This window comes from Vibrio sp. bablab_jr001 (genome assembly GCF_016464285.1).
Taxonomy (GTDB): Bacteria; Pseudomonadota; Gammaproteobacteria; order Enterobacterales; family Vibrionaceae; genus Vibrio; species Vibrio fluvialis.
On record NZ_JACDWZ010000092.1, the window covers coordinates 518279 to 575949 of the forward strand.

54 protein-coding genes and 4 tRNA genes (2 of these 58 running past the window's edge) are annotated in these 57671 nt (G+C 51.5%); 29 read left to right on the forward strand and 29 right to left on the reverse strand.

What is annotated here, in order from left to right:
• Positions 1-125: the 3' end of a YitT family protein gene (locus tag JIG40_RS16025; RefSeq protein ID WP_075988775.1), read on the forward strand. The gene continues 478 nt to the left of window position 1, outside the view; the window shows 125 of its 603 coding nt (coding positions 479-603); its start codon lies off the left edge, out of view; its stop codon occupies positions 123-125.
• A gap of 48 nt (positions 126-173) precedes the next feature.
• On the opposite strand, the gene vexH is transcribed toward JIG40_RS16025, so the two are convergent.
• Both vexH and JIG40_RS16035 read right to left on the reverse strand, forming a co-directional pair.
• Positions 174-3287 carry a vibriobactin export RND transporter permease subunit VexH gene (vexH, locus tag JIG40_RS16030; protein WP_020328014.1) on the reverse strand — a complete coding sequence of 1038 codons (3114 nt, stop codon included), beginning with the start codon at positions 3285-3287 and terminating at the stop codon, positions 174-176.
• On the reverse strand, positions 3287-4336 hold the full coding sequence (locus JIG40_RS16035) for an efflux RND transporter periplasmic adaptor subunit (protein WP_047459196.1): 1050 nt from the start codon (positions 4334-4336) through the stop codon (positions 3287-3289). The genes vexH and JIG40_RS16035 overlap by 1 nt, the downstream gene beginning before the upstream one ends.
• 268 nt (positions 4337-4604) lie before the next feature.
• Here JIG40_RS16035 and JIG40_RS16040 point away from each other — a divergent pair.
• The 4 genes from JIG40_RS16040 (at position 4605) to JIG40_RS16055 (ending at position 5150) form a co-directional block, all read left to right on the forward strand.
• Positions 4605-4689, forward strand: a tRNA-Tyr gene (locus JIG40_RS16040).
• 68 nt (positions 4690-4757) lie between these two features.
• Positions 4758-4842, forward strand: a tRNA-Tyr gene (locus JIG40_RS16045).
• A gap of 69 nt (positions 4843-4911) precedes the next feature.
• A tRNA-Tyr gene (locus tag JIG40_RS16050) sits at positions 4912-4996 on the forward strand.
• Between the two features lie 69 nt (positions 4997-5065).
• Positions 5066-5150 (forward strand) — tRNA-Tyr (locus tag JIG40_RS16055).
• A 111-nt stretch (positions 5151-5261) separates the two neighbouring features.
• Here JIG40_RS16055 and treC read toward each other — a convergent pair.
• The 5 genes from treC to gmhB all read right to left on the reverse strand — a co-directional run bounded on the left by treC (position 5262) and on the right by gmhB (position 10770).
• Positions 5262-6953 carry an alpha,alpha-phosphotrehalase gene (gene treC / locus JIG40_RS16060; RefSeq protein ID WP_199465638.1) on the reverse strand — a complete coding sequence of 564 codons (1692 nt, stop codon included), beginning with the start codon at positions 6951-6953 and terminating at the stop codon, positions 5262-5264.
• A gap of 68 nt (positions 6954-7021) precedes the next feature.
• A complete protein-coding gene (gene treB, locus JIG40_RS16065) occupies positions 7022-8446 on the reverse strand; it encodes a PTS trehalose transporter subunit IIBC (protein WP_199465639.1) in 1425 nt (474 codons plus the stop codon).
• Positions 8447-8720: 274 nt separating this feature from the next.
• Positions 8721-9674 (reverse strand): trehalose operon repressor TreR, encoded by a 954-nt coding sequence (gene treR, locus JIG40_RS16070; RefSeq protein WP_024374285.1) that lies wholly within the window; start codon positions 9672-9674, stop codon positions 8721-8723.
• Positions 9675-9746: 72 nt separating this feature from the next.
• Positions 9747-10082: an MliC family protein gene (locus JIG40_RS16075; RefSeq protein WP_020431361.1), complete on the reverse strand. Its 336-nt coding sequence runs from the start codon at positions 10080-10082 to the stop codon at positions 9747-9749.
• Positions 10083-10212: 130 nt separating this feature from the next.
• Positions 10213-10770 (reverse strand): D-glycero-beta-D-manno-heptose 1,7-bisphosphate 7-phosphatase, encoded by a 558-nt coding sequence (gmhB, locus tag JIG40_RS16080; protein ID WP_020431363.1) that lies wholly within the window; start codon positions 10768-10770, stop codon positions 10213-10215.
• A gap of 213 nt (positions 10771-10983) precedes the next feature.
• On the opposite strand from gmhB, the gene metN reads away from it, so the two are divergent.
• From metN to JIG40_RS16095, 3 genes are all read left to right on the forward strand, one after another.
• Entirely contained in the window at positions 10984-12018 is a 1035-nt protein-coding gene (metN, locus tag JIG40_RS16085; RefSeq protein ID WP_047457316.1) for a methionine ABC transporter ATP-binding protein MetN, read from the forward strand.
• Entirely contained in the window at positions 12008-12685 is a 678-nt protein-coding gene (locus tag JIG40_RS16090) for a methionine ABC transporter permease (RefSeq protein WP_020328075.1), read from the forward strand. The genes metN and JIG40_RS16090 overlap by 11 nt, the downstream gene beginning before the upstream one ends.
• Before the next feature lie 64 nt (positions 12686-12749).
• Complete coding sequence (locus JIG40_RS16095) at positions 12750-13559, forward strand: MetQ/NlpA family lipoprotein (RefSeq protein ID WP_020328076.1); 810 nt, start codon at positions 12750-12752, stop codon at positions 13557-13559.
• 99 nt (positions 13560-13658) lie between these two features.
• Here JIG40_RS16095 and JIG40_RS16100 read toward each other — a convergent pair whose 3' ends face one another.
• Positions 13659-14435 carry a Zn-ribbon-containing protein gene (locus tag JIG40_RS16100; RefSeq protein WP_165880267.1) on the reverse strand — a complete coding sequence of 259 codons (777 nt, stop codon included), beginning with the start codon at positions 14433-14435 and terminating at the stop codon, positions 13659-13661.
• Between the two features lie 3 nt (positions 14436-14438).
• Positions 14439-14984, reverse strand: coding sequence for a SecY-interacting protein (gene syd, locus JIG40_RS16105; protein WP_024374281.1), 546 nt, complete (start codon positions 14982-14984; stop codon positions 14439-14441).
• A gap of 97 nt (positions 14985-15081) precedes the next feature.
• On the opposite strand from syd, the gene queF reads away from it, so the two are divergent.
• The 5 genes from queF (at position 15082) to xni (ending at position 22478) form a co-directional block, all read left to right on the forward strand.
• Entirely contained in the window at positions 15082-15927 is an 846-nt protein-coding gene (gene queF, locus JIG40_RS16110; RefSeq protein ID WP_199465640.1) for an NADPH-dependent 7-cyano-7-deazaguanine reductase QueF, read from the forward strand.
• A 17-nt stretch (positions 15928-15944) separates the two neighbouring features.
• Positions 15945-18215: a tetratricopeptide repeat protein gene (locus JIG40_RS16115; protein ID WP_199465641.1), complete on the forward strand. Its 2271-nt coding sequence runs from the start codon at positions 15945-15947 to the stop codon at positions 18213-18215.
• Positions 18216-18323: 108 nt separating this feature from the next.
• Complete coding sequence (locus JIG40_RS16120; protein ID WP_061056768.1) at positions 18324-19889, forward strand: GGDEF domain-containing protein; 1566 nt, start codon at positions 18324-18326, stop codon at positions 19887-19889.
• Positions 19890-20273: 384 nt separating this feature from the next.
• Entirely contained in the window at positions 20274-21632 is a 1359-nt protein-coding gene (ppnN, locus tag JIG40_RS16125) for a nucleotide 5'-monophosphate nucleosidase PpnN (RefSeq protein ID WP_020328082.1), read from the forward strand.
• Positions 21633-21701: 69 nt separating this feature from the next.
• On the forward strand, positions 21702-22478 hold the full coding sequence (gene xni, locus JIG40_RS16130; protein WP_199465642.1) for a flap endonuclease Xni: 777 nt from the start codon (positions 21702-21704) through the stop codon (positions 22476-22478).
• Between the two features lie 47 nt (positions 22479-22525).
• Here the strand turns inward: xni and rlmM are convergent, their stop codons facing one another.
• The 7 genes from rlmM to pomA form a co-directional block, all read right to left on the reverse strand.
• Entirely contained in the window at positions 22526-23617 is a 1092-nt protein-coding gene (gene rlmM, locus JIG40_RS16135) for a 23S rRNA (cytidine(2498)-2'-O)-methyltransferase RlmM (protein ID WP_020328085.1), read from the reverse strand.
• Positions 23614-24012 (reverse strand): DUF423 domain-containing protein, encoded by a 399-nt coding sequence (locus tag JIG40_RS16140; protein WP_020431373.1) that lies wholly within the window; start codon positions 24010-24012, stop codon positions 23614-23616. Before JIG40_RS16140 ends, rlmM begins: the two co-directional genes overlap by 4 nt.
• Entirely contained in the window at positions 24002-24625 is a 624-nt protein-coding gene (locus JIG40_RS16145; protein ID WP_348541342.1) for an alpha/beta fold hydrolase, read from the reverse strand. Before JIG40_RS16145 ends, JIG40_RS16140 begins: the two co-directional genes overlap by 11 nt.
• Complete coding sequence (locus JIG40_RS16150) at positions 24606-25541, reverse strand: transcriptional regulator GcvA (protein WP_055452227.1); 936 nt, start codon at positions 25539-25541, stop codon at positions 24606-24608. The genes JIG40_RS16145 and JIG40_RS16150 overlap by 20 nt, the downstream gene beginning before the upstream one ends.
• 472 nt (positions 25542-26013) lie before the next feature.
• A complete protein-coding gene (gene thiI / locus JIG40_RS16155; RefSeq protein WP_020328089.1) occupies positions 26014-27462 on the reverse strand; it encodes a tRNA uracil 4-sulfurtransferase ThiI in 1449 nt (482 codons plus the stop codon).
• 163 nt (positions 27463-27625) lie between these two features.
• Positions 27626-28591 (reverse strand): flagellar motor protein MotB, encoded by a 966-nt coding sequence (locus tag JIG40_RS16160; RefSeq protein WP_024374629.1) that lies wholly within the window; start codon positions 28589-28591, stop codon positions 27626-27628.
• A gap of 9 nt (positions 28592-28600) precedes the next feature.
• The gene (gene pomA / locus JIG40_RS16165; RefSeq protein WP_020328091.1) at positions 28601-29365 is read right to left on the reverse strand and encodes a flagellar motor protein PomA; all 765 of its coding nucleotides are present in this window, start codon (positions 29363-29365) and stop codon (positions 28601-28603) included.
• Positions 29366-29864: 499 nt separating this feature from the next.
• Here pomA and xseB point away from each other — a divergent pair, with 499 nt between their 5' ends.
• The 3 genes from xseB to dxs are packed head-to-tail and all read left to right on the forward strand — an operon-like array spanning position 29865 to position 32899.
• Positions 29865-30107 (forward strand): exodeoxyribonuclease VII small subunit, encoded by a 243-nt coding sequence (xseB, locus tag JIG40_RS16170; RefSeq protein ID WP_024374628.1) that lies wholly within the window; start codon positions 29865-29867, stop codon positions 30105-30107.
• A 21-nt stretch (positions 30108-30128) separates the two neighbouring features.
• Complete coding sequence (gene ispA, locus JIG40_RS16175) at positions 30129-31013, forward strand: (2E,6E)-farnesyl diphosphate synthase (RefSeq protein WP_047463088.1); 885 nt, start codon at positions 30129-30131, stop codon at positions 31011-31013.
• Positions 31014-31033: 20 nt separating this feature from the next.
• Positions 31034-32899, forward strand: coding sequence for a 1-deoxy-D-xylulose-5-phosphate synthase (gene dxs / locus JIG40_RS16180; RefSeq protein WP_055452215.1), 1866 nt, complete (start codon positions 31034-31036; stop codon positions 32897-32899).
• Between the two features lie 69 nt (positions 32900-32968).
• Here the strand turns inward: dxs and truC are convergent, their stop codons facing one another.
• On the reverse strand, positions 32969-33700 hold the full coding sequence (gene truC, locus JIG40_RS16185; protein WP_020328095.1) for a tRNA pseudouridine(65) synthase TruC: 732 nt from the start codon (positions 33698-33700) through the stop codon (positions 32969-32971).
• Positions 33700-34011 carry a YqcC family protein gene (locus JIG40_RS16190; protein ID WP_020328096.1) on the reverse strand — a complete coding sequence of 104 codons (312 nt, stop codon included), beginning with the start codon at positions 34009-34011 and terminating at the stop codon, positions 33700-33702. The genes truC and JIG40_RS16190 overlap by 1 nt, the downstream gene beginning before the upstream one ends.
• A gap of 80 nt (positions 34012-34091) precedes the next feature.
• On the opposite strand from JIG40_RS16190, the gene JIG40_RS16195 reads away from it, so the two are divergent.
• Together JIG40_RS16195 and JIG40_RS16200 are read left to right on the forward strand one after the other, a co-directional pair.
• Entirely contained in the window at positions 34092-35129 is a 1038-nt protein-coding gene (locus JIG40_RS16195; RefSeq protein ID WP_154184668.1) for a DUF3549 family protein, read from the forward strand.
• 5 nt (positions 35130-35134) lie between these two features.
• On the forward strand, positions 35135-35437 hold the full coding sequence (locus JIG40_RS16200) for a DUF3301 domain-containing protein (protein ID WP_020328098.1): 303 nt from the start codon (positions 35135-35137) through the stop codon (positions 35435-35437).
• Here the strand turns inward: JIG40_RS16200 and JIG40_RS16205 are convergent.
• A complete protein-coding gene (locus JIG40_RS16205; protein WP_020328099.1) occupies positions 35394-35921 on the reverse strand; it encodes a GNAT family protein in 528 nt (175 codons plus the stop codon). The two genes, JIG40_RS16200 and JIG40_RS16205, sit on opposite strands and share 44 nt — an antisense overlap.
• An 845-nt stretch (positions 35922-36766) precedes the next feature.
• Here JIG40_RS16205 and JIG40_RS16210 point away from each other — a divergent pair.
• On the forward strand, positions 36767-37057 hold the full coding sequence (locus tag JIG40_RS16210; RefSeq protein WP_158151419.1) for a hypothetical protein: 291 nt from the start codon (positions 36767-36769) through the stop codon (positions 37055-37057).
• Positions 37057-37518 carry a YaiI/YqxD family protein gene (locus JIG40_RS16215; protein ID WP_024374112.1) on the forward strand — a complete coding sequence of 154 codons (462 nt, stop codon included), beginning with the start codon at positions 37057-37059 and terminating at the stop codon, positions 37516-37518. The genes JIG40_RS16210 and JIG40_RS16215 overlap by 1 nt, the downstream gene beginning before the upstream one ends.
• Positions 37519-37568: 50 nt before the next feature.
• Here JIG40_RS16215 and JIG40_RS16220 read toward each other — a convergent pair whose 3' ends face one another.
• From JIG40_RS16220 to JIG40_RS16230, 3 genes are all read right to left on the reverse strand, one after another.
• Positions 37569-39155, reverse strand: coding sequence for an AbgT family transporter (locus tag JIG40_RS16220; protein ID WP_199465644.1), 1587 nt, complete (start codon positions 39153-39155; stop codon positions 37569-37571).
• Positions 39156-39377: 222 nt separating this feature from the next.
• Positions 39378-39503: a type B 50S ribosomal protein L36 gene (gene ykgO / locus JIG40_RS16225; protein WP_038152722.1), complete on the reverse strand. Its 126-nt coding sequence runs from the start codon at positions 39501-39503 to the stop codon at positions 39378-39380.
• Positions 39504-39761, reverse strand: a complete 258-nt coding sequence (locus JIG40_RS16230; RefSeq protein ID WP_158151420.1) for a type B 50S ribosomal protein L31 — start codon at positions 39759-39761, stop codon at positions 39504-39506. It abuts the gene before it with no gap.
• A 245-nt stretch (positions 39762-40006) separates the two neighbouring features.
• Between JIG40_RS16230 and tsaA the strand changes: the two genes are divergently transcribed.
• The 5 genes from tsaA (at position 40007) to JIG40_RS16255 (ending at position 43820) form a co-directional block, all read left to right on the forward strand.
• A complete protein-coding gene (gene tsaA / locus JIG40_RS16235) occupies positions 40007-40702 on the forward strand; it encodes a tRNA (N6-threonylcarbamoyladenosine(37)-N6)-methyltransferase TrmO (protein WP_044367787.1) in 696 nt (231 codons plus the stop codon).
• Positions 40703-40848: 146 nt separating this feature from the next.
• Entirely contained in the window at positions 40849-42564 is a 1716-nt protein-coding gene (locus JIG40_RS16240) for a proline--tRNA ligase (RefSeq protein WP_199465645.1), read from the forward strand.
• 107 nt (positions 42565-42671) lie between these two features.
• On the forward strand, positions 42672-43319 hold the full coding sequence (locus JIG40_RS16245; RefSeq protein ID WP_158151421.1) for a tellurite resistance TerB family protein: 648 nt from the start codon (positions 42672-42674) through the stop codon (positions 43317-43319).
• 103 nt (positions 43320-43422) lie between these two features.
• Complete coding sequence (locus tag JIG40_RS16250; RefSeq protein WP_020431399.1) at positions 43423-43626, forward strand: YaeP family protein; 204 nt, start codon at positions 43423-43425, stop codon at positions 43624-43626.
• A gap of 2 nt (positions 43627-43628) precedes the next feature.
• The gene (locus tag JIG40_RS16255) at positions 43629-43820 is read left to right on the forward strand and encodes a DUF4250 domain-containing protein (protein ID WP_047463106.1); all 192 of its coding nucleotides are present in this window, start codon (positions 43629-43631) and stop codon (positions 43818-43820) included.
• Between the two features lie 126 nt (positions 43821-43946).
• Here the strand turns inward: JIG40_RS16255 and purL are convergent, their stop codons facing one another.
• Positions 43947-47840, reverse strand: a complete 3894-nt coding sequence (gene purL / locus JIG40_RS16260; RefSeq protein WP_158148115.1) for a phosphoribosylformylglycinamidine synthase — start codon at positions 47838-47840, stop codon at positions 43947-43949.
• A 307-nt stretch (positions 47841-48147) separates the two neighbouring features.
• Here purL and mltF point away from each other — a divergent pair, with 307 nt between their 5' ends.
• Entirely contained in the window at positions 48148-49707 is a 1560-nt protein-coding gene (mltF, locus tag JIG40_RS16265) for a membrane-bound lytic murein transglycosylase MltF (protein ID WP_171933427.1), read from the forward strand.
• Positions 49708-50053: 346 nt separating this feature from the next.
• Positions 50054-50185, forward strand: a complete 132-nt coding sequence (locus tag JIG40_RS22975) for a hypothetical protein (protein WP_004729240.1) — start codon at positions 50054-50056, stop codon at positions 50183-50185.
• Positions 50186-50281: 96 nt separating this feature from the next.
• Here JIG40_RS22975 and tadA read toward each other — a convergent pair whose 3' ends face one another.
• Positions 50282-50821, reverse strand: a complete 540-nt coding sequence (gene tadA / locus JIG40_RS16270) for a tRNA adenosine(34) deaminase TadA (RefSeq protein WP_143683686.1) — start codon at positions 50819-50821, stop codon at positions 50282-50284.
• A gap of 26 nt (positions 50822-50847) precedes the next feature.
• On the reverse strand, positions 50848-51735 hold the full coding sequence (locus JIG40_RS16275; RefSeq protein ID WP_020328114.1) for a LysR substrate-binding domain-containing protein: 888 nt from the start codon (positions 51733-51735) through the stop codon (positions 50848-50850).
• Between the two features lie 155 nt (positions 51736-51890).
• Between JIG40_RS16275 and JIG40_RS16280 the strand changes: the two genes are divergently transcribed.
• Complete coding sequence (locus JIG40_RS16280; RefSeq protein ID WP_199465646.1) at positions 51891-53021, forward strand: S-(hydroxymethyl)glutathione dehydrogenase/class III alcohol dehydrogenase; 1131 nt, start codon at positions 51891-51893, stop codon at positions 53019-53021.
• A gap of 108 nt (positions 53022-53129) precedes the next feature.
• Complete coding sequence (fghA, locus tag JIG40_RS16285) at positions 53130-53978, forward strand: S-formylglutathione hydrolase (RefSeq protein WP_199465647.1); 849 nt, start codon at positions 53130-53132, stop codon at positions 53976-53978.
• Between the two features lie 45 nt (positions 53979-54023).
• On the opposite strand, the gene JIG40_RS16290 is transcribed toward fghA, so the two are convergent.
• The 4 genes from JIG40_RS16290 to JIG40_RS16305 form a co-directional block, all read right to left on the reverse strand.
• Positions 54024-55583, reverse strand: a complete 1560-nt coding sequence (locus tag JIG40_RS16290) for an AbgT family transporter (protein WP_199465648.1) — start codon at positions 55581-55583, stop codon at positions 54024-54026.
• Positions 55584-55875: 292 nt separating this feature from the next.
• Positions 55876-56292, reverse strand: a complete 417-nt coding sequence (locus tag JIG40_RS16295) for a prepilin-type N-terminal cleavage/methylation domain-containing protein (RefSeq protein ID WP_199465649.1) — start codon at positions 56290-56292, stop codon at positions 55876-55878.
• Positions 56282-57613: a hypothetical protein gene (locus JIG40_RS16300; RefSeq protein ID WP_199465650.1), complete on the reverse strand. Its 1332-nt coding sequence runs from the start codon at positions 57611-57613 to the stop codon at positions 56282-56284. Before JIG40_RS16300 ends, JIG40_RS16295 begins: the two co-directional genes overlap by 11 nt.
• Positions 57610-57671, reverse strand: partial view of a pilus assembly protein PilW gene (locus JIG40_RS16305; protein ID WP_199465651.1) — the 3' portion only. Its footprint extends 565 nt past the window's final position; only the last 62 of its 627 coding nucleotides appear in the window; its start codon lies off the right edge, out of view — the gene reads right to left on this strand; its stop codon occupies positions 57610-57612. Before JIG40_RS16305 ends, JIG40_RS16300 begins: the two co-directional genes overlap by 4 nt.

Below are 57671 nucleotides of genomic sequence, written 5' to 3' on the forward strand. Positions count from 1 at the left end.
TGGTGTCGTTCTTCTTCGTATCACCTTGGATCATTCTGCTGTCGATTTTTGGTGCCATCGCACTCAACCTTGTGCTGGCGATGAACCATAAACCAACGCGCTATACTGTGACCTACCATCGCTAACCGCTTTACTTACAGAGTCAAAAAAGCCCGCCGAAGCGGGCTTTTTTATTATTCGTGGGTTTGACGCGATTTGACGTCGTAGCCCAGCTCGCGGTGCAGCTCAGCTTCGATATGCCCCGGCGCTTGTGTCGAGCGAGATATCAACTGGTACATCGCCGGAATGACAAACAGCGTCACCAAGGTTGAAAAGCCCATACCGAAGAAAATCACCGTACCGACGGATATGCGGCTTTCATAGCCCGCTCCGGTAGAGAGGATCAGCGGCACTGATCCTGCCAGCGTGGTAAACGCTGTCATCAGAATCGGACGCAGGCGCCTTGCCGACGCATCCACAATTGCTTTCTCGAACGCCAAACCTCTGTCTCGCAGCTGGTTGGCAAATTCAACAATCAGAATACCGTTCTTGGTCACCATACCAATCAGCATGATCATACCGATCTGGCTATAGATGTTCATCCCCTGCCCCATAAGCGTCAGGCCAATGAAACCACCAAACACGCCCATCGGTACGGTAAACATCACCACCAGCGGGTTGATAAAGCTTTCAAACTGCGCCGCCAACACCAGATAGGCCACCAGCAGAGCCAAGGCAAATACGATAGCCACGCTCGACTGGTTCTCTTTAAAGTCTTTCGATTCACCGGAATAGCTGACCGAGATGTCACTTGGCAGCACTTCCAAGGCTTTTTGATCAAGAAAATCCAGCGCTTGTCCCAGTGTATAACCGTCTGCGAGGTTGGCAGTAATCGTGATCGCTTTCTGCTTGTTGTAGTGCGCAAGGCGAATCGAAGATGCGACTTCCTCAATCTTGGTCACCGTATCAAGCGTCACCAGATCGCCGGAAGCCGTACGCATGTATATCTGTGTCAGATCCGCTGCGTTATTAAAGCTGTTCTCATCACCACGCAGATACACATCGTACTCTTCACCTCGGTCGATAAACGTCGTTACGCTCTTACCACCCAGCATCACTTCCAACGTATCGGAAATATCCTGCACACTGATGCCCAGTTCCGCTGCACGCTGACGATCAACAGTGACCACCAACTCCGGTGTTTTCTCCGAATAGTTGATATCTACGCCTGTCATCATTGATGATTTGGCCGCTTCGGCTTCCAGCAGCTCCGCCCAGTGTCTTAACTCGTTGTAATCTGAACCACCGAGAACAAATTGCACTGGCTCATTGGAACCACCGCGGAATCCCGGCATAAACGGAATCACGCGCACATCCGGAATACCCGCCAGCGCTTTACGCACTTTACCCAGCGCTTCCTGAGCCGTGACACTGCGTTCATTCCAGTCGTCCAGAATCATGATCACAAAGCCAGTCTGGTCACCCGCATTGCCCCCAAACGCCGGAGATTGAATGCTAAACGACTTAAGGAAGCCTTTGCCAAGCATTGGCATCAGCCGCTCTTCAACCAAATCCATGTTGGCAGCCATGCGGTTATAACTGGTGGCATCAGCGCCGCGGACAAATGCGAAGATCACGCCACGGTCTTCAGATGGCGTCAGCTGCGCAGGCACCATCTGATTGAGTCCGTAACTGCCGCCGACACACGCCAGAATCACGACTGGCGCGGCCCATTTCCATTTCAGCGCTTTTTGTAATGCCGCGCGATAACCGCTTTCCAGCTTACCGAACAGAAAATCGACCGCCTTGTTAAAGCCGTTCGGCTTCACGTTCGCTCTGAGGATTTTGCTGCCCAAAACTGGCGTGAGCGTCAGTGCAATCAGCGAGGAGAAGATCACCGACATCGCCAGCAGCACCGAGAATTCGGTAAACAGCAACCCGACCATACCGTCCATAAACGAGATCGGCAAAAACACCATCACCAGCACTAACGTAGTGGCAATCACCGCAAAGCCGACTTCACGCGCGCCTTTGTAGGCCGCCATCAAAGGCTTCTCGCCCTGCTCAATATGGTGATAAATGTTTTCCATCACAACGATCGCATCGTCCACCACCAGGCCGATGGAAAGGATCAAAGCCATCAGAGTGATGAGGTTGATGGAGAAACCAAAATAATACGCAGCGATAAAGGAGGAAATCAGCGATACGGGCACAGTAATGGCCGGAATCAATGTCGCTCGGGCCTGGCCAATAAAGATGTACAGCACCAAGATCACCAGCCCGCCAGTAATAAACAGTGTGCTGTAGACCTCCTCTATCGAACGCTCGATAAATACGGTGGAGTCATAATCGATGGCTAAACGTGTCCCTTTCGGCAGGAACTTTTGAATCTTGTCCACTTCTTCATGTACGCGTTTGGCAACATCCAGTGGATTGGCGTCCGACTGCGGCACAATCCCCATACTGACGTTTACCACACCATCACTTTTGAAGGTCGAGTTCTCGTTCTCTGCGCCAATGAACACATCGGCGACATCTTTCAGGTAAATTGAGGTACGATCGCTGGCGTGTTTCACCACCAGATACTGAAAATCACGAGGCGTACGATACGTTCGAGCTGTGCGGACGGACATCACGGTGGAATCGTTGCGCACTTCACCGCCCGGACTTTCAATATTTTCCCGGCGCAGTGCACTGGAAATATCCGCGGTTGTCACTCCGCGACCGGCCATCAGTTCGGGCTTCAACCGTACATACATCACTTTGTACAGACCACCGGAAATATCAACCGAGCTCACACCGGAGATCAGACTGAACCGGTCCGCCAATACGCGTTCGATATAATCGGTCAGTTGAGTTCGGTCCATCACCGAAGAACTGAGGTTGATGTAAACCGACGCTTCCCCTGAGCCATTATTTTTAAACACCTGCGGATCATCCGCTTCATCCGGCAGGTTGCGCTGCGCTCTGGCGACCGCATCGCGCACATCACTCACGCCAGTATTGAGGTCATAACCCAGTTCAAACGTAATGGTGATCCGCGAACTGCCGTTGCGGGTAACCGAAGAAATTTCATCGATACCACTGATCCCGGCCAACTGATCTTCCAGCACTGACGTGATCTGGTTTTCAATGATCGTGGCCGAAGCGCCATCGTAACGAGTGGTGACGGACACCACCGGACTTTCAATGTCCGGCATTTCCCGCACCGATAATTTAGAAAAAGAGACGAAGCCAAACACGCACAGCAGCATACTGAGCACAACAGCGGCGACTGGTCTCTTTACGGAGACGTCAGACAACCACATTATTGCTTACCTTTTTCAAGCGGTTGACCGGAAGTATCCACTTCAGTCACCGTTGCGCCATCGCGCATGTTGACGATGCCCTGCACCACAATCTGCTGACCAATATTGAGGCCATCTTCAATGACCACTTCATTTTCAATACGGGCTCCCAGATGCACTTCGGTGCGGGTCGCTTTATGGTTGTCACCGACCACGTAAACAAAACGTTTAGTGCCCGAGTATTCGAGTGCCTGCACAGGAATAATAGGCGCGCTGATCGGTTCAAAGTCGAGTTTGGCTGAAATCAGCATGCCCGGCTTAAGTAAACGCTCTTTGTTGTTAAAATGAATGCGCACCCGCAGATTGAGCGTTTCCTGATTGATACGTGAATCAATCCCTACCACGCTGCCTTCAAACACTTGGCCGGGCCAGGCGTTGGTTTCTCCCAGCACTTTCATGCCACGTTTGATTTTCGACAGGTAACGTTCAGGAACTTGTAGGTCAAGTTGCATCAAAGAGAGATTATCCAAGGTCAGCAACTCATTCCCGGCACTGACCATTTTACCCCGGCTAAAATCAATGAAGCCGACCGTGCCATCAAACGGAGCCGTGATGCGAAGATCGTCCAGATTCGCTTTTGCGGCATCCAAACGCGCCTGAGCAATTTCTACACTGGCTTTTTGCGCATCGATTTCAGTTTGGGTAATCGCATTGCGTTTGACCAAACGCTCGAACTCGGTCAGTTTACGTTGTTCATCACGCAGATAGGCGTTGGCTTCATTCACTGCGGCACGTGACTTATCGTCATTTAATTGCACCAACAATTGGCCTTTTTTCACCTGCTGATTGGCCCGGACAGCAATCGTATCGACTTTACCCGTCACTTCCGGTGAGATGTTGACGGATTGTTCGGCCTTAAGTTTGCCGACCAAAGAAAGGGTTTGCGAAACCTGGTGCGTCTGCACAGATTCAATCACCACAGGAATCGCTTTGGCAGCGCCGGCGGCGAAGGCTACTGGATAGAAAAATGTAGCCGCCAGCGTTACAGAGAAAAGTATTGTTTTTTTCATAGTAAGGTTCAGAAAAGAGGTCACTTTTTATATTGTAACCCCTAATCTTTTTTTTGAACGTCAAGGAACGTAAAGATAGGGCTGAAACTGTAAGTAACACTGTGATTTACTCCAGCAAAACGCTAATTTATTGGCTTCTTTGACGAAAAAGGCAGCATTCAATTCAAAAAGACAAAAAAAGGGTTTACAGAGGGAGCGAGTTTGATAAGATGCGCTCCGCACTTGAGTGATGCGTTGGGAAAACGTCGCTTAAGTATAAAAATCCCCTGGAGGGGTTCCCGAGTGGCCAAAGGGAGCAGACTGTAAATCTGCCGGCTCCGCCTTCGATGGTTCGAATCCGTCCCCCTCCACCATATTCTTCTCGTTAGAGAAAACTTGATTGATGATGTTGGGAAAACGTCAGTTAAGTATAAAAACCCCTGGAGGGGTTCCCGAGTGGCCAAAGGGAGCAGACTGTAAATCTGCCGGCTCCGCCTTCGATGGTTCGAATCCGTCCCCCTCCACCATATTCTTCTCACTAGAGAAACACTTGATTGACGATGTTGGGAAAACGTCAGTTAAGTATAAAAAACCCTGGAGGGGTTCCCGAGTGGCCAAAGGGAGCAGACTGTAAATCTGCCGGCTCCGCCTTCGATGGTTCGAATCCGTCCCCCTCCACCATATTCTTCTCGCTAGAGAAACACTTGATTGACGATATTGGGAAAACGTCAGTTAAGTATAAAAACCCCTGGAGGGGTTCCCGAGTGGCCAAAGGGAGCAGACTGTAAATCTGCCGGCTCCGCCTTCGATGGTTCGAATCCGTCCCCCTCCACCATACACTAAAAGCCAGCTCATCGAGCTGGCTTTTTTGTTGCCTGTTATTTGAATCGCAATAACCACATCCCATAAAAAAGCCCCGCGTTGCGGGGCGTATCAAGGTTGAATCTTATCGGGGGGATTCGATCAGGATGATGCGGGTTTCGTAAGGCCGAAGGACCTGATGAACCGACACATGTTGCTCTGTGATACCGGCATAGTTACCGAGCAGATAACGCGCCTGGCTGACATCCAGCTCAGCGGGCAGCACGCATTCACTCTCTTGTCCGTAATAGTTGTTCAGACAAACTAAGGTTTGCGTCGCAGACTGGCGCTGATAAGCAAAGATCTCGCGATGCTCGGGCAGAAGATCGCGATAATCACCGCTCGTAATGACCGCAACTTCTTTTCTCAACGCAATCAGGCGCTGGTAAAAATAAAACACCGAGTCTGGATCAGCGACCGCCTTCTCAGCATTAATATCGCGATAGTTGCCTGCCACCGCAAGCCAAGGCGTGCCTTGCGTAAAGCCCGCTTGAGGCCCTGCATTCCACTGCATCGGCGTGCGTGAGTTATCCCGCGACTTCTGCGCCAAAATCGCCATCATCTCCTCATGGGAAGTCGTGCCCTGATTGACCATGATGTCGTACATATTGATGCTTTCCACATCGCGGTACTGATCGATGGACGTGTAACCGGGGTTAGTCATGCCGATTTCTTCGCCCTGATAGATGTATGGCGTGCCTTGCATCATGTGCACGGACGCCGCCAGCATTTTGGCCGACAGTTCACGATATTCTTTGTCATTCCCCAGGCGGCTGACCACGCGCGGCTGATCGTGGTTACACCAGAACAGCGCTCCCCACCCTTTACCATTGAGGCCCGTCTGCCAATGATTGAAAATCTGCTTGAGTTGCAGAAAATCAAACGGCGCGCGAGTCCACTTATCACCGTTCGGATAGTCAACTTTGAGATGGTGGAAGTTAAACACCATCGACAGCTCTTTGCCGTCCAGCGATGAATACTGCTGGCAATGTTCTAAGGTGGTTGATGACATTTCTCCCACCGTCACGCTGCCATAACGCTGGAACACTTCGCGACTGATCTCTTGCAGATATTCATGCACACGCGGCCCATCGGTGTAAAAACGGCGGCCATCACCAAGGTCATCGTTGGCAAAATCTTGTTGCTTGGAAATCAGGTTAATTACATCGAGACGAAAACCGTCCACACCTTTTTCCGCCCAGAACGCGATGATGTCTTTCACTTCCTGACGAACTTTCGGGTTTTCCCAGTTCAAGTCCGCCTGCTCTTTAGCAAACAGATGCAGATAATATTCGTTGGTCGCTTCATCCAGCGCCCAAGCACTGCCACCAAACTTAGACTGCCAATTGTTCGGCTCGGCGCCATTGATTGGCGACTTCCAAATGTAGTAATCGCGATACGGGCTGGCTTTATCTCCCAGCGCCGACTGGAACCAAGCGTGTTCGGTCGACGTATGGTTGACCACAATGTCCATGATGATGCGAATGCCACGGGCATGCGCTTGCTCCAGCAGGCGGTCAAAATCCGCCATGGTGCCAAATTCAGGGTTGATCGCGTAATAGTCGGAAATGTCGTAGCCATTATCGATCATCGGCGACTGGTATACCGGCGTCAGCCATATGGCGTCGATGCCCAGTGTTTTGAGGTAATCCAGCTTAGTGATGATGCCCGGAATATCACCGGTGCCTTTGTCTGTACTGTCACAGAAACTTTTCGGATAGATTTGATAAATCGCCGCGGTCTTCCACCAGTTGGCGTCCGTTAATTGTGTCGTCATGACGTAAACTCACTTACCTGAAATCAGAAATAGCAGAGCGGCCAACGGCCACTCTGAAAAAGAAAGGGTTAGGCTTCTGCCGAGGTCAGCTGGCCTTTGGCTTGCGCGCGCTTGTACATGAACAGCGTCAGCACAATCGGCACAGCAATCGCCACCAACATCGCCATCAAGAACACCATCCAGTACTGAGGCTGAATCGACAGAATACCCGGTAAACCACCGACACCGATCCCGTTCGCCATCACACCAAAGCTGCCACAGATGGCCGCCGCCAGCGCGCTACCAATCATGGCGCTCAGCATCGGGAATTTGTATTTGAGGTTGATGCCGTACATCGCAGGTTCCGTCACACCCAGATAAGCAGAAATCGCCGCCGGAACCGAGATATCTCGTTCGCCCTCTTTCTTACTGATCAGGATGATGCCAACCACAGCAGATGCCTGCGCAATGTTGGAAAGCGCAATCAGTGGCCAAATCGGCGTGCCGCCCAAATCCTGCATCAATTGCAGATCCACTGCGTTGGTGGTGTGGTGAATCCCAGTAATCACCAATGGCGCATATAGGAAGCCAAACACCATCGAACCCAGCACAGCAAAGTCACCTGTCATGGCCGCTTTCGCCGCAAACGCCACGACATCGCCCAGCACGCGACCAAATGGTCCGATAAAGGCATGCGCGAGGATCACGGAAAGAATGATGGACACAAACGGCACCACCACCAGATACAAATAGGCCGGTACGATGCGCTTCAGGTTGGTCTCGATAAACGCCAGTACCACGCCCGCCAGAATGGCCGGGATCACCTGCGCCTGATAGCCCACTTTTTCAATCACAAACCAGCCGAAATCCCACACTTCCGGCACCTGCTTACCAATCAGGTAGGCATTCATCAGTTGTGGCGACACCAAAGTAATCCCCAGTGTGATGCCCAGAATGGGCGTCCCGCCGAGCTTTTTCACCGTCGACCAACACACGCCGACCGGCAAGAAGAAGAAGATGGCTTCACCGATCAACCACAGGAAAGAGTGAACACTGGCCCAAAACTGACTGATTTCGACCAGAGTTTTGCCATCGAACATACGAATGTCGCCGATGACGTTACGAAAACCGAGAATCAAACCACCGGTAATGATGGCAGGCAGCAGCGGCACAAAAATTTCAGCCAAATGGGAAATGCCACGCTCGAGAATGTTCATGTTCTGACGCGCCGCGAGCTTGGCTTCATCTTTAGACGCGCCACTTTGCCCCGTCAGTTCAAGTAACACCTTGTAGACTTCATCGACTTCGGTGCCAATCACGACCTGAAACTGGCCGGCGTTGGTAAAGCAGCCTTTGACCAGATTCATCGCTTCCAGCTGTTTAATATCGGCTTTGCCCGGCTCATTAAGCACAAAACGCAGCCGTGTCAGGCAGTGCGTTACGCTGGCAATGTTTTCATTGCCACCGACCAGCTCAATAAGACGCGCAACGTCTTGTTTCGCTATCTTACTCATATCCTCGTCCACCCTATTGGTTATTCATTTATAATAGTTGATTTAAAATGGGAACATTCCCACTAAGTGGTGAGCATATTGACACACTTAATAATGAAGAAAAATGGGAACAGTCCCATAAATTGAAAAAGATCACAATGTGCGCAGAAATCGCCCATAAAAATGCGATCTCACCAACGAGCAACTGAAAGGTAAAAACAGGGAAGGAAACAATAGAGGGAAAAGGATAACGACGCTTGAGTGCTACACCGTAAGCGCCGCAGTCACAGTGAAATTAAGCGGCGCCTGCCGGGCTCTGGGTAAGATGCACACATTCGTCGATCTCGCCGCACAAGTGCTGAATGAGCAGGTTGGCGGCCTGCTCACCGGCTTGGCGATAACCAGGATCGACACTGTAAACATTGGGAAACAAAAACGACAGCAGTTCATTGCCGCCGACACCAGTGACCACTACATCTTCGCGCTGGCGCTCCTGCAAGCGTTTGATCACGCCCATTGCAATGGTATCACTGGCACAAACAATCGCCTGAGTGCTGTCAGTCAGCACTTTGTCCACCAGATGGTATGCACTTTCATGGTGTAGCTCCCCCGTCTGATAAATCGGCGTGGTACGCTGATCTTGGCACCAGTCAAGATAGGCTTGCAGCCGCATTTCCCCCGTGGTTTTATCCTTTGGATTGACGCCGATAAACGCAATATTCGTCAGTTGTTGCTGCTCCAGATAGCGGATCGCCTGGCGGATCACGCCCTGATTATCGTAGTTAATTGAAGAGACAAGTTCTGAGTCCATGGCGATCACCACAGCGCGGTTGTGCCACGGCATTAACGCGTTCATATCGAGCCCCGTAAAACCAAAGATAATCACCCCATCCACATTGCGCTTGGCTAACACTTGTAGATGATCGCGGGTTTTATCACGATCAAACTGGCTTTCCATGATCACCACGTCATACCCTTGACTGTAGAGCACTTGCAGCATACTGCTGACAGAGCGGTTTTCAGATGGCGAATCGAGACGGGAGATGATGACTCCCACCACTTTCTGGCTGCCACCGCGCATAGACTGCGCCGATTTCGACGGCACATAACCGTTATCGGCTATCACCTGTTCTACTCTGGCTCTGGTTTCCGGTTTGACTTTGGGATCGTTGGTTAGAACCCGAGACACGGTCGACTTGCCGACACCAGAGAGCTTTGCAATATCCAGAATAGTGAGTTTCTTACCCATAACGACTACTAATGTTGATAGTGTGTGCGGCAAACTTACCGCACACCGAAAAATGGAACTCTGGAGCGAACATTACCTCCAGCAGTTTTTGAATATGACACCATTCGCCTCCAATCGCGCCGCGTCACCTTTGGTAAACAGCGTAATCGGATTGGCCTGTGTGGAATGGTCATCCAGAATGTACTTGGTGCCGGAGCCCGCCGCAACCTGAATCAGGCGATAACTGTGATCCGACAAACGTAAGATGGCACTTTGCCCGGTAGAGTAAGAAACGTCGAACGAAGATGGGCCATCACATTGATAATGAAAGAAGACGCTATAACTGTCATCTCTGCCATTTTCATCAGAAGACGAGCAGCCAGCCAACAGAGCCATCGCACTCATCACACACACAAACCGAACGTTCATACGCCTCTCCTTTTTATCCCCTAATTCCACACGCAAGCCGCGGCATGTTGTGTTCCATGCCTCGAATTAAGCATAGACAACAGGGAGATAAAGAGTAAAAAGGCCGCCAGAGGCGACCTTTTGCAAACGTTTAGCGATGGGCACTCAGATAGGCGGGTACATCACGTAGGCTATCCAGCACCGTAGTGGCCAGCGCCTCGCCCTGTTCGGTAACAGGCTTACCGGTGCGAACCAGAATCTTGGTGCCGACACCAGCCGCATCCGCAGCCATCATGTCTTCGGCTTTATCGCCGACCATCACAGACTTGGCCATATCAATCTTAAGGAAGTCGCGCGCCGAGATAAACATGCCCGGTTTTGGCTTGCGGCAGTCGCAATCTTCTTTATATTTGCCGACGCCATGCTCGGCGTGGTGCGGACAGTAATAAATGCCATCAAACTCAACACCATTATCGACAAAATTCCAGTCCATCCACTGTGTCAGTGACAGGAAGCGGTCTTCGCTGAACATGCCGCGTGCGATGCCAGACTGATTGGTGACCAACACCAACAGGTAGCCCATCTCTTGCAGCTTCTTCGTTGCTTCAAAAACCCCTTCGATAAACTCAAAATCGTGCTCGTCGTGCACGTAGCCATGGTCGACATTAATCACGCCGTCACGGTCTAAAAACACAGCAGGTTTCGCCAAAATAATGCTCTCAAATAACGTTGTATGCGGGAATTATTGCACGCTTTATTTCTTTCATCACTATCTAATTACTTAACCGTCTGATCAACCGAACCGTTTAGACGTCTAGACGTAAAAATATCTATTGACTTGCCAATCGATAACCCATAGCATCCTCTACCAAGTGAGAGAGAGTTCAAAATTTTATACTGCTATCCCTGCACAGGTTTTCACATGATTGAGATTAGTCACGTTAATAAGGTGTTTTATCAAGGCAACAAAGAAATTCATGCCCTGAAAGACATCAATCTAAATATTCCACAAGGCACTATTTTTGGTGTTATCGGTTCTTCTGGTGCAGGTAAAAGTACTCTAATTCGTTGTGTCAACATGTTAGAAACTCCAACCAGCGGCAGAGTGATTGTGGATGGTGTGGATTTAACCAAACTGAATTCTAAGCAGTTGTCGGAAACGCGCCGTAACATCGGCATGATCTTCCAACACTTTAACCTGCTCTCTTCTCGCACAGTATTTGAAAACATTGCGCTGCCACTGGAGTTGTCGGGCAAAGATGATCAGCACATCGAGCGTAAAGTGTCTGAGCTGCTGACTCTGGTTGGTCTGGCTGACAAACGTGACAGCTACCCATCAAACCTGAGTGGTGGTCAGAAACAGCGTGTGGCCATTGCCCGTGCACTGGCGTCAGACCCGAAAGTATTGCTGTGTGACGAAGCCACCAGCGCACTGGATCCAGCGACCACGCAGTCGATTCTGGAACTACTGAAAGAGATTAACCGCAAGCTGAATATCACCATGCTGCTGATCACGCACGAAATGGATGTCGTGAAAAGCATCTGTCACGAAGTGGCGATCATCGGTGGCGGTGAACTGGTTGAAAAAGGTAGCGTCGGCGATATTTTTGCTCACCCGAAAACCGAACTGGCTCATCAGTTCATTCGTTCAACGCTGGATCTGTCGATTCCGGACGATTATCAGGCTCGCCTGAATGCTGAGCGAGTGGAAGGTAGCTACCCACTGGTACGCCTTGAGTTTACTGGTTCAACGGTTGATGCACCGCTGATGTCGCAAATCGCGCGCAAATTTAACATCGATGTCAGCATTCTGAGTTCTGATCTCGATTACGCCGGCGGCGTCAAATTCGGCATGATGGTGGCCGAAATTTACGGCAATGAACAAGACGATATCGCGGCGATGCAATATCTTCGTGACCACAATGTAAAAGTCGAGGTGCTTGGTTATGTCCTTTAATACGATCAGCAGCTGGTTGTCACTCAACAGCGACCTACTTTTAATGGCCACCTGGCAAACCGTTTACATGGTAGCCGTTGCCGGTATTGTCGGCTTTGCTCTGGGTATTCCATTGGGTGTGATTCTGCATACTACGAAGAAAGGTGGTTTGCTGGAAAACACCAAACTGAACAATGTACTGGGCGCGATTGTGAACATTGGTCGCTCGGTTCCGTTCCTGGTTTTGATGGTGGCCATCATTCCAGTAACTAAACTGTTAGTCGGTACCTTTATCGGCACAACGGCCGCTATCGTGCCGCTGACGATTGGTGCTATCCCGTTCGTCGCACGTCTGATTGAAGGCGCTCTGCTGGAAGTCCCAACTGGTCTGGTAGAAGCGGCGCAATCTATGGGTGCAACGCCAATGCAGATCATCACGAAAGTACTGATTCCAGAAGCAATGCCAACCATCCTCAACTCTGTCACCATTACTTTGGTGACGCTGGTGAGCTACTCAGCGATGGCGGGCACTGTTGGTGGCGGTGGCTTGGGGGATGTGGCAATTCGTTACGGTTTCCACCGTTATGATGTCACTATCATGGCTGTGACTGTTGTGATGCTGATTGTGCTGGTACAAATTATTCAATCGATTGGCGATACGTTGGTGCGCCGCGTCGATCACAGATAAACCGTTCTTTATCTTAAAAAATTAAACACAGATACGTTAAAAGTTTTATAACAAGGAGAATATCATGAAATTTAGCCTTAAAGGTTTACTGACCATTGCAGCGGCGGCTTCAGCTCTTGTGCTGGCAGGCTGCGGTGAAAAAACCGTCGACAACAGCAAAGTAAAAATTGGTGTTATCGCAGGCGCTGAAGCACAGGTTGCTGAAGTGGCAGCAAAAGTTGCGAAAGAGAAATACAATCTGGACGTAGAACTGGTTACTTTCACTGACTACGTAACACCAAACGCGGCTCTGGACGACGGTTCAATCGACGCCAACGCATTCCAACACAAACCATACCTGGATCAGCAAATTGCTGACCGTGGTTACAAGCTGGCTATTGTTGGTAACACTTTCGTTTACCCAATCGCGGGTTACTCAAAGCAAGTTAAATCGGTTGATGAGCTGCAAGACGGCGCTCGCATCGCAGTACCAAACGATCCAACCAACCTGGGCCGTTCTCTGATCCTGCTTGAGAAGCAAGGTCTGATCAAACTGCGTGCTGATGCTGGTCTGCTTGCCACGGTTCGTGACATCGTTGAAAACCCGAAAAACATCGAAATCGTTGAACTGGACGCAGCGCAACTGCCACGTTCTTTGGATGATGTTGCTCTGTCTATCATCAACACCACTTACGCAAGTTCTATCAACCTGACGCCGGAAAAAGACGGTATCTTCGTTGAAAACAAAGAATCACCATACGTGAACCTGCTGGTTGCTCGTCAAGACAACGTGAACGCAGAAAACGTACAGAACTTCCTGAAAGCGTACCAGACCGATGAAGTCGCGAAAGCAGCGGCGGATATCTTCCAAGGCGGCGCAGTAAAAGGCTGGTAATCCCTTCCTTTACAACGTGAAATGCATAAAAAAAGGTTGGCCTCATGCCAACCTTTTTTGTTGCGGTCATTCAGGGTTAATCCCGGTCCACAACCTCAGCTATTTCAAATGATCCCAGGAGATATTTGAAACAATGCGGCAATCATCGCATTTGAAATGAAAGATATCGTGCAGCGGCTCGTCCAGCAGCCACTCACCACCGCATTTCGGGCACTTGCGCGCCTGCTCATCCGCCAGACTGGTACCGCCAACGCGGTACTGATAATAGTAGGTGGGAATCTTAGTCAGATATTCGATTCGGCCACGCAAATCCCAGCCACGGCGGAACAGATCGCTGTCGACATCGCAAATCTCATGCAGTGCAGCAAACTCCGCTTTGCAGCCGCCGGCCATCTGAATCTCATCACACGCCTGCCACTCCGTCTGCCATTTGATCACCGATTTATGATCGCCGTTGAGCGTCGGCTCATTACGATACAGCGGGATAGGCAGCAAGCTTTCACCACTGCGCAGTGGTGAACAGGTGTGCACGTAAGTGGTATACAGCACCTGCCAGCTTGGCGCTTCCGCTTCCGCAGCTTCCTCGGAGTTAATATCGCGCCCCAGCAGGCGCACTTTCGGCGCTAACAGGCTCGCCTCTGCCAGACGGCTAATGCATACCTTGACAAAGTCGGAGTGATGCTTCGGATGCAGGCTCTCTTTTTCCGGGCACACCGCGCGCACATAAAATTCGCCCTCACCCAGAATAACCGGAAACTCGCGCCCCAGAACCTGACCGTTGTAACGCAGTGCATCCATCAAACCATTGATGGCTTTGTCGACGGCGCTGATGGTGGTGTTGTCAAAACACTCAAACTGAAGTTCTACTACGTACATCGTTTACACCACCGGTTCCAGTTGATTCAGAAACTCGACCACATCGGCGGTCAGAACTTCGCGCTGATTAGTACCGAGCTTCTCCAGAATCACGTTGCCTGTCAGGTTACAAATGGAGATCACGGCCATTTCATCTTCCGTGGTCGCAATAAACACGGTGGGTTTTTGTTTGAGGCGGCGCTGCATCACCAAATGGCCGAGAATGTTCTCTTGCAGACGCTGAAAATCCTCTTCACTCCAGACTTGCAACAAGGTCAGCGCACGGCCACGCCAGCTGGCTGGCATATCCGCCGCAAACTGCGCGCCGTAGAAGGGAGCGATATCTTGTTGCAGGCTCAGCTCAATGCCCTGCTCGACATTGGTGAGATCGGCTGCAGGAGTGCGAGGGACGGGTTGCCAAAGCACTCGATCCGCCAGAACCTCGACCACACAAGGCGAAGGCCAATCGAGCAGTTCTTCGTTATACGGCAATTGCTGATGGGTTTGCTCAAAAGCATGAAGGTAGCGTTGACTGAACGAGAATAAGGCCTCAACCACTGAGTGAGCCATGACGTTCTCCATAGTTAGGTTAGTCGCGCCTGCCAGATGACACACGCGGCGGTATTGCGTAGAATTCCGGTTATTCTAATCGAATTAACAGTAAAGTATGAGCAAATATTCTGACGCAAAAGAGCTGGCGGGTTTAACGCTGGGTAAGAAGACCGAATACGCCAACCAGTATGATCCTTCCCTTTTGCAGCCGGTTCCGCGCAGCCTGAACCGCAACGATCTGAATCTGGGTAACGAACTGCCGTTTTTGGGCTGTGATATCTGGACTCTGTATGAGCTGTCGTGGCTGAACGACAAAGGCCTGCCGCAGGTTGCGATCGGCGAAGTCGCGATTCCGGCCACCAGTGCCAACCTGATCGAGTCGAAATCGTTCAAACTTTATCTCAACAGTTTCAACCAGACGCGATTTGCTGACTGGGCTGAAGTTCAGGCTTGCCTGCAAAACGATCTGTCGGCCTGCGCGGGCGAGAGTGTTCAGGTAGAAGTCAAACCTCTGGCGGCCTATACCGCGCAGCCGATTGTGACTATGCAGGGCGAATGCATCGACGATCAGGACATCGAGATCAGCAGCTACGATTTTGATGATACTTTGCTCGCGGGAGCCGGCAGCGATGAGATCGTCGAAGAGACACTGCACAGCCATCTGCTTAAATCCAACTGTTTGATCACCAACCAGCCAGACTGGGGCAGCGTGGAAATCGCTTATCGCGGCCCGAAAATCGATCGCGAAGCTCTGCTGCGTTATATCGTCTCATTCCGTGAGCACAACGAGTTCCACGAGCAGTGTGTTGAGCGTATCTTTACCGATATCAGCCGTTACTGTCATCCGGAGCATCTGACCGTACTGGCGCGCTATACGCGTCGCGGCGGTCTGGATATCAACCCGTTCCGCTCAAGCCACCAGACGGCTCCGGCCAACAATCAACGCATGGCTCGTCAATAACAAGGATTTTCGACAGGATGACTTTTCTTCGCTGGAAGCACTGGCTGGGTTTGGCTCTGCTCTCATTTTCGACCTGGACCTACGCCACCATCTATTCGTCACCGACACTGAACGAAGCCGATGGTTTGATTGAGATCTCACCGGCGCAAGCCAAATCGCTGGCTACCGAGTATCTATCCGAACGCAAACTGGCGGACAAAGCGGAGAAAAGCCCCACCACCATTTCGCGCGATGAAACCGACAGCCGGGTGCGCACGCCCGGCAGTACCATCGATGCGCTGAAGATTCTGGCCAAAGCCGAGTTCAACCTCGGCTACCAACAAAGCGCCTTTAAGCTGCTCGAAGAAGCGCGCGATCTGGCGCTGCAATACCAATTGCCTTATCTGCAACTGGAAGTGGAAATCCTTGATGTGCGTTTGCACTGGCGCTTTGACGACAATGCCAGCGACGCCCGTGAGAAATTGCGTGACATCGCACGCCAGTATGAAGCGATCAAAAATGCCGATCAGTTAGCCAAAGGCATCGACTACAAAATGACGATGCTGCGTGCTGAGATCGCCTCGAAGGCCAACGACATTGAGCTCGCCAATCGCTTGTTTGCTGAGGTGAAACCTTACGTGGATTCGCTGCAATCGAAAAAGCCGCAGATCGAATACCACCTGGTGGTCGGTGAGCACTATCTGACTCACGAGCTGTATAACCTCGCGCTGTCCGAGCTATTAATGTCTTACTGGAGCGCCATCGAAAGCAACTCCAGCGCCCTGCTGGCAAAAACCAACACCCTGCTGGCGCAGCTGTTCTATGAACGCCGCGTACTGGATAAAGCGTTAGTGCACCTCTCGCAAGCGGCCGATTTCTACGACAACTACGATAAATCGCCGGCGCTGGCCGCTGTACTGAAACGCATGGGCGATGTCTATTACCAGCAAGGTAAATACAACCTGGCGCTGGTGCATTACTTTAATGTGATTGACCACGAAAGCAGTGACAACGACATCGAGAATGTGATTGAAGTGCGCCTCAGCCTCGCCGCGACCTATCTACAATTGTTCAACTATCCGCTCACCGAACAGTATCTGGCACGGGCTGAAGAACTGCTCAGCTACACCGACATTCCACGCCTGAAAGGCCGGGCTGCGCTGCTCAATGCGGGCCTTGCTTATCATCAGAACCAGAGCCAGCGCGTGATTGCACAGGCGCAGCAAGCACTGACCATCGGCCAGACCGCAGGCGACTTAGCCATTGAAGAGCAAGCGTACCGCTTGATGTCTTTCGGCTATGAACAGATGGGCAAATTCGCTGACGCACTGGAAAACGTCAAGCACAGCAATGCAATCGCACTGATCCGGCAGGAAAAGCTCAATCAGATCAGTGAAGATGCGTTTCGTCAGCAGAAGGAGTTCGTGGAACAGACCCTGCATCTGGTCGGTCAGGAAAAAGAGCTGCAAGAGATTCAGCGCGAGTACAGCAAGTTTCAGAAAATCGCCTTTGCGCTGTTTATTGCCAGCGCGGTGTTCTTTTTATTGCTGCTGCGCCGCGGCTACGTGATTCAGCGTCAGAAAGAAGAGATCGACGAGCTCAACAGTAACCTCTACACCCACTCACGTTCGCGCCTGCACAATCTGCGCATGCTCAATTCGCGCCTGCTCTCTTCACTGGAGCGCAGCAGTCAGAACTATGAACAGTGGCATATTGGTGAACTGATCCATGAACCGCTCAATGATCGACTGCGTTTTGCGATGATCGACATTCCGTTCCTGCGCAACATGTATCTGCAGCATGGCTACAGCGCAGGTCTGGAGCTGGAGCACGCCTTTGGCGCATTCCTCAAAACCAAAATCGGTAATGACAAGGCGCGTTTGTACCATTTCTCCGATGCCAACCTGCTGTATATCGAACCGTGCCCGGATCGTGAGCGCCCACCGGAAGATCTGTTTAACAAAGTGCAGGCCTGGATTCAGGAGTTTCAACCTGAGCGCCGCCTGAACCGAATCATTCGCATGGGGATTGCCGATTATCCGTTCCTGCCACGTGCCTATACTGCGATCAATGATAAGGAATTGTTGGATATTCTGCTCATGGCCGCCAGTGTCGCGCGCGATCTGAGTATTAAGGAAAACAGCAGCCACTGGGTCTATCTGCGGGCGATCGACAATGCGCCAGCGGCCAGTTTTGCTTCCAACAATATTCGTAAATCGTGTAAGCACGCCATCAATCAGGGACTGATCAAAGTGCACTCCTCGTACAAGAATGAGGAGAACATCAAAAAACTTTTAAAAGATGGATAAAAGCTACGCGGTTAACGCGCTGAAATCGTGACGAACAAGTTTTTTTTGTTATTATCGATAAATCACTAAATAGGATCAGGATTGATCCAAAGCTGTAGTTTGTTGTCGATGGGCGTTCTCGAGCAAGATATCCAAAATCAGTTAAGCCAGCTGCGCAGTCAGCTGGAACAGACACGTTTGACACATCGGGATACTTCGTTCAAATTTAACCGAGAACAAAAAGTCCTGAAACGTATCGTCGCATCTTTAAGTCTGGCTTGCCGAGGCGAGAACCATCAATTGAATGGTTATTTAGCTGAGCTGCGTCAAGCCATTGAGCAGCAGAAAGATATAAGCTCGCTCATACCTCGTCTGGCCGTACTGGAGCGCATGTTGAAGCAACAAACGTTGACTATGGAAAAGCAGAGTACTCACCTCGACTCTCAGATCAAACACAGCGGCGAGATCCTGCTGCGCGTACCCGGCCTGCCTTCAAAAGTGAAGCGCGATCTGCGTGATTTACTCAGCTTTTCTGCCGCTCAACAGCTGCCTAAAGCCGATCAGGCCATGCGTCTGCTCGGTATCTACGAACGTTCAGTCAAAATCATTACCGCCAACCCACAAGCTGTGGTCGATGAACTGAACCAAAGTGCTGACAAAGAATTATTGGCACGTCTCAGCGAAGAGCTGCAAAACCTCATTACCGAACTTGATTTTGACGGCGAATCAGGCGATCTGCTGACTGACATCCGTGCCAAGCTACTGACAGGTGTGAACACTCAAACCCTGTTAGAGCTGACACTGGAAGTGCTCAAACTGGTGATTGCCGGCACCAACTTCGAACGTAAGAGTTCGGAGAAATTCCTCGAGCAGGTCAACAGCTCACTGGCGAACAACATCAAGAGCGTGAATCAGAACGTCGATCAGAGCCTCAACTATCAGGCTCACCGCCAGGAGATGCATCAGGAACTGAACACTCTGGTCGCGCGCAGTCAGGCGGCGTTGAAAGAGGGCACCGAACTGGCGCCAACCAAAGCCAAACTGGAACCGATGCTGGATGAACTCTCGTCGCTGTCAGAACGTCTGACTCACGCCGAACAGCGTGAACAGGCCCTGATTGAACGCATGCAGTACACCCGCAACCAGATGGAAGCGCTGTTTGAAATCACGCAGGATTACCGCCGCCGTCTGGAAGATCAGGCGCAGCGCATGTTGCAGGATCCACTGACTAAGGTGTACAACCGCACGGCATTCAACGATCGTCTGGAACTGGAATACCGCCGCTGGATTCGCGCTCAGCACTCACTGCGTATCGTCATGCTGGATATCGATAAATTCAAAACCATTAACGACAGTTTTGGTTACATGGCCGGTGATAAAGCGCTGAAAATCATTGCGCGCACCATCAGCAAAGAGCTCGATGATACCGACACTGTCGCCCGTTTTTCCGGGGAAGAGTTCATCCTGCTGCTACCGGAACACACAGATAATGAGTGCTACCAAATCATTCAACAGATTCAGCGCAACGTCTCCAAACTGCCGTTTAAGTTCCGCGACAAGAACATCACCATCACGCTGACCGCTTCAAGCACCTGCTTCAAAGAATCCGATACGCCGGAAACCGTGCTTGAGCGCGTGCACCGCTCACTGGTGGATGTGAAGAAATACGGCCCGAACCAAATCGCCTGGAAGTAATCGGCTGGAAATTGTCGTTGCAGATTGCAGCATCAATCCCCCTTCCCCTTTGTTATTCGGTTATTTTTTAACCTTAGTGACACATTTTTAGTGACCAAACTCACATCTGATGCGGCACAATATTTCCCATTTCCACAGATCCGCACAAGATTGAAACCGTAATATCAATTAGTTAAGTACGCTAACTCGTTGACGTCGCTGAGCAAGTCTCAGCCACTTCCACGAACCAAAGAACCCGGTTTCTCCTCAGGTCGGTCATCGACCACCGCTGAACATTCCGGATGATTGCCCCACCTCTGCGAAACGAGCGACGCAAGACTCAAAGAACTCATCAGCCAAGCGCGCAGGTGGACTATGATTAACCTCTAAAGAAAGGAGGTCAGCATGATCACTCAAGTCAGCCCAGCCGGCAGCATGGATCTGTTGTCGCAGCTTGAAGTAGAACGACTGAAAAAAACCGCATCCAGTGATCTGTACCAGCTGTACCGCAACTGTAGCCTTGCGGTCCTGAACTCTGGCAGCCATACCGACAACTCCAAAGAGTTGCTCGATTTGTATAAGAATTTCGACGTTACGGTTCTGCGCCGTGAGCGCGGCATTAAGCTCGAACTGACTAATCCGCCAGATCACGCGTTTGTCGACGGTCACATCATCAAAGGCATTCAGGAGCATCTGTTTTCCGTACTGCGCGACATCGTGTACGTCAACATGCATCTGGCCGACAGTCAGCGTCTGAACCTGACCAACTCAACCCATATAACTAACCTGGTGTTTGGCATTCTGCGTAACGCGGGAACCCTGATCCCGGGCATCATTCCGAATCTGGTGGTGTGTTGGGGTGGTCACTCGATCAATGAAATCGAATACCAATACACCCGAGAAGTGGGCCATGAACTGGGTCTGCGTGAACTCAACATCTGTACCGGTTGTGGACCGGGTGCAATGGAAGGCCCAATGAAAGGCGCGGCCATCGGTCATGCGAAACAACGCTTTCACGAGCAGCGCTATCTGGGCCTGACTGAACCATCAATCATTGCCGCTGAGCCACCAAACCCCATCGTTAACGAGCTGGTGATCATGCCAGATATCGAAAAACGTCTGGAAGCGTTTGTGCGTCTGGCACACGGCATCATCATCTTCCCGGGTGGCCCGGGTACTGCCGAAGAGTTGCTGTATATTCTGGGTATTATGATGCATCCGGAAAACACTCATCAGCCAATGCCAATCGTGCTGACGGGCCCGAAAGAGAGTGAAGCGTACTTCCGATCTATCGACCAGTTCATCGCCGATACGCTGGGTGATGAAGCGCGTAAGCACTACACCATCGTGATTGACGATCCTGCGGAAGCGGCGCGTATCATGAAAAATGCGATGCCAACGGTTCGTCAGCACCGCAAAGACAATGAAGATGCTTACAGCTTCAACTGGTCACTCAAGATTGAGCCGGAATTCCAGCTGCCATTCGAGCCTAACCACGAAAGCATGTCCAACCTGGATCTGCATCTCAACCAACGTCCGGAAGTGCTGGCCGCCAACCTGCGCCGCGCCTTCTCTGGCATTGTGGCGGGCAACGTGAAGGCCGAAGGGATCCATGAGATTGAGCGCAAAGGTCCGTTTGAGATTCACGGCGACCCGGTGTTGATGAAGAAAATGGACCGTTTGCTGAAAGACTTCGTCGATCAGAATCGCATGAAACTGCCGGGTGGCTCCGCTTATGTGCCGTGTTATCGCATCGTCACCTGACGCTTGGTAGCAATCCCATTGAATTTCATTACAATAAGGGCCTAACAGCCCTTATTTTTTTGAATTGTTATGTCTATCCATCTCGTCATCATCGATGCTCTTAATCTCATTCGTCGTGTGCACTCCGCCCAGCTGGATGAAACCGATATTGCGAGAACCATAGAGACCACCAGTCGCACGCTGCAACGTATCATTGGCGAAGCCGAACCCACCCATATCATCGCGGTGTTTGACCATCACCTGCAAGACCGAGGCTGGCGCGCCGAGATTCTGCCGGGCTACAAAGCGGGGCGCAAACCCATGCCTCTGCCTCTGCAACAAGGATTAGACAAGATTCAGCAAGCCTGGTGGGGACTGGGTATCGATTCCCTGCTCTCCGACGGTGATGAAGCTGACGACCTGGTGGCAACACTGGCAACCAAGGTCGCCGCACATCAGGAAAAAGTCACCATCATTTCCACCGACAAAGGTTACTGCCAACTGCTGTCGCCAACGCTGCAAATTCGCGACTACTTTCAGCATCGCTGGCTGGATGAACCGTTTATCGACAAAGAATTTGGTGTCAAACCTAGCCAGTTAGCCGACTATTGGGGACTGACTGGCGTCAGCTCCAGTCAGGTACCGGGCGTGCCGGGAATCGGACCTAAAGCGGCAAAAGAGATCCTGACCCAGTTTGCCGATATCGAAAGCGCTTACGCCAGTGAGGCGCTGCCCGCGAAATACCGCAAAAAGCTCGATGAACACATTGAACTGGCGCGGGTATGTAAGCAGGTAGCCGGACTGAAAACCGACATCGAACTCGGTTTTAATCTGCAGGACATTCGTTTCAGCGGGTCGCCGGCATAAAAAAACGCTCCTTAAGGAGCGTTTTTTGTTTCAACTCTGTCACGATATTAGTGCGGAGATATATTCGTCAGTGCCTGAACGTGTACCGTGATCTCTTCGCGATCGTGGTAAAGATGCTTCGCCTGCAAACGGAACTTGACGTGGTGCTCTTTGAGGAAGATCTTCAGGTTTTCAATGTCTTCCAACACTTCATCGTAGCGACCTTTCATTGGCAATTTCAGGTTGAAAATCGCCTCTTTCGCCCAGCCACTGATGATCCATTCGCCCATCAGTTGTGCCACGCGTGATGGCTTTTCAATCATGTCACACACCAACCAGGTCACGTTCTTACGCGGCGGCTCAAACTTAAAACCGTCTACCATGTGGTGTTTCACCTGACCGGTTTCCATCAGGCTTTCTGCCATCATGCCGTTATCAATCGCGTGCACGAACATCGAACGTTTCACCAACTGATATGTCCAGCCACCCGGACACGCGCCGAGATCCACCGCCCACATGCCAGACGCCAAACGGGTATCCCACTCTTCACGCGGAATAAACACGTGGAACGCTTCTTCCAGCTTCAGGGTTGAACGGCTTGGCGCATCAGCAGGAAACTTCAGGCGTGGAATGCCCATAAAGAACTGCGAATTGTTTGAACTCAGCGAGTAACCGGCAAAACAGTGGCCCGGCGCGACAAAGCACACGTGCAGCACTGGCTTTTTCGGATGCTCTTTCGCGAACAGTACCCCTTTACCACGCAGTGCTTGGCGCAGCGGCACGGTAAACTTACGACAGAACTTGAGCAGCTCTTTGGCTTCGTTAGTATCCGGCGTTTCCACACGCAGATCGCCGCAGCGCGGAAAACCTTCAAATTCTGACAACTGCGTCAGAATAGGAGAAATACGGTCATCTTTTGGCAGTTCAGTGAACTCTGCCGCCACCGCAAACATCTGGCGGGCAAAAATCAAGGCCTGAAAATCCAGCTCTTTGATCAGCTTTTGCGCATCGCCTTCCTGATAGCACTCAAACAACACATAGCCGCTGTTCTTCTGCATACGCGGGAAACCATACACTTCCAGTTGCGTGGCTTTGTCCTGAATCTCACCGGCGCACTCTTTTTCAAAACCTGCGCGGCAATAGAGCATGACTTGTTTCACTGCTTGACCTCTTTAATATTCATGGCCGCGAAGGTAAATAATCCCCAGCCGATCATAAACAGCAGACCGCCCATCGGCGTGATGGGACCAAACCATTTTGCACCCGTCAGTGCTAAGGCGTACAGGCTGCCGCTAAAACAAAAGATGCCGATGATAAAGCAAATCGCCGCGCGGCTAAAATAGTTTCGCGCTTTTTCTGTTAGTGACAGCTGCAGCAGAATACCGCAGACAATCAGCGCCGCCGCATGAATAAACTGATACTGCACACCCGTTTGAAACACCTCAAGCAGGTGTGGACTCAATTTGGCTTTCAGGCCGTGAGCTGCAAATGCGCCCAGTGCAACGGCAATCCCGGAAAACAGGCCACCCAAGGTAAGTAATGACTTACTTTTCATCGTACACCTCAATAATAAACTGACTTAAGTTTTTCACCGCCAAGGCGATGTTTTGCGCTTCGGTATACCCTGAAGACTTGCGCGGTTTGAAGCTGTGGTCGCCATCCGGCAGAAAAGCGAGAGAAACATTTGGGCTGAATGAGAATGTTGCACACTCCAACTGCGTACCAAACGTGTCACGTTCGCCTTGCAGGATCAGCGTGGGCTTGTCGATGTCTGCCAAGTGATCCCCTTTGAACTTTTCCGGCTTGCCCGGAGGGTGAAACGGAAAACCCAGACACGCGATACCCGCCACTTGCGGATGGGCACTCAGTAGCGACGCCATTCGTCCTCCCATCGATTTGCCGCCGATCACCACCGAACCTGAAGCGTACTCCGCTATCACCGCTTCAAACGCTTCCAGCAGTTTCGGCGCACGATCCGGCGGACGGCGCTTGCCATCTTCCGCCCGTTTGACCATATACGGAAAGTTGAATCGCACCACGCGAATGCCACGTGCAGCCAAACCACTTGCCACCGCCGCCATAAAATCGTGATCCATATCGGCACCCGCACCGTGCGCAAAAATAAACGTCAGCGGGTTATGCTCGCCATCAATGCGTACTGGCGTCATGGAGGCTGCTGTCATCAAGTAAATCCTCTTGTTCGCGGCGGGCTTTTTTCAGCATCCAGTCTCGGAATGTCGCAATTCGCCCCATGTCCGCCTGCTTCTCATGGCACACCACGTAGAATGCGTTTTTGGTCATCAGAACTTCATCGAACGGCGCCACTAAGCGCCCCGCGTCTAACTCAGGCTGCGCTAATACGTTGTTGCCCAACGCGACACCCTGCCCATGCGCCGCCGCCTGCAATACCATGGTGGAGTGACTGAAAATCGGTCCGTGATTAACGTTTACGCTGTCGAGGCCGTTCTCTTTGGCAAACTGTTTCCAGTCTTTGCGCGAGGTATCGTGCAGCAATGTATGATGGGCCAAATCTTTTAATGTCGACAGCGGCTTGCTGCCCAGAAGTAGTGAAGGCGAACAGAGCGGGATCAGAAACTCCTGATACAACTTATCAGCGCGCAGCCCCGGCCAACTGCCACGGCCGTAGTAGATAGCGACGTCCACATCATCGGTCAACGAACCTTCTTCCATATCGACCGCTTTAATACGCACATCGATATCCGGTTCTTGCTGGTTGAAATCCGCCAGACGCGGCACCAGCCACTGAATAGCAAAACTCGGCGGCAGACTGATGGTCAGCGCGCCTTTTTCACTGCGCTCCAACAATTTATCGGTCGCTTCTGCCAGCGAACCAAAGATGTCTTTGATATCGAGAAAATAGCTCTGCCCTTCTTCGGTGAGCAGCAGAGAGCGGTTGCGACGGCGAAACAGTTTCAAACCGAGAAACTCTTCCAACGCTTTAATTTGATGACTCACCGCGGCCTGGGTAACAAACAGCTCTTCCGCCGCCCGGGTAAAACTCAGGTGGCGCGCTGCAGCTTCAAACACTTTCAGCGAGTTTAATGGTGGCAATCTTCTGGACATGAGGACACTCTGTAACAGATTAGTTTTTTTAATCTGAAACATTATAAATTGTCCGTTGCTAACCAGCCAGAGAAAATCTATATTTCACCCCGCAACGCGGGCCTGAACGGCTTGATTCTCTTTAGAATCAATGGGCTTAGTTGTTGCGATGTTGTGTTTGCAAACTCGATTTTCGAGTTAGGTAGATTTCTACCACCTGTTTTGTGCAGTTATCCCCTGCCGCAAAACATATACTTCCTGTATTTATTTTTTGACCTGTCTGTCAAATTATTTAGCACCGCCTCAGGGCGGTGTTTTTTTATGCCTGCGATTTGTGCCGTTACCTTGCTTCCAGTGTCGATAAACCCGCGCCTAGTGTCGATAAACCCGCGCCTAGTGTGTAACAAAAGGTAAATAAATCTAATGCTGCGTCGAGGCGAAAAAAAACGCAAACCGACCAGCGATTTGCGTTTCTCTTTATCTACCGACAGTGTTACGGGCGGTAAACTTTAATATTGTCGAAACCCTGTTCTTTCAGGTACAGCGCTTGCAGTCGGCTCATCACACCGCGTTCGCAGTACAACAGGTAAGTCTTAGACTGGTCCAGATCGCCAAACTGAGTCGCCAGTTTGTAGAACGGCAGGTGTTTGACTTCCACGCCTTCAAGCTCCAGCGGTTTCTCATCTTCTTCATCCGGGCTACGGATATCCAGCACCACCGCGTGCTCCTGAACCGCCGTCACCAGCTCCACTTCCGGCGCTTGCTGCTGCGACTCTTTTTCGATGTCACGAATGTCCATCTGACGCGCGTCGTATATCACTTTATCCAGAATCGAGAAATCGAACTTGGCTTCTTCCGCTTCCAGTTTGGCTTTGACGGCTTTCACGGTCGGACTCTTCGAGATCACGCCGCAGTATTCCGGCATGGTCTTGGCAAAGTCTTCTGTACCGATCTCACGAGCCAGGCTGATGATATCGTCTTTGTCCCAGTTGATCAGCGGACGCAGAATCAGCGTATCAGTTACGTTATCGATGTGGCGCAGGTTAGTCAGAGTCTGACTGGATACCTGACCCAGCGCTTCACCCGTCACCAGTGCCTGAATGCCGAATTTCTCTGCAATCTGGCCTGCCGCACGCATGAACATGCGTTTTAGGATCACGCCCATCTGGCCATCGTCAACTTTCTCCAGAATTTCTGCCACCACAGGCTCGAAATCCACTGAGATAAAACGCACTTTGGCTGAAGAACCGTATTTGTGCCACAGGTAGTAAGCCACCTGTTTTACGCCGATTTCGTGTGCCGGACCGCCCAGGTTGAAGAAGCAGTAATGCACTTTTGAACCACGTTTGATGTGCAGGTAGCTGGAGACACCCGAGTCAAAACCACCAGAAATCAGGCTCAGCACATCTTCCTGCGTACCCAGAGGGAAACCACCTAAGCCTTTATGGCGGGCAATAACCTGATTCAGCAGACCATCGTTGATTTCCACATTAATGGTCACATCTGGATTTTTCAGACGCACTTTGGCGCTTTCTACCGCCTGGTTCAGGCCGCCGCCAACGTAACGTTCCAGCTCAATCGAAGTGAACTCATGCTTACCACGACGTTTAGCGCGCACCACGAAGGTTTTGCCTTCAATCAGATGACGGCTTTGCAGCAGCACTTGCTCGTAAATATCGTGCAGATCTTTGAATTCCGATTGCTTCACTTCCAGCACTTGTTGAATGCCCGGAGTGGTCTTCAGAATTTCCAGTGTTTCCGCAAAGAAATCACTGCTGTTCGCAGAAACTTCAATATGATCGCGACGGTTGAATACCGCCACACCAGTGGTACGACTCTTGATGATATTGCGAATATTGCTTTCAAGAATTTTAGTGAAGCGCTTACGCACCGATTCACTTTTAATGAAAATTTCTGGATGGGGCTTAACTATAAATTTCATAAGGTTATTCGCAATTTGATTTGAACATTCACTGGCAGGCACGACTGTGTGGCGCTCAGCACCGCTAAGGGGGCGGGATTATACACGATCTCTCGCCACAGAGAAAAGCTTATGAAAAAGGCAAGCGGGTTAGCTTGCCTTTGTGAGCGGACTCTATGTCGCGTTATTGGTTGGTCGCGGGCTGTGCCGATGGGACTTCATCGCTGTAGAGCGGCTCACCCTGCATGATGCTGATTTCTACTCGGCGGTTACGAGCGCGCTCGGCTTCAGTGTCGTTCGGCCCCAACGGGTCCGTATCGGCCATACCGCGTACTTGCAGGCGTTGGTGGTTGAAGCCTTTCACTTTTTCCATCTCCTGCGCCACCGACACCGCGCGCTGCGCGGACAAATCCCAGTTCGAACGATACAGCTCAGAATCAATACGCTGATTGTCGGTGTGGCCAGACACTCGGACAATGCCCGGAACATCTTTGACCAAATCGGCAATCTGGCGTACCAGCGGACGGAATTTCGGTTGCAGGAAGGCGGAACCTTCAGGGAATGCGCCCTTCTCGCGAATTCGGATAACGATCTGCTGCCCGAGGTTTTCCACTTCAATCGCACCCTGCTCGATTTCTCGTTGCAGCGCTTTCTTAATGCTTTCCAGTACCGTTTCCATCTCTTCTGACATCGCCTGAGACTGCGCTTGCTGCTGTTGCTGCTGCGCTTCGGTGTTCTGGTTATTTTGCGTGGAAGTTTCCGGAGACTGACCACCGGTCAACTGGCCGGCATCACGCTGGGTGCCACCGGCACGATCAGAGTCACCTTCGTGAAACTCCAGCGTTTGCTGGGTGATGTCCATGGTTTGCTGCATGATGACATCAATCGGCGTCGGCTCAGGACGCCCGGGACGAAACTCCTGAGCGATGATGCTGGTCCCTTTCGGAATGTCTTTCACTTCGAGACGGTTTTGCACACCAAAGGCAAACTTCATTGAACCGGCGATCTGCTTGAACTTCAGTACGTCCATTTCCGAAAACGAAAGCAGCAGTACGAAGAAGCACATCAGGAGTGACATCAGGTCAGCAAAGGTCCCCAGCCAGGCCGGAAGCCCAGGAGGCGGACATTTGCACTTTTGCTCTTCCATCATTCACTCCGCTTATTCTTTGTCGACATCAAGCGCGCGCTTACCTTCATTGAGGTAGTTTTTCAGGTAGCTGTCAATCACACGCGGGTTCTGGCCATCCTGAATGGCCAACACGCCATCCATAATCAAACGGCGGTTGAGCGTTTCTTGTTCACGGCGCAGCGACAGTTTGTCGGCAATCGGGAAAAACACCATGTTAGAGAGAATCGCACCGTACAGCGTGGTCAACAAAGCCACCGCCATGGCCGGGCCAATCGATTTCGGGTCGTCCATGTTGGACAACATCGCCACCAGACCAACCAGTGTACCGATCATCCCCATCGCCGGAGCAACATCACCAAACGCGCGGAACACGCCCGTGCCGGCCTCATGACGTTCGTCAGTCAGGGCAATATCTTTTTGCAGCGTGGCACGCACCACATCGGCATCATGACCATCCACCAGCAGATCAATGCCTTTCTGCATAAAAGAGTTGGAGATCTCCATCTCTTCCAGAGCCAGAAAACCACCTTTACGCGCTGCGTCAGCCATTTCCACGATCTTCGCGATCAGGTCTTCTGGCTCATCGGCTTTAAACATGAACGCTTTGCCGGCAATTTTGGCGGCACCGAAGAACTGACCCATCGTAAATTTCATTAACACGACGAACAGCGAACCACCCACTACGATCAGAATAGAGGTGACATCGACGAACATCATAATGCTGCCGCCCAAGACCATCGCCATGACGACAAATGCTAAGCCACCAATCAGACCTATCAGCGTTGCTAAATCCACGAAGCGCTCCTCTGCTGTTCATTCGCGATTAGAGATTACTCTCGTTATCGGCAAGAGAATAAATTCTTTAACTTTTTTCTCAGGAAGTGTGGCACCATACCACGCTCTCCCCTGTCTGTGATGACAAGATTATTTATCATTGTTACGTCCGCACGTCCTCTATGTTGCTGAGTTATTGTTCATTTTCTCAGGATTGAGCGACGCTTTCGCCACTGCCACTCGTCTTGAGTCGACAATTTGCGCAAAAATCTGCTTGAAACGGCGGCACGCCCTACCGGGCAGTGATATGCTTTTCCCAGTGTATACTCAAATCCGGCTAAGATGCACCTGCGGGCAGCACAGAAATCCAAGCCAAGTTTCAGACTCCGGTGCCATTTTTGCTTTTCGGTCTCGGCATCCGCTAAAAAGCGTTGTATTTCTGACAAAATTGCTTGGTTAAATTTGACCATCACAACGCCCTAAGGTAACTTTCGTGCATCTTTCCCAAGGCAAAACGATTATGGCGAGCAAGAAACCTGAAAACATGTCCTTCGAAGCAACCATTCAGGAGTTAGATGAACTGGTTGATCAACTGGAAAACGGTGATTTGGCGTTAGATGAAGCCCTCAAAAAATTTGAGCGCGGCATTGCTCTGGCTCGCTCCGGACAAACTAAGCTCGACGAAGCCGAACAGCGCGTCAGCATTCTGCTCAGCAACAGCGACGAAGCGCCGCTGAGTGACTTTACCGATTTGCCTGAATAAACGAAGACTAAAGAGTGCCCTATGATTGAGGCTCTATCCTCTTTTCAACAAAGAAATAATGAGCAGCTTGACCTGTGGTTAAACCGTCTGCCGAACCAGACTCTGCCGCTGATTGACGCGATGCGTTACGGTTTGCTGCTGGGCGGCAAACGCGCTCGCCCTTATCTGGTTTACATCACCGGACAAATGCTGGGCTGTGAGCCGAGTGATTTGGACACTCCCGCTTCCGCGATTGAGTGTATTCACGCCTACTCGCTTATCCATGACGACTTACCGGCGATGGACGACGACGAGTTACGTCGCGGCAAACCAACCTGCCACATTAAGTTTGATGAAGCGACCGCAATTCTGACCGGTGATGCGATGCAAACGCTGGCGTTTACTATTCTCGCAGAAGGCTCACTGTCTGCCGCTGGTGAAGTGAACCGCGTAAAAATGATTCAGGCACTGGCAGAAGCGTCTGGCGCTCAGGGCATGTGTCTGGGTCAGGCATTAGATTTGGCGGCCGAGAACCGCATGGTGACACTGGAAGAGCTGGAAAACATCCACCGCAATAAAACCGGCGCACTGATGCGCTGCGCTATCCGCATGGGAGCGATGGCGGCGGGTCAGAAAGGGCTGGATGTGCTGCCTCATCTCGATAAGTACGCAGATGCGGTCGGTCTGGCTTTCCAGGTTCAGGATGACATTCTCGATATCATCAGTGACACCGAAACGTTGGGCAAACCACAAGGTTCTGATCAACAACTCAATAAAAGTACCTATCCGGCTCTATTAGGTCTGGAAGGAGCAATGAATAAAGCTCAGGCGCTGCTTGAAGAAGCGCTTCAGGCACTGGAAGCGATTCCGTACAATACTGAGCATCTTGAAGAGTTCGCCCGATACGTCATCGAGCGCAAAAATTAACACTATAAGCGCGCATAACTATGACTCTTGATATTTCAAAATATCCGACACTGGCTCTGGCAAATACGCCGGATGAATTACGCAGCATGCCAAAAGAAGTGCTGCCGACGCTTTGTGATGAACTGAGAACCTATCTGCTGAACTCAGTCAGCCAATCCAGCGGCCATTTGGCTTCTGGCCTGGGCACTGTTGAGCTCACTGTTGCTTTGCATTACGTCTATAACACCCCATTTGACCAACTGATCTGGGACGTCGGCCATCAGGCTTACCCGCATAAAATTCTGACTGGCCGCCGTGAGCAGATGCCAACCATTCGTCAGAAAGGCGGCCTGCACCCGTTCCCTTGGCGTGAAGAGAGCGAATACGACACCTTGTCTGTTGGTCACTCGTCGACCTCAATCAGTGCCGCGTTGGGTATGGCCATTTGTGCGGGCAAAGAAGGCCAGAACCGTAAAGTGGTCAGCGTGATTGGCGACGGTGCGATTACCGCTGGTATGGCGTTTGAGGCGATGAACCACGCCGGCGACGTCCATCCAGACATGCTGGTGATACTGAACGACAACGAAATGTCGATTTCAGAAAACGTGGGCGCACTGAACAACCATCTGGCGCAGCTGCTATCCGGTAATCTCTATACCTCGATTCGTGAAGGCGGCAAGAAAGTGCTGTCGGGCGTTCCGCCAATCAAAGAACTGGTTCGCCGCACCGAAGAGCATCTCAAAGGTATGGTGGTGCCGGGCACTCTGTTTGAAGAGCTGGGCTTTAATTACATCGGCCCGGTTGATGGCCATGACGTTCTGGAACTGACCAAAACGCTGAAAAACATGCGTGAACTGAAAGGTCCGCAGTTCCTGCACGTGATGACCAAAAAAGGTAAAGGCTATGAGCCGGCGGAGAAAGATCCGATTGGCTACCATGGCGTACCGAAATTCGATCCGAGCCACGACTCACTGCCCAAAAGCACCAGTACTAAGCCGACTTTCTCGAAAATTTTTGGTGACTTTTTGTGTGACATGGCCGCACAGGATCCTAAGCTGATGGCGATCACGCCGGCAATGCGCGAAGGCTCCGGTATGGTGCGTTTCTCGAAAGAGTACCCATCACAATACTTTGATGTGGCGATTGCAGAACAGCACGCGGTAACGCTGGCAACTGGTATGGCGATCGCGGGTCATCAACCGATTGTGGCGATTTACTCCACCTTCCTGCAGCGTGGTTACGATCAACTGATCCACGATGTCGCGATCATGGACCTGCCAGTGATGTTTGCGATTGACCGTGCCGGTCTTGTCGGTGCGGACGGTCAGACTCACCAGGGTGCGTTTGACCTCAGCTTTATGCGCTGTATTCCGAACATGGTGATCATGGCACCGGCGGACGAAAATGAGTGTCGTCAGATGCTCTACACTGGCCACCAGCACCAAGGGCCAAGCGCTGTGCGTTACCCACGCGGTAACGGGATGGGGGTAACGATTGAAAGTGACTTCACGGCTCTGGAAATCGGCAAAGGCCGCATCATGCGCGAAGGTGAGAAAGTGGCGATTTTAAGTTTCGGTACTCTGCTGCCATACGCACTCGAAGCGGCGCAAGCACTCAACGCTACGGTGGCTGACATGCGTTTTGTCAAACCACTGGATGAAGCCCTGATTAGCGAACTGGCCAACACGCACGATGTGTTAGTGACGCTGGAAGAGAACGTGGTCGCTGGCGGCGCTGGCGCGGGTGTGGTGGAATTTATGATGAAACATAAACTCATCAAGCCAGTCCTCAATCTGGGTCTGCCGGATCGGTTTATTGCTCAGGGCACGCAAGAAGAGATGCACCACGAGCTGGGACTGGATGCGGCTGGCATTGAACGCGCGGTTCGTGACTACCTCGCCAAATAATGCGTCGGTGCACCAAATTGAAAAAGCCTTCTCAGTGAGAAGGCTTTTTTGTGTTTACTGGTCAGAGAATCAGACCGCAGGTTGAGGGTCATTCCACGCAAACTGCGCAAACAGGCGCTGCCAGATTGGGTCAAACCCGGCTCGCAGCACCAGCTCCTGTTCCGTGTAAGGATGGATAAAACGCAGCTCACTGGCATGCAGCATCAGACGCTGCGCGTCATACACTTCACGATACAGACGGTTGTGTTTGCCATCGCCGTGAGTAGTATCACCGACAATCGGATGACGCAGATGCGCCATATGGCGACGCAGTTGATGTTTACGTCCGGTTTTGGGTTTCATTTCCATCAGGCAGTAACGCGTAGTGGGAAACTTGCCCGTGGAATGCGGCACTTCGACTTTGGCCAATGGCTGATACGCCGTCACTGCTGACTGTGGCTCTTTATCCTGCTTGGCAAACTTGTCGGCGATTTTATCCAGCTCTTCTTTAAGCGGATAATCAAGTACATCCCCCTCTTCAATCCAGCCGCGCACGATCGCATGATAGGTTTTTTCCATTTCATGATTGGCAAACATCGGCATCATGTTGGCGGCAATCTCACTGGACAGCGCAAACACCAATACCCCGGAGGTCGGGCGATCGAGACGGTGCAACGGAAACACATGCTGACCAATCTGATCGCGCAGCGTCTGCATCACGAATTGGGTTTCATGCTTATCGAGCCAACTGCGATGCACCAACATGCCCGCAGGCTTGTTGACAGCCACGATGTACTCGTCCTGATAAATGATTTCCAGCATTACTGACACACCTTATCGATTCGATTTAAGACCAACATCACCGCTGCAAATTCCTCGCGTTCTTTCCACACTTCTTCAAAATAGGGTGACAACAAAAAGCCGCTCGGCAAGGTCATCTGCTGCTCTATCATCTGCTGCATACGTGGTAGAAAAATCCACTGCAGCCACTCATGCGGCTCAAGTGTATCCAGCGCGAAAGGTTGCGTGCTTTGCAACGCATGCTCAGCGGGTGCAGCGGTTTGCCAGACACCGGATTGACGAAGTTCGTCTTCCAGTTGCTGCAATAACACGAAAAGTGTGGCGGCGGTCATTAATCTTTACTTCCTGGCCTTGAATTAGCGGCGAATGATACCATCTATTGAACAAAGAAAGTTAGGACCAATTTGCTCCCATGGATACCATTCATACTCTCAGCGCCCTGCTGAAAAACAGCGGCTGTCACTATCAGGTGTTTGACTTAGGCCGCCGCATTCAAGCCATTGATGTGGCTCAATTTGAACAGGTTGAACTCGGCTACCAGCCCTACCCTTATCCGCTGAAACGCACGGCGCATTTGGCCATTGTGTACTGGAACGAATCCAAACAGCCTTGGATCTGGTTTCTGAAATTCACACTGGATGAACGAGGATTACTGGCTCAGGCCGATGTCGGCCAGTTCATCAAATACGTGATTGAAGCCATGGGGACGCGCCTGAATCAGGAACTGAGCGACGAACAGCAACAAAAGCTGGCCAACAACCCTTACACGTTCAAACCCGCCGAAGACAAAATGGCCGTGTTCCACAGCCAGATCCGCGCCAATCTCGGCCTGCCATGCAGTCAGTATTATGAACACGCGCAGCACTACTTCGGCGGTGGCTTAGGCTGGGACAACTGGCAAACCGTTGGCTTGCAGGGGATCACGGACATCTGTGCCCGTCTGGGTCAGGAGCAAAATGGCGTCACGCTGCGTAAAGCGCTCCATCACCTTCCGGCTCAGCCGTTATACGCCTTGCTCGGCGCACTGGAACACATACAATTGCCTGAGAAACTGGCTGCGCGAATCAAAGAGCTTGCTGATGCCGAGATGAACGCGCAAGAGCCGGATCTGTTTTTGCTTTCATCGCTGGTGCGAGCCCTGTCCGGCGCGCCGGCTGCGATACAAAGTGACGTATTGGATACGGTCTTAAGCAGCACGCGTCTGAGCCATCCGGAAGTGCTGATTGGTATTGCGGGTCGCAGCTGGTCAATGCTCAGCGACAGCGGTCGCGCACAGCGCTTTTTGCTGCGTTTGGCGCAAAGCGGTAATCAGTCGCTGTTCAACCAGCTGTTTGCCGATTTAGTCATGCTGCCAGAACTGCGTATGGTACTGCTGCCGCTATTGCATACCAGCCCGTCACCAGAACTGGCGCAAGCACTGCTGAACCTGCAACAATCGACGAAAGGGTAAAGCGAATGATTGGCGACCTGCTCACTATCCTGCTGTTTTGCCTGGTGTGTTTTGCCTTCTGGCAGCAGCGTCGTCAGTCTGAACTGGCCAAGGCCCGAATCGCACGTAAGTGTGATGAACTGGATTTACAACTGCTCAGCGTGTCGTTTGGGCGCCATAAATGGAAAACGCCAGACAATCGCTGGCGTTGGCATACGGTGTACTATTTTGAGTTTTCAGCCCTCGGTGACGACTGTTATCAGGGCCATCTGATCATGCGCGGCTTTACGCCGCAGGCATTCCATGTGCCACCGCATCGAATGGTGTAGCCGTTTCCTCTTTCAACCAGGCAAATTCGTAATACGGACCAAACACATCTTCGTTGGTCCCCAGCAGATGAAAACCAAGCTTGTGAAGAATCGCTATCGAGGCGTAATGTTGCAGGTTGGCCGTCGCGACCACTTTTTCCAACCCGAGGCGTTGACACATCTTAGGAAAAAACGCCAGCAGCGCTTCGCTTGCCAGTCCTTGTCCCCAATATGCTTTATCGAAGATATAACCCAGCTCAGCATGGCCGTCTTCAACCTCGACAAACACATGTCCCATGTATTCACGATTGTAGTTGTCGAGCACCGCCATCGCATGCAGGGAAGGATCGTGCAGCACACGTTGAAAGAGTTGTTTTGCGGAGGCGACCGTTTTCGGGCCGTTCATTTGCGCGCGGTTTTTCGCACAGCAGTTGAGCATCAAAAAATCAGACTCAAATGATTCTGTGTAAGGAATAACAAGCGTTCTGCGTGTCACTATTGTCACGGACAATCCTTGTTTACAACAATTCCGAATAACCAAAAGGCCCTTTCCTAAGCACAGGAAAGAAGCCGAAAATTAAACCAACTGGAACGATATATCATTGATCTGGGTTGCGATTTATTTGTTATTTTACAAATTTATTAGCAGTAATCGCATCCTGTGAGCGCTGGACGCCAGGCAACCTGAAGAAGCCACGCATTGGGAGATTAAGAAAAGCCCCGATGCGCTGGGCATCGGGGCTTAAGTCTTACTCGCAGCAGTCCGGCTACTGATGATTGCTCCATGCATCATCCATAATAGTGACAGAATCCTTCTGCCTCTTCCTCGCATCGCCGTCCTAGCGGTGTCCGTTATTCCCTATTGCTAACACATCCCGGTTAGCGCACATCACTTGTTCCCTGAGCGGTGTCCTTGCCATCATCCTGATGGTGTTCCGACCTCATCCCGAGGTGTCCTGTGCATTCCTTGCCAGTTTACTCCGTGTAAACTGTCGATTCCGTTCGAAATCCTGTCTTCCGTGTGGCGATGTATCCGTTATCGCCATTTTCATCCTGAAGCCACCGTCCAGTGGTGAATCCAAATCCGTGTCAGTTCCCTTCCGACAGAGTTCAATTTACGCTGCTGCGCTTTTTTCGCAATGCCCGCTAAATAATTATTTTTGGCTACAATTCAGAAAATTAACAAAAAACATTTAAAATCATTAATTTAAATCGATTACATAGTGAATTTCCTGCAACAAAAATCCGTTCTCTTACACGTTTTGTGCGAGATCTCTTACAAAGCATTCCCTCTTTTGCTATCACTGAAATATCAGTAAGATCGACCCAGTCAAAGAAAAGGGACAAAAGATGCTCACTAAAGATATCACTCAGGAACTGGAAGCTATTCTGACCAGCCTGCACAACGAAGGAAAAGAGCCCAGCGTAGCTCTGGTAAAAGCCCGTTTATCGACCTCGGTTCCGATGCCTGCGCTGATTACGGCGATTAAAAGCTGGAAAAGCGCCAACCGAGTACCAAAAATTGAGATTGCCGCCACATCGGCTAACCAAACTGATCGCATCAGCGTATTGGAACAACAGGTCGCCGATTTAACGCAGCGTTTGCAGGCACTGGAAGCAAAATTGGCAGGTCAGGCATGATGAAGTTATGGGTTGATGCGGATGCGTGTCCGAAAGTGATTCGTGAAACTCTGGTCCGCGCCGCTGAGCGTACCGGTATTGAATGCATTTTTGTTGCCAACCACCTGGTGCCGGTCCCTAAACGCGATAACATCCGTAGCCTGCAAGTCGCCAGTGGGTTTGATGTGGCGGACAACGAAATCGTGCAGCGTGTAGCCGCCGGCGATCTGGTGATCACCTCGGATATTCCGCTGGCCGATGAAGTGATTGCCAAAGGGGCTCTGGCGCTCAGCCCACGCGGAGAGCTCTACACCACGGAAACCATCAAAGCGCGCCTGAATATCCGCGACTTTATGGATACCATGCGCGCGAGCGGCATTCAGACTGGCGGCCCTTCTGCACTCTCGCAGACCGAACGTCGTGAATTTGCCAATCACCTTGATCGCATTCTGGCTAAATTCCAGCAAAACCGACGCCCATAAAAAAACCTGCGCTAAGCGCAGGTTTTTCATTGTTCAACAGCATTTGATGCTTATGGCGTGTAGTACGTTGCCGCGCCAGGACCCACAGGCAGGCCAAAGACAAATACCCACACGTAGAACAGCAGGCTCCAACCAACAATGAACACCACCGAATACGGCAGCATGGTCGCGATCAGTGTACCAATGCCCAGATTCTTCATGTAGCGTGTGGCTACCGCCAGAATCAAGCCAAAGTAACTCATCATTGGCGTGATGATGTTCGTGGTCGAGTCACCGATACGGTACGCCGCCTGAATCACTTCTGGCGCATAGCCAACCAGCATCAGCATCGGAACGAAAATCGGTGCCGTAACCGCCCACTGAGCCGATGCCGAACCAATCATCAGGTTGATGAAACCACACATCAGAATGAAAGCGAAGAACAGCATCGGGCCAGTCAGACCAATGTTTTGCAGGAACTCAGCGCCCGCAACCGCAAACACCTGACCAAAGTTGGTCCATTTGAAGAACGCAACAAACTGGGCAGCAAAAAACACCAGGACGATGTACATGCCCATCGATGACATGGATTTTGCCATGGCATCAATCACGTCGCGGTCTGTTTTCATCGTGCCGACAATCTTGCCGTAGACAAAACCCGGAATCGCGAAGAAAACGAAGATGAACGCCACAATACTCTTCAGGAATGGAGAACCTGCGATCTGACCATCCGCCGAACGCAGAATGCCATCCGCCGGAACCACGGTCCAAGCCAACAAGGCACTCACAACAAGTACAGCCACACCCGCCCATTTGAGCGCTTTTTTCTCCAGCGCCGTCAGTGAGCCCATTTTGTCTTTCGACAGATCTTCAGAGGCTTCTTCGTCTTTGTATTCGCCCAGTTTCGGTTCAACGATTTTCTCGGTAACAAACGCACCCATCGCGGCGATAAAGAACGTCGACACGAACATGAAATACCAGTTCACCTCAGGACCAACAGTGTAGGTTGGGTCGATCATCTGCGCTGCGGCTTCGGTAATGCCCGAGAGCAGCGGATCCACAGTGCCGATCAGCAGGTTCGCAGAATATCCACCGGATACGCCGGCAAACGCCGCCGCCAGACCAGCCAGCGGATGGCGGCCCAGAGAATGGAACAGCATCGCTGCCAGTGGGATCAGAACCACGTAACCCAGCTCGGAAGCCGTGTTAGAGATAATGCCGGCGAACACAACAGTGATGGTCACCATGCGCTGAGAAGCGCCCATCACCAGACCACGCATCGCGGCAGACAGCAGACCCGAATATTCAGCAATCGCAACACCCAGCATGGCGACCAGAACAGTACCCAGCGGTGCAAAGCCGACAAAGTTTTTCACCAGATTGGTGACGATCAGTTGCAGACCTTCAGCGTTGAGCAGGCTCACCACGTGAATCATACCGTCCGCGGCACGACCACTGGCGCCTTCCGGACGCGGATCCATCACAGACATATCAAAGTAACCGGCAATGCCGGAAGCCAGCAGGATCGCTAAGCAGAACAGGGCAAAAAGTGTAATGGGATGGGGTAAAAGGTTCCCCAAATACTCAACACCATCTAAGAAGCGGGTAAAAAAGGACTTTTTTGGTGCTGGTTGGTTTATTGAAGCAGATGAACTCATCTGTTCCCTCCTTGTAGTAATTCCTGAGCATATGTGACAGAAATGTCAAAAGCTGGCGCAGAGTACTTGAGGGAGGGAACAAATAAAAATCGAAAATGTTACAAATATTTTCAAAATCAGAATTATGTAACACCAATGACTTAATTATTAGATTAAAAAACCACCAACTTTACATAAGATAAAATAATACCTAACCAACCCAATATCAGTAGCAACAATTACTTATCGTTGAACCGCTTTGAACCTCGGATTAGTTTTGCAAATTACGTACAACCGCCCGCGACGCTTTACGATTTGACAATCTGGATGGCGGTTTTTTGCGCTTTTGAGTGAACTCAGTACCTTCATTTACTTCTCCTTTGCCCCAAAACGGGAAAAACGACGATTAAAGTTGGCCACACGACCTTCCTGCTGCATAACACGCTGTTTGCCGGTATAGAACGGATGCGACTTTGAAGAGACTTCAATCGTCACATAAGGGTACGTTTTCCCCTGCCATTCAACGGTGCGTTCGGTTTTCAACGTTGAACCAATAACAAAATAGTGATCAATACTGGTGTCATGAAATACCACTTCCCGATATTCCGGGTGAATACCTTCCCTCATTTGAGATCCCCTCTCTTAAATTGTTATGTTATAACATTTTAAATAATAGTAATTCTCACCAATGCCGTTTTGCAAGCGATTTATGGGCAGGAATGTGATATTTTTTGCCTATTCGTCATGATGCCAGCCAAGTCTTCATCGGAAACAAAGAGTTAGGATGGCGCATTGATCATTCCGATTTCATCATTGCTGATGAGGGTAAAGATTCGTCGTTCGCATCAGGGCGACAGTTTAAGTAGGAAACTATGCACACCATCGAACCGATTGCCGTTATCGAAAGTCCGTATAAAGAAAAGTTTGCCGTACCACGTCAGCCACGCTTAGTCCCGAGTGCGACCGCGCGGGTCAAACTACTGGGAGAAAGTAACTGCCCGGAAGCCGTGCGAGGCATCGAGCAGTTCAGCCACTTGTGGCTGCTATTTTTGTTTGATCAGAACCTGCAGGCTGGCTGGAAACCAACGGTTCGCCCGCCTCGCCTTGGTGGCAATGAGCGCATCGGTGTTCTGGCATCGCGCTCGACGTTTCGTCCGAATGGCATCGGAATGTCCGCGGTTGAATTACGTGGAGTCAGTAAACAAGGCGATCAGATCTATCTCGATCTGGGCAGTGTCGATCTGGTCGATGGCACGCCAATCATCGATATCAAACCCTACATTCCCTATTCCGATAGCATTGCTGATGCTCAGGGAGGCTACGCAGAAGCGGAACCCGAGCAAGCTGAAGTCACGTTTTCCGCAGCCGCACTCGAGACATTACAGCGCCTGCCAGATGGTCAGGTGCAACAGGCGGTCATTGGCGAAGTGCTGGCACAGGATCCGCGCCCGGCATATAAGAAAAACAAGCCGGATATGAAAGAATATGCGGTCAATTTGTACGATCTGAACGTCAAATTCATGGTCAACGGCAACTTAGTGACCGTCACCGCAATAGAACGCTTTTGACAAAAGCAATTGGCTGATATTATTAGCGGCTGATTTATTTTAGTCGCCACGAGCCACTTTACCTGCCTGTGATGCCGCCTTCATTGGTTGTGAACTCAGGGGAAAGTCTCGGCGATTCCTTAAAACTTTGAAAAACGGATACCTAAATGCGTACCAGTAAATATCTTCTTTCTACTCTGAAGGAGACTCCAAACGACGCAGAAGTTGTGAGCCATCAGCTCATGCTACGTGCGGGTATGATCCGTAAGCTAGCTTCAGGCCTATACACCTGGCTACCTACTGGTCTGCGCGTGCTGCGTAAAGTCGAAAACATCGTTCGTCAAGAAATCGATAATGCAGGTGCAATCGAAACTTTGATGCCCGTTGTTCAGCCGTTTGAACTATGGGAAGAGACAGGACGCAGCGAAAAGATGGGTCCTGAGCTGCTTCGCTTTACTGACCGTCACGTTCGTCCGTTTGTTCTTAGCCCGACTGCTGAAGAAGTGATCACTGCGCTGGTGCGCAATGAAGTGAGCTCATACAAGCAGCTGCCGCTGAACCTGTATCAGATTCAAACTAAGTTCCGTGATGAACGTCGCCCTCGTTTCGGTGTGATGCGTGCACGTGAATTCTCGATGATGGACGCATACAGCTTCGACATCGACAAAGATGGTCTGCAAAAATCTTATGATGCAATGCACGCCGCTTACTGCAAAGCGTTTGACCGTATGGGTCTGGACTATCGTCCAGTGCTGGCAGACAGCGGTGCCATTGGTGGTAACGGTTCACAAGAATTCCACGTACTGGCTGAAAGTGGTGAAGACCTGATCGTTTTCTCAACTGAGTCAGATTACGCAGCCAATATCGAAAAAGCAGAAGCGATTGCTCCTGCCGCAGAAGCCGCAGCGCCAACGCAGGAAATGACTCTGGTTGATACGCCAAACGCGAAAACCATCGCGGAACTGGTGGAGCAACACGGTCTGCCAATCGAGAAAACCATTAAAACTCTGTTTGTGAAAGCCTCTGACAAGATCGACGCGCCTATCGTTGCGCTGCTGGTCCGTGGCGATCACGAACTGAACGAAATCAAAGCAGAAAATCTGCCAGAAGTGGCATCGCCACTGGAAATGGCCGGCGAAGAAGAAATTCGCGCGCTGATCGGCGCAGGCCCTGGTTCTCTGGGTCCTGTTGGCCTGCAACTGCCATTCATCGTTGACCGCACTGTGGCCGTGATGAGTGATTTCGGCGCAGGCGCGAACATCGACGGCAAGCACTACTTCGGTATCAACTGGGGTCGTGACGTTGAACTGGGTAAAGTGGCAGACCTGCGTAACGTGGTAGAGGGCGATCCTAGCCCATGTGGCAAAGGTACCCTGATGCTAAAACGTGGTATCGAAGTGGGTCACATCTTCCAACTGGGTACCAACTACTCAGAGAAAATGAACTGTAGCGTTCTGGGTCCAGACGGCAAAAACGTCATTCTGGAAATGGGCTGTTACGGTATCGGTGTTTCTCGTGTGGTGGCCGCTGCCATTGAACAGAACAACGACCAGTACGGCATCATCTGGCCTGATGCAATTGCACCGTTCCAGGTTGCGATCGTACCGATGAACATGCACAAATCAGAGCGCGTTCAGCAAGCAGCAGAAAAACTGTACGCGGAATTGAGCGCTGCAGGTATCGACGTACTGTTTGATGACCGTAAAGAACGTCCGGGCGTAATGTTCTCTGACATGGAACTGATTGGTGTGCCACACACGATCGTTATTGGCGATCGCAGTATGGACGAAGGCAACTTCGAGTATAAAAACCGCCGCAGCGGTGAGAAGACTTCGATTGCCATCGACCAGATCGTTGAACACATCAAAGCACAAATGGCTTAATCGCCAACTGAGTTTGAAAAGCTGCCTTCGGGCAGCTTTTTTTATGCAATTAATCCTCAGTTCATGTTGTGCTTCTTAGACTGTAAACACACTCAAGGAGGTGATTTATGGATCTGAAAGCATTACTCAATCAAGCACTTAATTCAGACTTGGTGCAGAAAGGCACTCAGCAGGCACAGTCACTCACCAAAGACAAAAGCCAACTCGCCACATTGGGTGCCGGCGCGCTCGGTGGCGGCTTACTGGGCATTCTGATGGGGTCGAAAAAAAGTAAGAAACTTGGCAAGAGTGCTTTGAAAATCGGCGGCGCTGCCGCTTTAGGCGCACTGGCGTATAAGGTTTACAATGACTGGCAAGCCAAACAGCCCGCCTCTGCCCCACCCTCAGCCACCTTTGATGAGCACAATCCACGTCATGAGCTGTTAATTCTTAAGGCGATGATCGCCGCAGCCAAAGCGGATGGCCATGTCGATGAACAGGAAATGGCGCACATCAACCAGGCTGTGAATGAACTCGGAGCCGATGCCAGCGTGCAAACTCTGATCGAACAAGAACTGAAAAAGCCGCTCGATCCCACTGAAATCGCCCTTCTGGCTCAGACGCCAGCCCAAGCATCGGAGCTCTATCTCGCTTCCTTGTTGATTGTCGATGAACAGAACTTCATGGAAAAAGCGTATTTGCGTGAGCTTGGCAAACAGATGCGGCTGGATGATGCACTGATTGCTGACCTCAATCAGCAGGTGCGCGGAGAATAATTCACCAATTACACCAAGAGATTGCGCCAGCGCAAACCACAGTTTTGTCAGCGACTGGCTGTGTGTGTATATTGGACACAGATTCTATTTCGAGGACAAAACCATGCAAGTCTACGCGTGTTGTGAATTGGTGCGTGAACTTTACGCACAGATTGGCAGTGGTGACCAAGGGTACGTGCCGCAGGCGATTTCCTGCGCAGTGCGCGCACTCAATGACATCGCTGCTGACACCTCCCTACCCAAGGAAACCCGTGAAAAAGCGGCGTTTGCGGCGGCCAACTTACTGATTTCTGATTTCGAGGACTGAACATGAATCTGGCGAACTTTGCCACCATGGATCCCGTGATGCTGATGAGCATTGTGAATATGAAGCTGCGTGACGATTTCGGCGGCGATCTCGACAAGCTGGTGGTTTACTTCGACATTGACCGTGCAGCGCTCGAAGCGCGTCTTGCTACGGCAGGCTTTGAATTTCTGCCCCAAGTTGGCCAGTTCCGTTAATCGGCCTGCCCATCGACAGGAATAAAGTGCACACCCAACGGCCGAATGGCCGTTTTTTTGCCGCTTTAAAACCAACAGATAAAAAAAGCGCAGACCCAGGTCTGCGCTTTTTCGTTGGATGGTTGATTAACCCAGATTCTTACGTGCGTTCTGGAACATACGCATCCAGGCACCATTTTCACCCCAGTTATCTGGGTGCCATGAGTTCGCCACCGTGCGGAATACACGCTCTGGGTGCGGCATCATGATGGTGACGCGGCCGTCTTTCGTTGTCAGACCGGTAATCGCATTTGGCGAGCCGTTCGGGTTGTTCGGGTACTGCTGCGTCGGGTTACCGAAGTTATCCACGAAACGGACTGCAACCGTGCCTGATTGCTCAATCGCACTGAGGTGAGCTTCATCGCGAACTTCCACGCGACCTTCACCGTGAGAGACCGCAATCGGCATACGAGAGCCGGCCATGCCATCGAAGAACACAGAATCCGACTTCTGCACTTCAACCAGACTAAAGCGCGCTTCAAAACGCTCCGATTCGTTGCGCACGAAACGTGGCCACAAGTCTGCACCCGGGATCAGATCTTTCAGGTTAGACAGCATTTGACAACCGTTACACACACCTAGCGAGAACGTGTCCTGACGGTTGAAGAACTGCTCGAACTGTTCGCGAGCCTGCACATTGAACAGCACCGATTTCGCCCAACCTTCACCCGCGCCCAGCACGTCACCGTAGGAGAAGCCACCACACGCGACCAGACCTTGGTACTCATCCAGTACCGCTTGACCGGTCAGAATGTCGCTCATGTGAATGTCGACTGCGTCAAAGCCCGCACGGTCAAACGCTGCCGCCATTTCAACGTGTGAGTTCACGCCCTGCTCACGCAGAATCGCCATCTTAGGCTTCGCGCCTTTTGCGATGTAAGGTGCCGCGACGTCTTGGTTGACATCAAAGCTCAGTGACACGTTCAGACCTGGATCTGAGTTGTCTTTTTTCGCCGCAAATTCTTGATCGGCACACGCTGGGTTGTCGCGCATTGCTTGCATCTTGTGTGTCGTTTCGGCCCAGATGGTACGCATTTCGGTACGTGAACGCTGAAGAAGGACTTGTTCACCCGAAGTCACCACAAATGCATCTGATGCGTCAACTTCACCGATAACGTGTGAACAATCCGCCAGACCATTAGCCGCCAGCGTGGCCAATACTGCATTCAGTTCATCGTTCTTGACCTGAATTACCGCACCCAACTCTTCGTTGAACAGCGCAGCCAGCACGTCGTCACCCAGCGTTTCAATGTTGGCTTTCACACCACAGTGACCCGCGAACGCCATTTCAGCCAGCGTGACAAACAGACCGCCGTCGCCTTTATCGTGGTAAGCCACCAACTTGTCGTTGCGAACCAGAGTTTGCATCGCATCGAAGAAGCCTTTCAGTTGCTCGGCGTTGTCAACGTCAGCCGGCTTGTCACCCAACTGCTTGTAAACTTGCGCCAAGGCCGTTGCGCCCAGACGATTCTGACCGTTACCCAGATCCACCAGCACCAGAGACGTTTCACCCAGATCGGTACGCAGTTGTGGTGTGATGGTCTTACGCACATCTTCCACACGCGCAAACGCGGTGATGACAAGCGACAGCGGCGAGGTCACTTCTTTGTTTTCGCCGTTCTCGTTCCACTTGGTCTTCATCGACATCGAGTCTTTACCAACCGGAATAGTCAGACCCAGCGCTGGACACAGCTCTTCACCCACGGCTTTCACCGCTTCGTACAGACCCGCATCTTCACCCGGGTGACCGGCAGGAGACATCCAGTTCGCTGACAGTTTGATGTGTTTGATATCGCCGATATCCGTCGCTGCGATGTTGGTCAGAGACTCACCCACCGCCAGGCGCGCCGATGCGCCGAAGTCAAGCAGAGCGACAGGAGTACGCTCACCCATAGACATCGCTTCACCGTGATAAGTGTCGTAGCTTGCTGCCGTTACCGCGCAGTTGGCCACTGGCACCTGCCAAGGACCAACCATTTGGTCACGAGCGACCAGACCCGTCACGGTGCGGTCACCGATGGTGATCAGGAAGGTTTTCTCAGCCACAGCTGGCAGACGCAGCACGCGATCCACCGCTTCATTGAGTTCGATACCGCTGCGATCAATCGCTGGGCTGGTAACTTTCAGCGTGGTTGCTTCACGGTGCATTTTCGGCGGCTTGCCAAGCAGAATGTCCATCGGCATGTCGATTGGCATGTTATCGAAGTGGCTGTCTTCCAGAGTCAGATGACGCTCTTCCGTTGCCACGCCCACGACTGCATAGGGTGCGCGCTCACGCTTACAGATGGCATCAAATGCCGCCATGTGCTCCGGCGCAACCGCCAGCACATAACGCTCTTGCGATTCGTTACACCAGATTTCCAGCGGGCTCATGCCCGGTTCATCGTTTGGCACGTCACGCAACTGGAATTTACCGCCACGATCGCCATCGTTAACCAGCTCTGGCAGTGCGTTCGAGATACCGCCCGCGCCCACATCGTGGATAAACGCGATTGGGTTCGCATCGCCCAGCTGCCAGCAGCGGTCGATCACTTCCTGACAACGACGTTCCATCTCTGGGTTTTCACGTTGTACTGAAGCAAAATCCAAATCTTCTGCCGACTGACCCGACGCCATTGAAGACGCTGCGCCGCCGCCCAGACCGATGTTCATTGCCGGACCGCCCAGCACGATCAGTTTCGCGCCAACCGGGATTTCTTTTTTCTGTACGTGTTCGTCACGAATGTTACCCATGCCGCCAGCAATCATGATTGGCTTGTGGTAACCACGGATCTCTTCACCCGCGTGTGAGGTGACTTTCTCTTCATAAGTACGGAAGTAACCCAGCAGGTTTGGACGACCAAATTCGTTGTTGAATGCCGCGCCGCCCAGAGGACCTTCAATCATGATATCCAGCGCGCTCACGATACGGCTTGGTTTACCAAAATCACTTTCCCAAGGCTGAACAAAGTCAGGGATGCGCAGGTTAGATACCGTAAAGCCCACCAGACCCGCTTTTGGCTTACCACCGATACCGGTTGCGCCTTCATCACGAATTTCACCGCCGCTACCGGTTGACGCACCTGGCCAAGGCGAAATCGCCGTTGGGTGGTTGTGCGTTTCCACTTTCATCAGAATGTGGGCGTCTTCGTGGTGGTAGGTGTATTGACGTGAGTCCGGATCCGGGAAGAAACGGCCGACTTTCGAACCGGTCATTACCGCTGCGTTGTCTTTGTAGGCAGACAGCACGTGATCCGGCGTGGTTTCGAAGGTGTTCTTGATCATCTTGAACAGCGATTTATCCTGATCAACACCGTCGATAGTCCAATCCGCATTGAAAATTTTGTGACGGCAGTGCTCAGAGTTCGCCTGAGCAAACATCATCAGCTCAATGTCATTCGGGTTACGACCCAGCTTGATGAAGTTCTCCACCAAGTAATCAATTTCATCTTCAGCCAGTGCCAGACCTAGGGAAACGTTTGCTTCTTCAAGCGCAACTCGACCGCCTGCCAGGATATCCACCTGAGTCATTGGCGCGGGTTCTGCCACGCTGAATAGCGCTTGTGCCGCGTCGAGTTCCGCGAACACGACTTCCATCATGCGATCGTGCAGCAAGGCCTTCAGAGTCGTTACCTGCTCTTGCGTCAGCGCCGCTTCGCTCTCAACATAGTAGGCCGTACCGCGTTCCAGACGTTTGATCGACGCCAGACCACAGTTGTGCGCAATATCCGTTGCTTTAGAAGACCATGGAGAAATAGTGCCCGGACGAGGCGTCACCAGCAGGAGTAAACCCTGTGGCTCGTGTTCTTGAATGGTTGGACCGTAAGTCAGCAGCTTCTCTAACTTTTCCAGTTCCTGGCTGTCCAAGTCTGCTTTGAGGTCTGCAAAGTGCATGAACTCAGCATAGATGCCGGTTACAGGCAGGTTTTGTTCGCGACAAGTTTCAAGTAGTTTGCTTACACGAAACTCGGAAAGAGCTGGGGAGCCACGCAAAATTCTCATGTGCTTAGGTCTCTATATACAAGTGATTAAGATGTAATTGGAATAAATTCACTTAAATAACAGCATATTAGGCTATTAGTATTGAACTTATACCGATTTCACCTCTCCATTGCGTGCGCATTATAGAGGATTTTTTTTTGTGACGTAACACCAAAAGCAACCGTTTGCGTCATTTTTTTCGTTAAATTTGAATTACAACCCATTTGGTCAAATGTTAGACGCTATTAGCAGCACCTGACCGCAAAACTTTGCCAAGTGTTTGGTGTTTGATATAAAGGCACTACTTGACGTAAGAGAATCAGAATTAATGACCAAGCTTTCATTCGCTTCTATGAGTCGCACCCTCTTTCTGGCCGCTTTGACTCTTTTGCTAGCCGGGTGCCAAATCGACTCAGAACCCAAAAGTGAACTCGACCAAATCCGCGCACGCGGCGTGTTGCGCGTCGGCACTCTTAACAATCAGCTCTCTTATTATATCGGTCCTGATGGCCCCTCCGGTCTGGACTACGAACTGGCGCGTGAATTTGCACGCGAGCTGGGTGTCAAACTCGAAATGAAACCAGCCTACCGTTTATCCAGCCTGTTTCCGGCGCTGAAAAACGGTGAAATCGACATCATCGCTGCAGGCCTCAGCCAGTCAGAGCAGCGCCTGAAAGATTACCGAGCGGGCCCGGCCTACTATTATGTGTCGCAACAAGTGGTGTATAAAAAAGGCCAATGGCGCCCACGCAGCATTGAGCAGCTCATCGCCAAACAAGATGAACTGTACAATGAAAGTGGTGACGCGCCCATTTTCAGCGTGGTGAACGACTCCCATTTTGAGAGCACATTAGAATCACTGAAAAGTACCTATCCGGAATTTCGCTACTACGTTGATAACAACGCCGATGTCAACGATCTGCTCAAACAGGTTTCACAGGGTGAACTCAAGTTCACCATGGCCGACTCGGTCGAAATTTCCCTGTCTCAACGCATTTATCCCGATATCGCCACAGCGTTTGAGATGACCGAAGACCAGCCGATCTCGTGGTTTATGCGCCGTTCCGATGACGAAAGCTTGTACGCCATGATGATTGAGTTTTTCGGCAATCTGAAGCAGTCCGGCAGCCTGGCGTCACTGGAAGAGAAATACATCGGTCACGTTGGTACGTTTGACTATGTGGATACCCGTGCATTTCTGCGCGCGCTGGATACCCGCCTGCCGAAATGGATGCCGCTGTTTCAGAAGTATTCGGAAGAATTTGACTGGCGCCTGATTGCCGCTCTCGCCTATCAGGAATCGCACTGGAATCCGAGTGCCAAATCCCCCACCGGCGTGCGCGGCATGATGATGCTGACTCTGCCCACCGCGCGCAGTGTGGATGTCACCAATCGACTCAACCCTGAGCAATCCGTGCGCGGCGGGGTGGAATATCTGCGTCGCATGATGGAGCGCATTCCCGATTCCATTCCCGATCACGAGAAAATCTGGTTTGCACTGGCTTCCTACAACGTCGGCTATGGACACATGATGGATGCCCGCCGCCTGACCAAGCTGCAGGGTGGCTCACCGGATGCGTGGGCGGATGTAAAAGATCGCCTGCCACAACTGCGCCAGAAAAAATATTTCGCGCAAACCCGCTATGGTTATGCGCGTGGCGACGAAGCGTTGTCGTACGTGGAAAACATTCGCCGCTACTACCAGAGCATCATTGGTCACATGGAACAAAAACATGTCACCACCGTCGATTCCGGTACTGACGATCTGACGGTGATCACTCCGGAAGAGGAGATCACCGAGGAGGAGTCTGACATCGACGCTGCAGTGGAAAGCAGTACTGAAACCAGCTCTGCGGCCTCCGACGCGCAAAATGTGAGCAATAATTAATCACTTAATTTTCAGCAGGGAAAACCTTACACAGATGTGTGAACTTGATCGCTTGCGTGTTTTCTGAAAGCAGTGAAAATCAAGTGCAATAAATACACGATAAGCTGTTATTTTTGGGTTCCCTGCTGAAGAACATTCCACTCGGTTTTGGGTTATGTTCAGGCGGCTAATCACCGTTCTGAAAACCTTAACGCCACTGAATGCGAATGACCGACCAAAATACTTCGATGCGCGAATACTCGAGCGGCGAGCGCACTTCATGTGCGCGCGCAGCTTAGGCTTAACGCACTGCGTATCCGGTCCGGACAGGGTTTCTTGTTTATAGTCAGTAGTAGGAGGGTGTTTTATGCTGAAACGTAAACGGCACTCAAAACTCCTTAGCAAAGCCGTGTCAGCGAACCGTCGTCGCCGTATGTTAGCCAATACCAAGAAAAAAGTTCTGGCTCGCCATCGCGCGTTCGTACAGTTGTCGGACTGACACTTTCGAGAAGCAAACATCTACCGCAAGTAGATGTTTGCCCAACATTCCGCTTTCATTCTTCGTTGTACTTCTTTCCCTGATCGACCGCTAGATTTACAGCTTCGGTGCATCCGATTGGGCAGAATGCAGTTTCTCGGCATCTTTCTGTGCTTTGATCTCTTTGCGCCGACGTTGAAAAAACGCCTGCAGTTGCTGGCGGCATTCCTCTTCCAACAACCCCTTTTCCACCGTGGCATAGTGATACGCCGCCTGACTGCTGAACAGATCCATCACCGTGCCTGCCGCACCGGCTTTGAGATCCGGCGCACCATAAACGATGCGTTTAACCCGGCTGTGCAGCAAGGCACCCGCACACATCGGACACGGTTCAAGCGTCACATACAAGGTAGTATCGAGCAGACGATAGTTATGCAGCGTCGCACCCGCTTTGCGCAGCACCTGAATTTCGGCGTGCGCAGTAGCATCGCAGGCACCAATGGAACGGTTCCATCCTTCCGCAATGATCTCGCCATCCTTGACCAGCAACGCACCGACGGGCACTTCACCTTCTGCTTCAGCCTGCTGGGCAAGTTCCATCGCTCGGCGCATGAAATGTTCATCTTCAGGGGTAAAAGTGGCGGTTGTATCTGTCATGGAAACCTCATCTGTTGGGGGCGCAATTATAGCGGCATCGCCGGTGCAGATAAATGCTGCGCCAGATAATCCACCAGCAAACGCACTTTCGGCGATAAATGGCGGTTTTGCGGATAAAGCGCCCAGACCCCTTCCCGGTCATCACGATAGCTTGGCAGCACTTCGACCAAACGGCCCGAAAGCAGATGCTCTTCGACGTAATAATCCGGCAGTTGCGCCAGCCCCATACCTTTGAGCACCGCATCTAACAGCACGACGCCGCTGCTGCAACTGAGGCGTCCTTTGACACGAATCGAGCGCGACTGCTGATTTTCTTTGAAACGCCAGTGATCGTATGTCCCGACCAGACAACTGTGTTTAGTCAGTTCAGACAGAGTGTGCGGCGTACCACATTGGGCAAGATAGTCCGGCGTTGCACAGACATACAAATGGCGATTACTCAGGCGGCGGGCAATAAAGCTGGAATCGTCCAACTGACCAAGACGCACCGCGACATCCACGCCCTGCTCAATCAAATCCAGTTTCTGGTTGGTCAGAACCAATTCCAACTCCAGCTTCGGATGCTGCAGCAAGAAGTCGTTCAGCAACGGCGCAATTTTCTGTTCGCCGTAGGTAACCGGCGCCGTCACTTTCAGTTTACCTCTCGGCGTTTGTTGCATCTGAGTCACCGTCAGCTCAGCCTGCTCCAGCCCCTCCAGCAATGCACGGCATTGCTGGTAATACACCTGACCGGCTTCGGTGAGCGAGACTTTACGCGTCGTACGCAGCAGCAACTTGACCCCCAATCGCTCTTCCAGCAACGCAATCCTTCGGCTGACATTCGCCACCGAGGTTACCAAGCGTTTTGCTGCCTGAGTAAAACTGCCTGTCTCTGCGACGGCAACAAATTCACTCACCCCTTCCCAACTCGCCATTTCACCTTATCCGTTGTTTATTATTACAATGCCGTAAAAGTTATTCTCATTTTGACCCAATTATACCGCCAAATGAAAGGACTATACTGACAATCTTGGTTGGGCGTTTAGCCGCGCCCCCCACTCGATTGCAATGTATGAAAAGGAATCACTCCATGTCTCAAGACAAATTCATTAAATCTCGTGCCGCGGTTGCCTGGGGCCCAAATCAGCCACTGAAGATGGAAGAAGTGGACGTTATGCTGCCACGTAAAGGCGAAGTGCTGGTGCGTATCGTCGCATCGGGCGTTTGCCACACGGACGCGTTTACCCTGTCTGGTGATGATCCTGAAGGCGTATTCCCGGCGATCCTTGGCCATGAAGGCGGTGGTATCGTTGAAATGGTTGGTGAAGGCGTCACCAGCGTGGAAGTGGGCGATCACGTCATTCCACTCTACACCGCCGAATGTGGCGAATGTAAGTTCTGTAAATCAGGCAAAACCAACCTGTGTAGCGCTGTGCGTGCCACTCAGGGCAAAGGCTTGATGCCAGACGGCACGACGCGTTTCTACAAAGATGGCGAACCCATTTTCCACTACATGGGCTGTTCGACCTTCTCTGAATACACCGTGCTGCCAGAAATCTCGTTAGCGAAAGTCAACAAAGAAGCACCACTGGAAGAGATCTGTCTGCTGGGTTGTGGCGTGACCACGGGTATGGGCGCAGTCATGAACACCGCCAAAGTGAAAAAAGGCGACACCGTTGCCATCTTTGGTCTGGGTGGTATCGGCTTGTCCGCGATCATCGGCGCTCGAATGGTTGGCGCGAGCCGTATTATTGGTATCGATATCAATGAGAAGAAATTCGAACTGGCGAAGCAACTGGGTGCGACCGACTGCATCAACCCACAGAAATTCGATAAGCCGATTCCGGACGTCATCATCGAGATGACTGACGGCGGCGTCGACTTCTCGTTCGAATGTATCGGCAACGTGAACGTGATGCGCCAGGCGCTGGAATGCTGTCACAAAGGTTGGGGCGAATCCGTCATCATTGGTGTTGCGGGCGCAGGTCAGGAAATCTCTACCCGTCCATTCCAGCTGGTGACTGGCCGAGTATGGCGCGGCAGCGCATTTGGCGGCGTGAAAGGTCGTTCACAACTGCCGGGCATTGTTGAACAGTATCTGGCGGGTGAATTTGGTCTGCAGGAGTTCATTACTCACACCATGCCGCTCGACGAGATCAACGAAGCGTTTGAGCTGATGCATTCGGGTGAAAGCATTCGCTCGGTGATCCATTTCAAATAATCGCCAACCCTCAGCAATGACGGGCGATGCTGACCGGATAGTTGAATGTTGCAGCCAGCAGAGCTGCAACATTGTCTGGGCAGGCAATACCTCGTCAAAGGAGTCACCATGAGTTTAACCAATCTTACTCAGGCCAAAGTGTTTGATGGCTGGCACAAACAGTATCAGCATCATTCGGACGTGTTGAGCTGCGACATGCGCTTTGCGATTTATCTGCCGCCTCAAGCCACCGCGGGTACACCAGTCCCCGTATTGTACTGGTTGTCCGGGCTAACCTGCACCGATGAAAACTTCATGCAAAAAGCCGCCGCGTTTCAAAAAGCGGCCGAACTGGGCATTGCGATTGTCGCACCGGATACCAGCCCCCGTGGCGAGCACGTACCCGATGATCCCGACGGTGCGTACGATTTCGGCCTGGGTGCAGGCTTCTACCTCAATGCGACACAGGAGCCATGGAAAGCCAACTATCAGATGTACAGTTACATCGTTGATGAATTACCAGCGCTTATCGAAACCCATTTTCCGGTCAGCACGCGTAAGGCGATTTCCGGCCACAGTATGGGCGGCCACGGCGCATTGACCATTGGTGCGAAAAACCAGAACCACTACACCTCAATTTCAGCCTTCAGCCCAATCTGCCATCCGATGGCAGTGCCATGGGGTCAGAAAGCGTTTCGCCATTATCTGGGCGACGACAAATCGGCCTGGGAACACTACGACGCGGTCGAACTGTTTAAATCGCACTTGGTGCACACCCCCATTCTGATTGATCAGGGCGAAGCGGATAGCTTCCTGCAAGAGCAGCTCCAGCCGGAAACACTGATGAGCGTCGCTAAAGAGATGGATATGGATATCACGCTGAGAATGCATCCTGGTTATGACCACAGCTACTTCTTTATCCAAAGCTTTATTGCCGATCATTTGGCGTTTCACGCGAAGTACCTCAAAGCCGACTAACAGCACGGATATGAAAAAGCCCGCTATCGCGGGCTTTTCTTTTATTTACATGCTGTAGGTGTACGGCGCCTGAATACCAAGCGGAATGCCCAATGCCCAGTAAGCAAGCAGGAATAACGTCCAGCCAATCAGCATCGCAATCGAGAATGGCATCATCAGCGACGCCAGTGTGCCGATCCCCGTCGCTTTCACGTAACGTTGGCAGTACACCACCACCAGCGGGAAGAACACCATCAACGGTGAAATGATGTTGGACACAGAGTCGCCCACGCGGTACGCCGCCTGAGACAACTCGGGAGAAATCCCCACCGCCATCAGCATCGGCACCAGAATCGGGCCGATCAGCGCCCACTTCGCAGAAGCAGAACCGACCAACAAGTTCACCATCGCCGTCAATAGAATCATACCGACAATCGTTGCTTCGCCTGGCAGGTTAAGCGCTTTCAGCCCTTCCGCCCCATACAGCGCCAACATGGTTCCGATATTAGACTGACCAAATGCCGCCAGAAACTGCGCGCAGAAGAACGACATCACAATGTACGCGCCCATGGTTGCCATCGTCCCTGACATGGCTTTAATGACATCATTACTGTTTTTAAAAGTACCGGAAACACGGCCATAAACGATGCCCGGAATAATAAACAGGATGAAGATCAATGGCACAATCGACTTCATGATCGGCGCTGAAAATGCAGTGATTTGACCGTCTGGCGAACGCAGCGCGGAGTTTTCCGGCCACAAGGCTGCCACCAGCAACGCGATACCCAGCAGCATCGCACCGCCTGCGTAACGGAAAGCTTTCGACTCAATCGTGGTGAACGATCCCAAATCCGGCGCGGCTTCCGCATCCTCATCGACTGGCATTTTCTGTAAACGCGGCTCAATCACGCGCTCGGTGACATACCAGCCAATCGCCACAATAATCACCGAAGAAAGACCGGTGAAGAAGATGTTCGCCAACGGGTTCACCTGATAAGCGGCATCCAATACTTGGGCAGAGGTCTGGGTAAAGCCCGCAAGCAGAGGATCGATCCCCGATGGAATGAAGTTGGCAGAGAAACCACCGGATACGCCAGCAAACGCCGCCGCAATCCCTGCCAGAGGGTGTCGGCCCGCTGCGTGGAAAATGATACCGCCCAACGGAATCACCAACACATAACCCGCATCGGCCGCAGTGTGCGACACAATCGCCACCAGAATCAGCATCGGCGTCAGCAATTTTGCCGGGGTGACATTAAGCATTTTCTTAAGACCGGTCGTGATGAAGCCTGACGAGTCCGCCACGCCAACCCCCAGCATCGCGACCAGGACAATACCCAGAGGAGCAAAACTGGTAAAGGTACTCACCATATTGGCAAGAAAATGGGCCAGTGATTCTCCGGTCAGCAGGTTTTTAACCTCCAGTGCATCCCCCGTGCGTGGGTTGATGAGGTCAAAGCTGACATTGGATAGCAGCGCAGAGGCACCCCAGACGATGACCAATGCCCAGAAGAATAGAATCGCAGGATCCGGGATTTTGTTCCCCGCGCGTTCGATGAAATTAAGAAAGCCATCCATGCGACTTGAGTTCGCTGGCGGCGCAGATTTTACGGCTTGGTTACTCATTCGTAACTCCTGACAGATGTTGTTACTTTAGGCCTTAGTAATAATTTCGGCTTAGCCTGCCACGTAACAGAATGCCGTCTCACGGTATACAAGAGCGCAAGATAGGCCAATTACGCGTCAGAGCATTGTATTAGACAAGAATCAATCAAGCACAAAGTTCCACCTATCATGAAATATCTAGAGACATATTTTGCGATTTAGCCACAAAACCACAACATCACACAAACACATGCCAAACAACATCATTGAAAAATCGCAAAGAAACAACGCAAAATGCCATAACTCTGCTGATTTATGGCTGATACTCGCTATAACAAGATATCGACGTCGTTAGCTCGATACGCTGAGACTGTCCCTGGCGATCCCGCCAGGACGCCTCCATTACGACCGTTTTTAACGAGCTGGATACCGTTGCCGCAGGCACACTCCAGCGCAAAACATATCCTGAGTGTGTCAGGTCTTCCCCACTGACGATGTCACTGTCAAAGTCCGCAGCAATTAATGTCGGGCTGGCCGACGATGCGCCGCGAGTGCGAAACCATTCCAGTTTTTGTTCAGCCAGATTCAGGGCAATAACGCTCTGCATAGCAAAGTCTGCTCTCTGTTCGATATAGGCTTGCAGCTTTACTAAACCCAACGCGCCGACACCGATTAAGACAAATGAGATCATCACTTCAATCAGGCTGAATCCTTGTTGTCTATTGGCCATACCAGGACCCTTTCTGCCATTTGAACTTGCGGATTTTGTTGAGCGGAACGTCAATCGCATCGCGGTTGAATTGAAAACTCATCGAAGAACTGAACACCGCGTAGGTGTCCGGCGCATCCATGACATAGCCGCCGGTCGGGTAAAAGGCGCCCGTTTGAAAATAGCTCGTATTGTCAATCGACACCGCAGGAAGCACATCCGGCGTATGATCGACCGCGCTTTTGAGTAAGTTGGCCTGAGTGAGATTCAGAGCCTGCCATTGAGTTTCTGAAGGGACGAAATCCGGCGTGCCATCTGCAGCCTGAGAGATAAAGTGATAGATCATGCCTTTAAACGTCAGAGCCCCTTCCGTTGAAAGCAAACCGTTGTGAATGACCAGGATCACGCCATCAATCGCCGAGCCAGCCGCATCAATCGCATCACCGATTGCCGTTAAGTCTGAGTGCTCAAGATGGCAACTGCCGTAGACCCACAATAAATCCTTCCCAAACTCGATTTGCTGCGCTATTTGTTCACCACAGTTTGTGATTGGTGCTGGCACTGGCAGGGCTGCCTGACTCAGCAATACTCCGCTGGCATTAAACAGACTGGTGGCGGAGATCTTACTGAACTGAGGGTCAGACATAACCTTGTACCATTCGCTGCGCGCTTCACCGAACAAATCCTCGAAAGGGGTTTGGTAAAGATCATTAACGAAGTCCTTTTCTAAGCCCGTCGGTGTGGCATAACCCGCTGTCGTAGTCGTCATATAATCACCGTGACAGCTTTGACCGGTTGGAAATCCACTGTACGGTAAGTGAGTGTCACTCAGCCCAAGGTTGGCCAAGGTGCCGTTCACATAAAACTCCTTGCTGTAGCGCAACATGGTACAGGCCCATTGGCTATCCCCCAGGCTAAGTCCCGGGTCGGCCAACATCGACAACCCGCCAGCAAAATACAGATTTGAAGTGGCTTTGAGCACACCGGACGCAGAGGCCGGATAGCGAATGGTTTTACTCAGATGCTGATAGCCATACTGCGCGGTGACTTTCCATTGCCCGCGACCGGGATTCTGATAACTAAAACTCAGTAATCCACTGGAATCACAAGCAGAATAATGACTGGCTGTCGGCAGCATATGCGTCGTTTGGGTCACACTGTAGATACATTCCAGTCCACCTTCCGCCATCCAAAATTGCTGCTTGGCTCTGACCTCGTTCTGCGCGCGCTTGATTTGAAAAAACAGGTTCTTATACATCCCAAGCGTGACAACTAAAGCAACCGTCAGCAGTATCGAAGTAATCAGCAGCGTCGCTACTCCTCGTTGACTGGTGTTGCTCATTGCCAGTTCCTCGACTGAATCTGAAATGAGAGCGATTGCGTAACGCTCGGACGGTTAG

Coding starts and splice junctions, on each gene's coding strand:
- vexH (WP_020328014.1), bottom strand. CDS start 3,287: ATGTGGTTGTCTGACGTCTCCGTAAAGAGACCAGTCGCCGCTGTTGTG.
- JIG40_RS16035 (WP_047459196.1), bottom strand. CDS start 4,336: ATGAAAAAAACAATACTTTTCTCTGTAACGCTGGCGGCTACATTTTTC.
- treC (WP_199465638.1), bottom strand. CDS start 6,953: ATGACGACACAATTAACGGACGCCAACTGGTGGAAGACCGCGGCGATT.
- treB (WP_199465639.1), bottom strand. CDS start 8,446: ATGAGTAAGATAGCGAAACAAGACGTTGCGCGTCTTATTGAGCTGGTC.
- treR (WP_024374285.1), bottom strand. CDS start 9,674: ATGGGTAAGAAACTCACTATTCTGGATATTGCAAAGCTCTCTGGTGTC.
- JIG40_RS16075 (WP_020431361.1), bottom strand. CDS start 10,082: ATGAACGTTCGGTTTGTGTGTGTGATGAGTGCGATGGCTCTGTTGGCT.
- metN (WP_047457316.1), top strand. CDS start 10,984: ATGATTGAGATTAGTCACGTTAATAAGGTGTTTTATCAAGGCAACAAA.
- JIG40_RS16090 (WP_020328075.1), top strand. CDS start 12,008: ATGTCCTTTAATACGATCAGCAGCTGGTTGTCACTCAACAGCGACCTA.
- JIG40_RS16095 (WP_020328076.1), top strand. CDS start 12,750: ATGAAATTTAGCCTTAAAGGTTTACTGACCATTGCAGCGGCGGCTTCA.
- JIG40_RS16100 (WP_165880267.1), bottom strand. CDS start 14,435: ATGTACGTAGTAGAACTTCAGTTTGAGTGTTTTGACAACACCACCATC.
- syd (WP_024374281.1), bottom strand. CDS start 14,984: ATGGCTCACTCAGTGGTTGAGGCCTTATTCTCGTTCAGTCAACGCTAC.
- queF (WP_199465640.1), top strand. CDS start 15,082: ATGAGCAAATATTCTGACGCAAAAGAGCTGGCGGGTTTAACGCTGGGT.
- JIG40_RS16115 (WP_199465641.1), top strand. CDS start 15,945: ATGACTTTTCTTCGCTGGAAGCACTGGCTGGGTTTGGCTCTGCTCTCA.
- JIG40_RS16120 (WP_061056768.1), top strand. CDS start 18,324: ATGGGCGTTCTCGAGCAAGATATCCAAAATCAGTTAAGCCAGCTGCGC.
- ppnN (WP_020328082.1), top strand. CDS start 20,274: ATGATCACTCAAGTCAGCCCAGCCGGCAGCATGGATCTGTTGTCGCAG.
- xni (WP_199465642.1), top strand. CDS start 21,702: ATGTCTATCCATCTCGTCATCATCGATGCTCTTAATCTCATTCGTCGT.
- JIG40_RS16140 (WP_020431373.1), bottom strand. CDS start 24,012: ATGAAAAGTAAGTCATTACTTACCTTGGGTGGCCTGTTTTCCGGGATT.
- JIG40_RS16145 (WP_348541342.1), bottom strand. CDS start 24,625: ATGACGCCAGTACGCATTGATGGCGAGCATAACCCGCTGACGTTTATT.
- JIG40_RS16150 (WP_055452227.1), bottom strand. CDS start 25,541: ATGTCCAGAAGATTGCCACCATTAAACTCGCTGAAAGTGTTTGAAGCT.
- thiI (WP_020328089.1), bottom strand. CDS start 27,462: ATGAAATTTATAGTTAAGCCCCATCCAGAAATTTTCATTAAAAGTGAA.
- JIG40_RS16160 (WP_024374629.1), bottom strand. CDS start 28,591: ATGATGGAAGAGCAAAAGTGCAAATGTCCGCCTCCTGGGCTTCCGGCC.
- xseB (WP_024374628.1), top strand. CDS start 29,865: ATGGCGAGCAAGAAACCTGAAAACATGTCCTTCGAAGCAACCATTCAG.
- ispA (WP_047463088.1), top strand. CDS start 30,129: ATGATTGAGGCTCTATCCTCTTTTCAACAAAGAAATAATGAGCAGCTT.
- dxs (WP_055452215.1), top strand. CDS start 31,034: ATGACTCTTGATATTTCAAAATATCCGACACTGGCTCTGGCAAATACG.
- truC (WP_020328095.1), bottom strand. CDS start 33,700: ATGCTGGAAATCATTTATCAGGACGAGTACATCGTGGCTGTCAACAAG.
- JIG40_RS16190 (WP_020328096.1), bottom strand. CDS start 34,011: ATGACCGCCGCCACACTTTTCGTGTTATTGCAGCAACTGGAAGACGAA.
- JIG40_RS16195 (WP_154184668.1), top strand. CDS start 34,092: ATGGATACCATTCATACTCTCAGCGCCCTGCTGAAAAACAGCGGCTGT.
- JIG40_RS16200 (WP_020328098.1), top strand. CDS start 35,135: ATGATTGGCGACCTGCTCACTATCCTGCTGTTTTGCCTGGTGTGTTTT.
- JIG40_RS16210 (WP_158151419.1), top strand. CDS start 36,767: ATGCTCACTAAAGATATCACTCAGGAACTGGAAGCTATTCTGACCAGC.
- JIG40_RS16215 (WP_024374112.1), top strand. CDS start 37,057: ATGAAGTTATGGGTTGATGCGGATGCGTGTCCGAAAGTGATTCGTGAA.
- JIG40_RS16220 (WP_199465644.1), bottom strand. CDS start 39,155: ATGAGTTCATCTGCTTCAATAAACCAACCAGCACCAAAAAAGTCCTTT.
- ykgO (WP_038152722.1), bottom strand. CDS start 39,503: ATGAAGGTACTGAGTTCACTCAAAAGCGCAAAAAACCGCCATCCAGAT.
- JIG40_RS16230 (WP_158151420.1), bottom strand. CDS start 39,761: ATGAGGGAAGGTATTCACCCGGAATATCGGGAAGTGGTATTTCATGAC.
- tsaA (WP_044367787.1), top strand. CDS start 40,007: ATGCACACCATCGAACCGATTGCCGTTATCGAAAGTCCGTATAAAGAA.
- JIG40_RS16240 (WP_199465645.1), top strand. CDS start 40,849: ATGCGTACCAGTAAATATCTTCTTTCTACTCTGAAGGAGACTCCAAAC.
- JIG40_RS16245 (WP_158151421.1), top strand. CDS start 42,672: ATGGATCTGAAAGCATTACTCAATCAAGCACTTAATTCAGACTTGGTG.
- JIG40_RS16250 (WP_020431399.1), top strand. CDS start 43,423: ATGCAAGTCTACGCGTGTTGTGAATTGGTGCGTGAACTTTACGCACAG.
- JIG40_RS16255 (WP_047463106.1), top strand. CDS start 43,629: ATGAATCTGGCGAACTTTGCCACCATGGATCCCGTGATGCTGATGAGC.
- purL (WP_158148115.1), bottom strand. CDS start 47,840: ATGAGAATTTTGCGTGGCTCCCCAGCTCTTTCCGAGTTTCGTGTAAGC.
- mltF (WP_171933427.1), top strand. CDS start 48,148: ATGACCAAGCTTTCATTCGCTTCTATGAGTCGCACCCTCTTTCTGGCC.
- JIG40_RS22975 (WP_004729240.1), top strand. CDS start 50,054: ATGCTGAAACGTAAACGGCACTCAAAACTCCTTAGCAAAGCCGTGTCA.
- tadA (WP_143683686.1), bottom strand. CDS start 50,821: ATGACAGATACAACCGCCACTTTTACCCCTGAAGATGAACATTTCATG.
- JIG40_RS16275 (WP_020328114.1), bottom strand. CDS start 51,735: ATGGCGAGTTGGGAAGGGGTGAGTGAATTTGTTGCCGTCGCAGAGACA.
- JIG40_RS16280 (WP_199465646.1), top strand. CDS start 51,891: ATGTCTCAAGACAAATTCATTAAATCTCGTGCCGCGGTTGCCTGGGGC.
- fghA (WP_199465647.1), top strand. CDS start 53,130: ATGAGTTTAACCAATCTTACTCAGGCCAAAGTGTTTGATGGCTGGCAC.
- JIG40_RS16290 (WP_199465648.1), bottom strand. CDS start 55,583: ATGAGTAACCAAGCCGTAAAATCTGCGCCGCCAGCGAACTCAAGTCGC.
- JIG40_RS16295 (WP_199465649.1), bottom strand. CDS start 56,292: ATGGCCAATAGACAACAAGGATTCAGCCTGATTGAAGTGATGATCTCA.
- JIG40_RS16300 (WP_199465650.1), bottom strand. CDS start 57,613: ATGAGCAACACCAGTCAACGAGGAGTAGCGACGCTGCTGATTACTTCG.